Here is a 46,332-nt window from a genome sequence, read left to right on the forward strand (position 1 = left end):
CCATCTCCACCCCCTCGGGGAGGGTGATGGTCATGCCCGGGGACAACACGGAGATGAACGTGGAGCTCATCTACCCCATCGCCATGGAGGAGGGCCTGCGCTTCGCCATCCGCGAGGGCGGCCGTACGGTGGGGGCCGGAAGGGTGGTGGAGATAATCCGGTAGGCGAGAAACCCGAGGTTTAGTGGAATGGCCAAGCCCAGGCAAAAGATAAGAATAAGGTTAAAGGCGTACGACCACGAGATAATCGACCGCTCCGCGAAGCAGATCGTGGAGACGGCCAAGCGGACGGGAGCTTCCATCTCGGGGCCGGTTCCCCTGCCCACCGAGAAGCACGTGTACTGCGTGATCCGCTCCCCGCACGTGAACAAGGATTCGCGGGAGCACTTCGAGATGCGGGTCCACAAGAGGCTTATAGATATACTGGACCCCACGCCGAAGACGGTGGACTCGCTGATGCGCATGGATCTTCCGGCGGGAGTGGATATCGAGATCAAGCTGTGACTCGTAGCGCGGTGGAGGCTGGAGGGCGCGGGAGCCGTCTTCGCGCCGTGGAGAGGTGGGAAAGTTGAAGGGAATCATCGGAAGAAAGATAGCCATGACGCAGATCTTCGCCGAGGACGGGAGGATCATCCCGGTCACGGTGGTGGAGGCCGGTCCCTGCACGGTTGTCCAGGTGAAGACGGTGGAGAAGGAGGGCTACAACGCCGTGCAGCTGGGATTCGGCCCGGTGCGCGAGAAGAAGGTGAACAAGCCGCTGCGCGGCCACTTCGAGAGCAAGGGCCTGGAGCCCCACCGGCACCTGGCGGAGATCCGGGTGGACGACCCCTCCGCCTACCAGGTGGGCCAGAAGGTCACCGTGGAGTCCTTCGCCAAGGGAGAGAGGGTGGACGTCACCGGAAAGTCCAAGGGCAAGGGCTTCGCAGGAGTGGTCAAGCGGCACGGCTTCGGCGGGGGACCGGCTTCCCACGGGGCCCATTTCCACCGCGCCCCGGGTTCCATCGGAGCCTGCGCCACGCCCTCCCGGGTGTTCCGGGGATCCCGCATGCCCGGCCGGATGGGGGGCGAGAGGGTCACCGCCCTCAACCTGGAGGTCGTGGACGTGAAGCCGGAGCGCAACCTCCTGCTGCTCAAGGGCAGTGTTCCGGGTCCCAGGGGAGGGCTCCTGGTCATCCGGGAATCGGTCAAGGGACGTCGCAAGCGAAGTAGGAAAGCCCACGTGCTGACCTGAGAGGACGAGGATGGAGCAGGTCATGAAGTCGGTTCCGGTCTACGACCTGGAGGGAAACAAGACGGGTGAGGTCCAGCTGAAGGACTACTACTTCGGCTGCGAAATAAACATCCCCGTCATGCACCTGGTGGTCCGGCGCCAGCTGGCCGCCGCCCGCCGGGGCACCGCTTCCACCAAGAACCGCAGCGCGGTCAGCGGGGGCGGCCGGAAGCCCTGGCGCCAGAAGGGGACGGGAAGGGCCCGTGCTGGCTCCATCCGCTCGCCCCTCTGGCGGGGAGGAGGCACCGTGCACGGCCCGCAACCCCGGGACCACAGCTTCAAGGTAAACCGCAAGGTTCGGAGGCTGGCCCTGCGCTCGGCCCTGAGCGCCCGGGCCGGCGAGGACCGGGTGATGGTACTCGAGGACTTCACCTTCTCCGAGCCCAAGACCAAGTTGGCGGCGGCGGTGTTCCGGGCCCTGGGGGTGGAAGACAACGTGCTCCTGGTGCTGCCGGAGGAGGACGAGAACGTGGTCAAGTCCATGCGCAACCTTCCCTTCGTGGAGGTCATCCGGGTGGAGGACCTGAACACTTACGACGTGCTGGCTAACGACCGGGTGATCTTCACCCGTAGCTCGCTGGACAGGCTGCAGGAGGGGGTGCAGGATGAAGGATCCGCGTGATGTCATCATCCGGCCGGTGATCTCCGAGAAGAGCTATAACCTCCTGGATCAGAACAAGTACACCTTCGAGGTACATCCCAAGGCGCGGAAAACGGAGATCCGCCAGGCGGTGGAGCAGATCTTTAACGTTAAGGTCACCGGGGTGAATACGATAAAGGTTCCTCCCAAGCCGCGCCGCAGGGGTTGGACCTCAGGGCGCACGGCGGCGAGGAAGAAGGCCGTGGTAACCCTGGCGCCGGGGTACAGCATCGAGTTCTTCGAGGGACCGCTGGGTTGATGGAAAAAGGATGGTAAAAAAATGGGTATTAAGAGATATAAGCCGACCTCGCCGGGAAGGAGGTTCACCGTTCTATCCGACTTCCAGGAAATTACCAAGAAGGAGCCGGAGAGGAGCCTCCTTGCCCCCCTGAACTACAAGGCGGGTCGCAATAACCGGGGACGCATAACCACCCGCCACAAGGGTGGTCGGGTGAAGAGGCGCTACCGGATCATCGATTTCAAGCGGGACAAGGACGGAATCCCGGCCAAGGTGGTGGCCATAGAGTACGATCCCAACCGTACCGCGCGCATCGCTCTGCTGCACTATGAGGACGGGGAGAAGCGCTATATCCTGGCTCCTCTGAACCTCAAGGTGGGAGACCGGGTGATGTCGGGTCCGGATGCGGATATCAAGCCGGGCAACGCCCTACCCCTCTCGGCCATACCCGTGGGAACCACCATCCACAACATCGAACTCAAGCCGGGAGCGGGGGGGAAGATGGTGCGCGCCGCGGGGGGCGCCGCCCAGCTTATGGCCAAGGAGGGTGAGTTCGCCCACATAAGGCTCCCCTCAAGCGAGGTGCGCCTGGTGAGCCTGAAGTGCCGGGCCACGGTGGGCCAGCTGGGCAACGTGGAACACGAGCTGCAGAGCGAGGGCAAGGCGGGACGGGGCCGCTGGAAGGGCCGCCGTCCCACGGTGCGCGGAACGGTGATGAACCCCGTGGATCATCCCCACGGGGGAGGGGAGGGCAAGTCCTCCGCCGGGCGGCACCCGGTGACCCCCTGGGGCAAACCCACTCTGGGGTACCGGACGCGGAAGAAGAACAAGCCCTCCAACAAGTACATCGTGCGTAGGCGGAAGAGCTGAGAGAGGGAGGTAGCCTTGGGCAGGTCTTTGAAGAAAGGACCCTACATAGACGAGAAGCTCTATTTCAAGATCGAGGAGCTTAACCGGCGTAATGAGAAGAGGGTCATCAAGACCTGGTCCCGCAGATCGACCATCTTCCCAGAGATGGTGGGGCACACTATCGCCGTTTACGACGGGAAGAGGCACGTTCCGGTGTATATAACCGAGAACATGGTGGGGCACAAGCTGGGGGAGTTCGCTCCCACCCGACGCCGCACCAAGCACGGGCACGCCCACGAGAGGCCCACCCGGTTGAAGTAGTAGCCGAAGGAAAGGCAGGAGACGGAACATGGCCGAGGTTCAGGAAGGCGGCGTGACGGTCCGGGCGGTGGCCCGTTACGTGAGGGTCTCCCCCTACAAGGCGCGCCAGGTGGCCGACCAGATCCGGGGGAAGGACCTGGAGGAAGCTCGCTACATAATCCGGTTCTCCCCCAAGGCCGCGGCGCGCCTGGTGGGCAAGGTGCTGGAGTCCGCGGTGGCCAACGCGGAGAACAACAACGGCCTGCGGGCCGAGGACCTGGTGGTGGTCAACTGCTACGTGGATGAGGGTCCCACTCTGAAGAGGTGGAGGCCGCGGGCCCTGGGAAGGGCCACCCGTATCCGCAAGCGCACCAGCCACATCACGGTGGTCCTGGGCGAGAGGGAGGGCCTTGAGGGAAGCGGCAGGCGACGCGGCGGTCGCGGCCGCTCCGGAGCGCGAAGGAAAGGATGAAGTAGGCGTGGGTCAGAAGGTTCATCCGTACGGTTTCCGTCTAGGGATCATCTATGACTGGAAGTCCCGCTGGTTCGCCACCCGGGATTACGCCGACCTCCTCCAGGAGGACCTGGCCATACGGCGCTACATCCGGGAATACATGAAGAGGGCGGCCATATCCCGGGTGGAGATCGAGCGCACTTCCAAACGGGTCAAGGTGGACATCTTCACCGCCCGTCCGGGAATCGTCATCGGCCGCCGGGGCGCGGAGGTGGACCGCATCAAGCGGGACCTCTCCGAGATGACCGGCAAGGATGTCCAGGTGAACATCCAGGAGATCGACACGCCGGAGCTGGACGCCTTCCTCGTGGCCCAAAACGTGGCCGAGCAGCTGGAGGGCAGGGTGTCCTTCCGGAGGGCCATGAAGAGGGCGGTACAGAACGCCATCCGCGCCGGGGCCAAGGGAATCAAGATTTCCTGTGCCGGGAGGCTGGGGGGAGCGGAGATGGCCCGGACGGAGTGGTACCGGGAGGGAAGGGTGCCCCTGCAGACCCTGCGCGCGGACATCGATTACGGCTTCTGCGTGGCCCGCACCACCTTCGGGGTCATCGGGGTCAAGGTATGGATATACAAGGGACTCATTGGCGAGCCGGACCGGAAGTCCAGGGAGAAGGCCGTGGAGGAGAAGCGTCCCCTGGGCGTGGCGGCGGGTACGCTCGTGGAGGCGGAGCCCGAGGAAGAGGAGGAGGCGCTTCGGGAGCCCGCGGCCGGGCCGGAGGAGGACGAGGACTACGATTACCGGGAGGTTGAAGCTGATGCTGATGCCTCGTAAGATCAGACACCGCAAGGTGCAACGTGGGAGGCTCAAGGGCCGGTCCAAGGGAGGCACGGAGGTCCACTTCGGGGATTATGGGCTGCAGGCCCTGGAACCGGCCTGGGTCACGGCCCGTCAGATCGAAGCGGCCAGGGTAGCCATCACCCGTCACGTGAAGAGAAGCGGGAAGGTGTGGATCAACATCTTTCCCGACAAGCCGGTATCCAAGAAACCTGCCGAGACGCGCATGGGTAGCGGAAAGGGCAACCCCGACCACTGGGTAGCGGTGGTCAAGCCCGGAAGGGTGATGTTCGAGCTTGCCGGGGTCCCCGAGCATGTGGCCCAGGAGGCCATGCGCCGGGCGGCCCACAAGATGCCCATGAAATGCCGTTTCGTAAAACGTGTTGGCATGGGTGGTGAGTGAGCATGGTAAAGGCCAGGGAGCTTCGCCAGTATTCATACGAGGAGCTGTTGCAGAAGCTGCGGGAGGCCAAGGAGGAGCTCTTCAACCTCCGCTTCCAGGCGGCCACCGGGCAGCTAGACAATACGGCGCGCATCAAGGAGACCAAGAAGGACATCGCGCGCATCTGCACGGTCATCCGAGAGTACGAGATGAGCGAGAAAGCCGGGTAAGGCCGGGTGAAAGGAAGGGAACCGGAGGATGGCGGAACGGACGACGCGGAGAAAGGTGCGCATGGGCACGGTGGTCTCCGACAAGATGGACAAGACCATCGTGGTCAAGGTGGAGACGCGCATGCCCCACCCGCTGTACGGCAAGATCGTGACCCGCAGCAAGAAGTACAAGGCGCACGACGAGGAGAACCGCTGCCGGGTGGGTGACGTGGTGAAGATCATGGAGACCAGGCCCCTGTCCCGCACCAAGCGCTGGAGGCTGCTGGAGATCGTGGAACGTGCGGAGTAGGCGAAAGCGGTCCGCGGTTCGGAGGTAGGAGATGATACAGCAGGAATCGCGAGTGAAGATAGCCGACAACACGGGCGCCCGTGAGCTCCTGGTGATCAAGGTCCTGGGGGGTTCCGGGAGGCGCTATGCCGGCGTGGGGGACATCGTGGTGGGCACGGTGAAGTCAGCCATCCCCGGTGGGTCGGTGAAAAAGGGCGACGTGGTGAAGGCGGTGGTGGTGCGCACCAAGAAGGAGAGGCGGCGCAAGGACGGATCCTACATCAAGTTCGACGAAAACGCAGTGGTGCTGATCAACGAGGCCAAGGATCCACGGGGCACGCGCATCTTCGGCCCGGTGGCCAGGGAGCTTCGGGAGAAGAAGTTCATGAAGATCGTCTCCCTGGCCCCGGAGGTCCTTTGAGCCGCGGACGGCGAGGAGTGGAAAAAGATGGCAGGACTGAAGATAAAAAAGGGCGACCGGGTACAGGTGATCTCCGGGAAGGACCGGGGGAAGCAGGGCAAGGTCCTGCGCAGTTTCCCCCGGGAGAGACGGGTGATCGTGGAGGGCGTGAACCTGGTCAAGAGGCACACGCGGCCCAGCCAGGAGAACCCCCAGGGTGGGATCGTGACCAAGGAGGCGCCCATCCACGTCTCCAACGTGGCCCTGGTATGCGGGTCATGCAATCGGCCCATACGGGTGGCCTACCGGTTCGATTCCGAGGGCAACAAGCGGCGCTTCTGCCGCAAGTGCGGCGCGGACATCGACTGAGGATAAGGGATCTTGAACGAGGAAGGGAACATGGCTCCGAGGCTGAAGGAGAAATATCGCAAGGAAGTGGTGCCGGCCCTCAAGGAGAGGTTCGGGTACCGCAACGATATGGAGGTCCCGCGACTGGAGAAGATCGTGGTCAACATGGGAGTGGGAGAGGGAGCCCACGACCCCAAGGCCATCGACGGGGCCATGAAGGACCTGGCACTGATCACCGGCCAGAAGCCCAAGCTGAACCGGGCCAAGAAGTCGGTGGCCGGCTTCAAGCTGCGAGCCGGGATGTCCGTAGGTTGCAAGGTCACCTTGCGGGGAGACCGCATGTACGAGTTCCTGGACCGACTTATGTCCCTGGCCATCCCGCGGGTGAGGGACTTCCGGGGGTTGAACCCCAAGTCCTTCGACGGGAGGGGTAATTTCACCATGGGGCTTGAGGAACAGCTGGTGTTTCCGGAGATAGACTACGACGACATCGACAGGGTGAGAGGGATGGACATAACCATCGTGACCACGGCCAAGACTGACGAGGAGGGGCGGGCCCTGCTGGATGCGCTGGGCATGCCCTTCCGTGGCAAGTGAGCAGGAGGCGGCATGGCGAAGAAGTCCTTGATTGCCAAGCAGAAGAGACCTCCCAAGTACCGCACCCGGGCCTACAACCGTTGCAAACGTTGCGGGCGGCCGCGAGGGTATTTCCGCAAGTTCGAGCTCTGCCGCGTGTGCCTGCGCGAGCTGGCGCACGAGGGCGAGATCCCCGGGCTCACCAAGTCGAGTTGGTAAGGAGGCGATGGAGATGACCATGACCGATCCCATCGCGGACATGCTGACCCGCATACGGAACGCCAGCGCCGCCCGTCACGAGTGGGTGGAGATGCCCAATTCCAAGATGAAGCATTCCATCGCCGAGATACTGAAGAGGGAGGGATTCATCGCCGACTTCGAGGTGGTTAAGGGCAAGAGCTACGACACCCTCAGGATAAAGTTGGCCTACGGGCCCAACCGCGAATCCCTCATCAACGGGATCAAGCGCATCAGCAAGCCCGGCCTGCGGGTGTATGCCAAGAAGGCCCAGATGCCGAGGGTGCTGGGAGGCCTGGGAATCGCCATCATTTCCACCTCCAAGGGCCTTCTGACCGACCGGGAGGCGCGGGAGAAGAACGTGGGAGGCGAGGTCATCGCCTACGTCTGGTGACGGAAAGGACGCAAAGCGGGATAAGCGCTGGAGGTAGCAGTTGTCCAGGATAGGCAGAATGCCCATACCCGTCCCGGAGGGGACGGAGGTGAGGATAGAGGGTAACCGGGTGACGGTGAAGGGCCCCAAGGGAGAGCTCACCCAGGAGTTCCACCCGGACATGATCATTGAGATGGAGGAGGGTGCCATCCGCGTGAGGCGACCCTCGGATTCCAAGTTCCACAAGTCGCTGCACGGCCTCACGCGCAGCCTGCTAGCCAACATGGTGGAGGGGGTCACTAGGGGGTTCGAGAAGAACCTGGAGATCCACGGGGTGGGCTACCGGGCGGTGGCCAAGGGCCCGGACATCGAGCTCTCCCTGGGTTTCTCCCACACCGTGCTGGTGAAGGCTCCCGAGGGGGTAGAATTCGAGCTGGTGACCCCCACCAAGATACGGGTGAAGGGGGCGGATAAGCAGAAGGTGGGGGAGATAGCGGCCAAGATAAGGGCGTTGCGCAAGCCCGATCCCTACAAGGGCAAGGGCATCCGTTACGCCGGGGAACAGATCCGGCGCAAGGCCGGCAAGGCCCTCAAGTAGTCGGAGAACGCCTCGATCCGGGGAATGGAGCGACGGGGCATGGACAAGGCCAAGGAAAAGAGGATGAAGAAGGAGCGCCGCCGTAAGCGAGTGTGCAAGCAGGGCCAGCCCCCGAAGTAGTGGTCGAGTGACTCGATTCCGGAAATGGAGCGGTAAGGTATGGACAAGGCCAAGGAAAAGAGGATGAAGAAGGAGCGCCGCCGTAAGCGGGTGCGCAAGAAGATATTCGGCGTGCCGGAGAGGCCGAGGCTCTCGGTCTTCCGCAGCAACCGGCACATCTATGCCCAGATCATCGACGACACCGTAGGGCATACCCTGGCCAGCGCTTCCTCCATGGAGAAGGGTTTGGACCTGGAGGGGAAGAAGAAGACCGAGGTGGCCATGGAGGTGGGGCGTCTCCTGGCGGCCAGGGCCCGCGAGAAGGGAATCGTCAAGGTGGTCTTCGACCGGGGCGGCAATCTATATCACGGAAGGGTTAAGGCCCTGGCGGAGGGAGCCCGAGAGGGAGGACTGGAGTTCTGATGCCTTCCCGGATGGAAAGAGCTGGAGGTAATTCATGCCCAAGATAGACCCGACCGTTCTCGAGCTGGAGGAGAAAGTCGTCCACATCAACCGCGTGGCCAAGGTAGTGAAGGGAGGGCGCCGCTTCAGCTTCACCGCCCTGGTGGTGGTGGGAGACAGGGCGGGCGTGGTTGGCTATGGCTATGGGAAGGCCCGTGAGGTCCCCCTGGCCATCCAGAAGGGCGTGGAGAAGGCCAAGCGCAACCTCTTCAAGGTCCCCACCAGGGGGACCACCATCCCCCACCAGGTGGTGGGGAAGTTCGAGTCCTCGCGGGTTCTCCTTAAGCCGGCCAGCGAGGGGACCGGGGTCATAGCCGGAGGCCCGGTGCGCGCGGTGATCGAGCTAAGCGGCATCCAGGACGTGCTCACCAAGACCTACGGATCCCGCAACCCGGTCAACGTGGTCAAGGCCACCTTCGAGGGGCTTAAGGCCATCAGCCGGGCCCGGGAGGTGGCGGAGATAAGAAGGGCGCAGTTGCGCAAGGCCCGGGAGAAGGAGGCGGTTAAGGGATGAGTGCGGAGGGGAGGAAGCTTCGCGTCACCCTGGTGCGCAGCCTCATCGGCCGTCCTCCGAAACAGCGGCGCACCATAAGGGCCCTCGGGCTGAAGCGGATCAACCATTCCGTGGTCCACCGGGATACCCCGGAGATCAGGGGGATGGTCAGGCGGGTGACCCACCTGGTGAAAGTGGAACCCCTCGAGGAGTGAGGTGGGCCGACGGTACGATTGCGGCACGCTGCTGGCCGCGGATTGAAAGGAGCTTGCCTGCTCGGGATGACACCACTGAGTGGCAGGCGGGCATGGTGGTGAAGAAAGAGCACACGGAGTAGATAACGGGAGAGGGAGATTAACGGGAGACAGAGATGACGCTGAAGATACATGACCTTAAGCCGGCGCCGGGTTCCACCCACCCCCCCAAGCGGGTGGGAAGGGGAAGGTCGTCCGGGCACGGGAAGACCAGCGGCCGGGGCCAAAAGGGCCAAAAGGCCCGCGGCAAGACCCGCATCGGCTTCGAGGGCGGGCAGATGCCACTCCAGAGAAGGATACCCAAGCTGCGAGGTTTCCGGCCGCGGGACAAGAAGGAATACCACCTGGTCAACGTGGAGAAGCTCAACCTCTTCATGGAGGGAGAGGTGGTGACCCCTGAAGCGCTGGTGGAGAAGGGTATTCTGAAGAAGTTGCGGCACGAGGTGAAGATACTGGGTCGCGGCGAGCTGGAGCGGGGGCTTATTGTGCGCGCCAACGCCTTCACCAGGGGAGCGGTGGCCAAGATCGAGGCCGCGGGCGGAAGGGCCGAGGTGATCTGATTTGCTCCGCACCTTCCGCAACATCTTCAAGGTCGAAGATCTGCGGCGCAAGATCCTCTTCACCCTACTCATAATCCTCCTCTACCGCGTAGGTTCGGCCATCCCCTCCCCGGGGGTGAATACCCAAGCCTTGCAGAAGCTCATCCAGGAAGGAGGCGGGATACTCGGCTTCCTCAACTTTTTCTCCGGGGGCGCTCTTTCCCACCTGGCCATCTTCGGGTTGGGAATCATGCCCTACATCACCGCCGCCATCATCATGGAGATGCTAGTAGCGGTGATCCCCAAGCTCAAGGAGTGGCAGGAGGAGGGGGAATCCGGGCGGCGCAAGATAACCCAGGTCACGCGCTACATGACCCTGGGGCTGGCCCTCATGCAGTCTATCGGCTTGGTTTGGCAGTTCTCCCGCTGGCAGAACATCGGGGGAGAGAGCATCCGTATCATCGAGTTCACCTGGATGAAGGGGATAGTGGTCATCCTGACCCTCACCGCGGGCATGGCCCTGCTCATGTGGTTCGGGGAGCTGATCACCGAGCGGGGCGTGGGTAACGGGATGTCCATCCTCATCTTCATCTCCATCATCGCCCGTGTGCCCATCGAGTTCAAGAACCTCATCACCAACACCGAGCTCCGTTACGGAAACATTGCCTACGGAATAATCATCTCCGCGGTCATGTCCCTAGCGGTGATCCTGGCCGTCATCTACCTGGACCAGGGGGAGAGGCGCATCCCCGTGCAGTACGCCAAGCAGATACGGGGAAGGCGCATGACCATGGGAGGCACCACCTACCTCCCCCTGAAGATAAACACCTCGGGGGTCATCCCCATCATCTTCGCCTCCTCGGTCATCTACTTCCCCACCATGCTGGCCCAGTTCATCCCCGCCCTTACCGGGGTGGCCACCCGGCTCTCCCAAGGCTGGCTGTACTTCGTGGTCTATACCTTCCTGATCATCTTCTTCGCCTACTTCTACACCTACATCGTCTTCGACCCCTTCACCCAGGCGGAACACCTCAAGAAGTACGGGGCCTTCGTTCCCGGTATCCGTCCGGGTACGCCCACGGCGGTGTACTTCGGGAAGGTCATCAACCGCATAACCTTGCCCGGCTCCATAAGCCTGGCGGCCATAGCCCTCCTGCCGGCGGTGATGTTCTACTTCTTCGGGACCCGCGAGATACCCTTTGGTGGGGCGGCCATCATGATCATCGTGGGCGTGGCCCTGGAGACCATGAAGCAGATCGAGGCCCAGCTGCAGATGCGGCATTACGAGGGATTCCTGCGCTGATGCGCCGGGGAGAGGAAGGAGGCCGATGATGCAAAACCTCATTCTTCTGGGGCCGCCGGGTGCGGGAAAGGGAACCCAGGCGGAGAAAATAAGCGAGCTCTACGGCATACCCCACATTTCCACTGGGGATATCTTCCGGGATAACCTGAAACGAGGCACGGAACTGGGCCTCAAAGCCAAGGAGTACATGGACCGGGGGGAGCTGGTCCCCGACGAGGTGGTCATAGGCATCGTGCGTGGACGGCTGGCGGAGCCGGACTGCGAGAAGGGATTCGTCCTGGATGGTTTTCCCAGGACGGTGGCCCAGGCCGACGCCCTCAAGGAGATGCTCGCCGGGTTGGGGAAGTCCATCCACCATGTCCTGAACATCCAGGTGCCCGACGAGACGGTGGTGGAGAGGCTCACCGCTCGCCGGACCTGCCGTTCCTGCGGGGCGGTCTATCACCTGAAATTCAACCCGCCCCGGGAGGATGGGAAGTGCGACGTTTGTGGAGGGGAGCTCTACGTGCGCGACGACGACCGGGAGGAGACGGTCCGGGCACGCCTGGAGGAGTACCGCGCCAAGACCCAGCCCCTCATCGACTACTACCGCGCGGAGGGTCTCCTGAGGGACATAGACGGGAGCGCCTCCATGGAGGAGGTTCTGTCTTCCATCCGGAAGGTGCTGGAGTGAGGCTCCGCCGGTCGGGCGCGGGCAGGGCGAGGAGCAGCCGCCGCCCTCAAGCGAGGGAGGTCCCTTGGAGATCCGTTCCGGATGCGCGGGTGGAGTCCATGATCATCAGGAAATCACGGGAGGAGATAAGGAAGATGAGGGAGGCCGGCCGCATAGTGGCCGGGGTCCTGGACATGCTGGAGAGGCACGTGCGGCCGGGAACTAGGACGGAGACCCTGAACCGGCTGGCCGACGACTTCATCCGCTCCCGGGGTGGCATCCCCTCCTTCCTAGGTTACCGGGGCTTTCCGGCCTCCATATGCACGTCCGTAAACGACGTGGTAGTCCACGGCATCCCGGGCAAGGAGCGGTTGAAGGAGGGGGACATCATCGGCATAGACGTAGGGGTGATCCTGGACGGCTACCAGGCTGACGCCGCCCGCACCTACGCGGTGGGGGAGGTGAGCGACATCGCCAGGAGGCTCATGGAGGTCACCCGGGCCTCGCTGGAAGCGGGTATCGCCGCCTGCCGCTCCGGGAACCGGCTGGGAGACGTTTCCAATAGCATCCAGCGGGTGGTGGAGGGCGGGGGGTTCTCGGTGGTGGTACAGTTCGTGGGGCACGGCATAGGAAGGGAGATGCACGAGGAGCCCCAGATACCCAACTTCGGCCCCCCGGGTAGAGGCCCCCTGCTCCTGCCGGGCATGACCTTCGCCCTGGAGCCTATGGTCAACGAGGGGACCTACGAGGTGAGGGTAGAGGAGGACGGCTGGACGGTGCGCACCGCGGACGGCCGCCTGTCGGCACATTTCGAGCATACCGTGGCGGTGACCGAGGGAGACCCGGAGGTCCTCACCATTCCCTGAGGGAAAGGGGAAATCGCGGGCAGGAACTTCTGGACTACCGGGATGTTGTTTGTTAGTATATGAATTCTGGTGCGAAAAGAAGAGCACGCCCGACGCAAGGGTGGCGTGGGGAGAGTGAGGAGTGGCCAAGAAGGAAGGCTCCGTAGAGGTCGAAGGAACCGTACTGGAACCCTTGCCCAACGCCATGTTCCGGGTGGAACTGGACAACGGGCACAAGATTCTGGCCCATATCTCCGGGAAGATGCGCATGCATTACATCCGGATACTGCCCGGGGACCGGGTGTTGGTGGAGATATCTCCCTACGATCTTACCCGCGGGCGCATAGTGTACCGATACAAGTAGGTGAGGCACGCCGGCTGGAACGGCGGGAAGGAGAGGGAAAGGCAGAAACTGGAAATGAAGGTGAGACCCTCGGTCAAGAAGATGTGCGACAAGTGCAAGATAATCCGCCGCCACGGCAAGGTGCTGGTCATCTGCCAGAACCCTCGCCACAAGCAGCGGCAAGGTTGAAAACGAGGAGGTAGTGTCTTGGCGCGCATAGCTGGGGTAGACCTTCCGAGGGACAAGCGGGTGGAGATAGCCCTGACCTACATCTACGGAATAGGGAAGTCCACCTCCCTCAAGGTGCTGCGGAGCTGCAACATAAACCCGGACACCAAGGTCCGGGACCTCACCGACGACGAGGTGGTGAGGCTGCGCAACTACATCGACCAGAACCTCAAGGTGGAGGGGGACCTGCGGCGGGAGGTGGCCCAGAACATCAAGCGCAAGATGGAGATCGGCTGTTACCAGGGTCTCCGCCACCGCATGGGCCTGCCCGTGCGGGGGCAGCGCACCCACACCAACGCCCGCACCCGCAAGGGACCCCGCAAGACGGTGGGCGTGAAGCGCAAGAAGAAATAGTTCCCCGCGGGGGAGGAACATGCCGGACGAATCAGGTATCCAAAAGCAGGTGAAGAAGTAGGACACAGGAGGTTGCCAGTTGGCGAGACCGACGCGAGGAAGGGGAAGAGGGAGAAAGAAGGAGAAGAAGACGGTATTGCACGGTGAGGCGCATATCAAGTCTACCTTCAACAATACCATCATCACCATAACCGACAAGAACGGGGACACCCTCACCTGGAGCAGCAGCGGGACGGTGGGCTTCAAGGGTTCCCGCAAGAGTACCCCCTTCGCGGCCCAGCTGGCGGCCGAGAACGCGGCTAAGAAGGCCCAGGAGTTCGGGATGAAGAAAGTGGATGTCTTCGTCAAGGGGCCGGGATCGGGGCGCGAGACGGCCATCCGCACCCTGCAGGCCAACGGCCTGGAGGTGGTGAGCATCACCGACGTGACGCCCCAGCCCCACAACGGGTGCCGACCCAAAAAGAGAAGAAGGGTATAGGGGTGGTGGGTCATGGCACGCAATCTTGAGCCTTCCTGCAAGCAGTGCCGCCGCGAGGGAGTGAAGCTATTCCTGAAGGGGGCGCGCTGCGAAAGCGACAAGTGCGCCATGGAGCGCCGACCCTATCCTCCCGGGGAGCACGGGCGCGGGCGGGTCAAGGAGACCGAGTACCTGCTACAGCTCCGGGAGAAGCAGAAGGCCAAGCGCATCTACGGGGTTCTGGAGAGGCAGTTCCGGAACTATTACGGCCGTGCCAGCCGGCAGAAGGGGATTACCGGCGAGAACCTGCTCGTCCTGCTCGAAACCAGGCTGGACAACGTGGTCTACCGGGGAGGCCTGGCCTCCTCCCGGCAGGACGCCCGCCAGCTGGTGCGCCACGGCCACGTGACGGTCAACGGGCGCAAGGTGGACATCCCCTCCTACGAGGTGAGGGTGGGGGACGTGATCGAGCTCAAGGAGAAGAGCCGGGACCTGGTGCGAGTGCTCCAGGCGGTCCGCCTGGCCGAGGGGCGCCCCGTGGTCCCCTGGCTCCGGGTGGACCTGGACAAGAGGCGCATCGAGGTGGTGGCCAGGCCGAAGCGGGAGGACATCGACATCCCGGTCAAGGAACACCTGATAGTGGAGCTTTACTCCAAGTAATCCGAGGGATATAGGAGGGAACAGGCGTTGGTGCTTGAAATGCAAAAGCCACACATAGTGGTGGACAAGGTGGAGGATTCCTACGGAAGGTTCATCATCGAACCCCTGGAGAGGGGTTTCGGACACACCCTGGGCAATTCCATGCGCCGTATCCTGCTCTCCTCCATCCCCGGCGCAGCCATAACCTCGCTGCGCATCGAGGGCGTGGTGCATGAGTTCAGCACCATCGAGGGGGTCAAAGAGGATACCATGGACATCATTCTCAACCTCAAAGGGGTTATCCTCCGCATCCTCGATGAGGGGCAACACACCCTGTTTCTGGACGTCACCGGTCCCAAAACGGTAACCGCCGGTGACATCCTGGCCCCGGCCGAGGTGGAGATAATCAATCCCGACCACAAGATATGTACCCTGAACGAGAAGGGTAAGCTGAAGATGGAGATGACTGCCCGCAAGGGCCGGGGTTACGTCTCGGCGGAGCGCATGGGCGGCCTGTACGAGGTGGCCGGCACCATTCCCATAGATGCCATGTTCTCCCCCGTGGTCAGGGTGGCCTACCAGGTGGAGGACACCCGCGTAGGGCAGAGGGCGGACTACGACAGGCTGATCATGGAGGTGACCACGGACGGGAGCATAGGCCCCCAGGAGGCGCTACTCAGAGCAGCCCGGATACTAGTCAGCCACGCGGAGATATTTTTCTCCCTGGCCGAGGGCGAGGAGGGGATGGAGGAGACCATCTTCGGCCGGGAGGCCCAGGCGGCGGGCGCCAGGGAGATGCAGATCCCCATCGAGGACCTGGAGCTGCCGGTGAGGGTTTTGAACTGCCTGCACCGTGGGGGGATCAACACCGTGGGCCAGCTTATCGAGAAGACGGAGGAGGACCTTCTGGCCCTGCGCAGCTTCGGTGCCCGCTCCATTGAGGACGTGAAGGAGCAGCTGAGAAAGAGGGGACTCAGTCTGAAGGCCAAGTAGGGGCTCATCGGTAAGAGGAAATATTCCAAGCGCGAGAGGTGTAGCTATGCCGGAACCGAGGAAGGGAAGGAGACTGGGGGGAAGCGCGGCCCACCAGCGCGCCATGATGGCCAACCTGGCGCGCGCCCTCATAGAGCATGAGAGGATCAAGACCACGGAGGCCAAGGCCAAGGAGGTTCAGCCCCTGATGGACAAGCTGGTGGGGCTGGCCAAGCGGGGAGACCTGCATGCCAGGCGACAAGCCCTGGCCATCATTCCCGACCGGAACGTGATCCACAAGCTCTTTGCCGAAATCGGGCCGCGGTACGAGGACCGCGAGGGTGGCTACACCAGGGTGGTGAAGATAGGGCCTCGTCAGGGGGATGCTGCGCCCATGGCGGTGGTCGAGCTGGTCTGATTCCAGGCACCAGGACCTGGATTTCCCCGCCCCCTTGAAGGGCGGGTTTTCCGTCCCCGCCGGCAACGTGGCCGCCCTGGCAAACGCTTCCTCTCCAACCTCTGGAGTGAGTCGTGGGTAACTACATGCTGACCCTCTGCTACGAGGGCACGGGTTACAAAGGCTTTCAGAAGCAGCCTGGCCTACCTACCGTGCAGGGGGAGCTGGAGAAGGCCTTGGAGCGGGTGGCGGAACGGGAATCCCCCCTCTACGCGGCGGGAAGGACCGATGCCGGAGTGCACGCCAGGGGGCAGGTGGTGAACTTCCACGGGACCCTCCGGGTGGCACTGGAGAGGATGCCGCGCGCCCTCAATGCCCTCTTGCCTCCGGACATCGCCGTCCTGGACTGCCGCGAGGTGGAGGAGGAGTTCCACGCTCGGCGCAGCGCCCTGGCCCGGGAATACGCCTATTACTTCCACCTGGGGGCGCAGCCCTCCCCATTCCTCAGGCGTTACGCGCTGCACGTGGGTAGGGAACTGGACGAGGAGGCCATGGCGGAGGCCCTCTCCGGTATCCTGGGTATCCACGACTTCGCCTCCTTCTGCCGCAGCGAGGAGGGGAGATCCACGGTGAGGGAGGTCATGGAGGCCCGGATCTCCAGGCGGGAAGAATTGCTCTGCGTGAGAGTGCGGGCCAACGCCTTCGCCTGGATGATGATGCGCATGCTCTGCGGGGCCCTCCTGGAGGTGGGGAGGGGGCGCCGGTCCCCGGAGGATTTCATGGCCCTTCTCGACGGTAGGGATGAACGCCGCGCCGTGCCGGCCCTCCCTCCCCACGGCCTCTTCCTGGAGAAGGTCTACTATCCCTTCGATCCGCCGCCGTCCAGGACCTCCGCTTGACGGGAAGAAGGCGGCACGGCCGGAGGGGGACTTCTCTCACCGGCTGGCGGCGGGGGTCCTGCCCTTGGGGTAAAAAATGGTGAAGGATCCGCGATGAAAAGGCCGGCAGAAAACACCCGTTTCCGGCTCGTGTCAGTGGGGATTTCGGGGCCGTGCTTCCGGAAGCGGTGGGAACCAACGCCCGGGTGTTCTTCGTAACTTCAGTCCGGGACGGGGAAATGGTATCAAGGTTTCCCCTCCGGAAGGGGCTGGAAGGTGTAGGCCAGCCGGAGGCGCTGCAGCTTCTCCACCCGGTCCAGGCCGGTCAGCTCCAGGGACAGGGCCACGGGATAAGGCGAGAGACCGCTAAGCCATATCCTGCCCCCCAGCCGGAAATCCAGGTTGGAAAAATATTCCTCAGCCTGGGCGGGGAGGATGTCGGCGGCCAGGGAGGGGTCGTATTCCAGGCGAAAGACCCGGCATTTCTCGCCCTGGCACTCCTCCTCGCCCTCCTCCCGGATCTCCCGGTACCTGGAAAAGAGTTCCAGGAAACTGCGTGGACGGTGCAGGGGGCCCGGAACCTCGGAACCCTCGGCCGGTTTCTCCAGGCCGTCCCGGCGCAGGAAGAATGTTCCTTCCCGGAAGGAGACGGTGTAACGCTCCTCTCCCTCCGGGGAAGTCCTGGTCATTTCCACCATGAAGTCGTCGCCGTCCAGCGCGCCCTCTCCCCGCTCCTCGCCGTAGGCGGTGTACCCGGATACCCCCACCCAGGTCTCCAGGCGGGTGCGGTAGGAGAAGGAGGCCAGCGAGGAAAGGCTTTCCAGCGCGGCCTTCACTTCCCCGTTCCCGGCTCCCTCCGTTGAGGATGAATCATTCCCGCAGCCCACGGACGACGCCAGGGCCAGTGCCAGGATCAGGACCGGGAGGAGGAAGAGGAAGGGGCGGTGCGGCGTGCCCCTACCCCTCTCCGGGAAGCGGTAGATGGCCGGGTTGCGAGGGCGGCGGGCGGAAGCGCCCGGGGATGGAAGCTTTCCTCCCCCGGCAGGACGGGAAGTCCCCGCCCTTCTTCCGGCATCTCGGGAGGGCGCGGGGGAAAGGAGAACGCCGATCATGGCTCAGGAGCGTATCAGGGCCAGGAGCTGGTCGCGCTTTTCCTCCATGAGCTCGCGCGTCCTGGCCTCCAGGTTGAGGCGCAGCAGGGGTTCAGTGTTGGAGGGGCGCACGTTAAACCACCAGTCATCGTATTCCACGGTGACGCCGTCCAGCCGGTCTATCCTCTTGGCCCCGGCGTGGAGGCGGGCGATCTCCTCCAGCTTGGCGGGGATGTCCTCCACCCGGCTGTTGATCTCCCCCGAGGCGTAGTATTTCTTGAAGGGCTTGAGGATCTCGGAGAGGGGCTTCCCCTCCCGGCTCACGATCTCCAGGACGTAGACCGCGGCGATGAGCCCCGAGTCGGCGCGGTAGTTGTCCCGGAAATAGTAGTGACCGGAATGCTCACCGGCGAAGATGGCTCCCGTCTCGGCCATGGTCTGCTTTATGAAGGAGTGGCCCACCCTTTCCCGGATGGGAACGCCCCCGCAGGCGCGGATGGTCTCCGGAACGATCCAGCTGTTGATGCAGTTGTAGATGATCTTCTCTCCCGGGTGTTCCTGGAGGATGCGCCTGGCCACCAGGGCGGTGGTCAGGGAGCCGCTCACCGGTTCCCCCTTGTCGTCCACCAGGAACACGCGGTCGGCGTCGCCGTCGAAGGCCATCCCCAGGTCTCCCTGTGCCTCCAGCACCCAGCGTTGAAGGAGAGCGATGTTCTCCGGCTCGATGGGACTGGGCTGGTGGTGGGGGAATGAGCCGTCCAGCTCGAAGCAGTGAGGCACCAGCCGGCAGGGAAGGCGCTCGAAGAGGGCGGGGAGGATGAGGCCTGCCATGCCGTTGCCGGCGTCCGCCACCACCTTGAGTGGGCGGAGCACGGAGAGGTCGATGAAGCCCAGCACGTGGTCGATGTAGCGGGGGAGCATGTCCCTTTCCTCCAGGCCTCCCCGGCCGGAGGCGGGGGGGAAATGTCCTCCCAGGACCAGGTCGCGGATCTCGGCGATGCCGGTGTCCTCGCTTATGGGACCCGCCTTGCGGCGGCAGAGCTTGAGGCCGTTGTATTCCTTGGGGTTGTGGGAGGCGGTGAACATGGCGCCGGGCAGGTCCAGGTCCCCGGAGGCAAAGTAGAGCATGTCCGTGGAACAGAGCCCGATGTCCACCACGTCGGCTCCCTGGTCACGGGCCCCCTCGATGAAGGCCCGCGAGAGGGGTGGGGAGGACAGGCGCATGTCCCTACCCACCAGGATGCGGTCCTCGCCGATGAAGGTGACGAAGGCACGTCCCAGGAGGTAGCTTATCTCCTCGTTGATCTGCTGCGGATAGATGCCGCGTATGTCGTAGGCCTTGAATATGGAGGGATCGATTTTTTTCATATCCTGCCCCTTTTCCGTACCCGCAATGAAATCCGTTGTCCCGTGCCCCAGGGGGAACCAGCCATGGAATCTATCCCAGTGCTCCCATTGTGGTTTTATCGCTCCCGGATGCGCGCTTCACCTCCCTCTCCCCCAGAAAGCGCTGCCGTTCAGGTTTTCGGAGAGAGCGAGCCGTCGCGTAGGCGCAAAGACGAATACGCCTCGATCCCTGCGCCTCCCGGGTCCTTCCCGCCCATGCCGGTTCCCATGGCCGGGTGGAGGCTTCGCGCGCCCGATCCTCCGGGAACATGTTAAGATTTTAACACGCCCGGTTCGCGGTTACAGCCGGGATTTCCGGCCTGCTCACGCCGCGGGAACGCCGGCTCACGGAAGGGCACCGGGGTGAAGGGAGAAAGGAGCGGCCATGGAGGAGAGGGTGAACCTGGACGACGTGATGGAGCTGGAGCAGCGGGACCCTGGGGGAATGCTCACCGCCGTGGAATCCTTTCCCCGGCAGTGCAGGGAGGCCTTGCGCATGGGGCGTGACCTCGTGGACCTCCCGGACGGGGAGGGTATCCGGCGCCTGGCTTACCTGGGCATGGGAGGCTCGGCCATCGGCGGGGATATCCTACGCGCCCTGCTTGAGGAGGCCACCGGGCTCCCCATAGGGGTGCACCGCTCCTACCGCCTCCCCGCCCTCCTTGGCCCGGATACCCTGGCCGTGGCGGCCAGCTATTCCGGGAACACCGAGGAGACCCTCTCCGCCTACGACGATGCCATATACTTGGGGTGCCGCCTCCTGGTTCTCACCTCGGGGGGACAGCTCCTGGAAAAGGCCCGCGGTTACCGGCATTCCTGCGTGGTCCTCCCGGCCGGGCTTCAGCCGCGGGCGGCCCTTGGATATCTCTTTTTGCCCGCCGCGGCGGTTGTGGAGCGCCTGGGGCTTATGCAGGGCTTCATCCGGGTAGCCTACGAGGCGGCGGACTACCTGGAGGAGAAGGCGGCGGTGTGGGGTCGCATTTCCTCCACGGGTCGCAACTTCGCCAAGCAGATGGCCTTGCGCCTGGCGGGAAAGATACCGGTGGTTTACGGCACGGAAGGGCTGCTGGAGGTGGCCGCCTACCGCTGGAAATGCCAGTTCAACGAGAATTCCAAGGTCCCCGCCTTCCACCACGTCCTTCCGGAGATGAACCACAACGAGATCGTGGGATGGCACAGGCCGGACGATTTCAGCCGGCGCGTGGAGGTCATCTTCCTCCTGGAGGAGGATGCCCACCCCCGCGTGGCGAAGCGGGTGGAAATAACCGCGGACATCCTGCGCGAGAAGGTGGGCGGAGTGACTGTTATCCGGGTGGGGGGCCGCACCCGTACGGAGAAACTGCTGGGCGCCATCTTCTTGGGCGACTTCGTCAGCGTCTACCTGGCCTTGCTCAACGGCGTGGACCCCACCCCCGTGGAGAGCATCGCCCTGCTCAAGGAGCGCATGGCCGGGGAGGGCTGACGGCGGCGATCGTGCGCCGGGGGGGAGGGGTCGGTTGAGGGTAATCTTTCGCTTCCCCTCCGCGGGAGCGGGAGTTCGGGGCTGGTGGGGGCGGAGGTCCGCAGGCGTGATGTCACCGACCCCGGGGAGGGTTTCGGCTGGAACGTTAAGGCTGCAAAACGTGCGGAGGTCCGTGGGCGTGATGTCACCAACCCCGGATGCATGGAGAGTCGAGGGCCGAGGCGGTCCCAGGGCGATGCCCGTTCCCTTGAATTCCCGGTCGCGGGGGGGGACCGCGCGGAAGCGGGCGGCGGCGCGGGGAACGGGCCTTGGGGCCGAGAGGACGGCCGGGAATCGGAGCGCGTCGGTTACATGTTTGTGCCGTTGGCCATGCGGGATAAGGATGGAGAGGGGAAGAGGAAGATGAAGTCAGGACATGACGGTTCTACGGAGGCGGCGGCGGGGTTCTTGGCCTCTGTGCTGGAGGGCGAGAGGCTTCCCCTCCCGAAGAAAGCGGTTGTCCTGGGAAGCGGCCAGGGGGAAGCGGTGCCCGCCGCGGCACGGGCAGTGGAGGTGGCCTTCGAGGAGATACCGGGGTGGCCGCGCGCGGGGGTTCCCGGTCACGCGGGGACTGTTCTCCTGGGAGAGTACGGGGAAAGGGGCGTCCTCTTCCAGAAGGGCAGGCTCCACTATTACGAGGGCCTGGCCATGGATGAGGTGGCCTTCCCGGTGCGCGTGATGGCCTCCCTCGGGGTGCGGAGGCTGCTGCTGTGCAACGCGGCGGGAGCCCTGAACCCGGCCTTCGAGCGCGGTTTCCTGATGCTGGTCCGGGATCACGTGAACCTCATGGGGGTGAATCCCCTGCGTGGCGTGCGGGACGCCGCCGGCACCCCGGCCTTCGTCGATCTCTCCGACCTGTACGACGCGGGGTGCGGCGACTTCCTGCTCGGGAAAGCGCAGGCCGAGGGCTGGCCGCTGGTGGAGGGGGTGCTGGTGGCGGTTTCCGGGCCCTCCTACGAGACGGGAGCGGAGCTGCGCTTCCTGCGCCTCATAGGCGGAGACGCGGTGTCCATGAGCCTGGTCCCCGAGGCCCTTTACGCCCGCTACCTGGGAATGAAGGTGAACGGCGTGAGCGTGATAACCAACACCTGGGACCTGCGCAGGCCCCAACCCGTCTCCCACGAGGAGGTGCTGCGGACGGCATCCATGTCCGCCCCCGTTCTCAGGAGCCTTATCCAGTCCTGGCTGGAATACGAAACGTCGACGTGAGATGGTGACCTCCAGTTTCCCCTGCTCGTCCCTCCCCGAGCCGTGTCCCGGCCGTCCCGCGGCGAACCGCTCCCGGCTTACCGGCACGCGTCGTTCCCACGCCCCCTAAACATTGGTAAATAATGGTATGGCAATATCCATCACCAAGGCATCGGGATGCCTTGCGTTTCGGTGCGCGCTTTCCGGATTAAAGGTTGAGAGGCCGCCCTGTCAAACCTGTACACATCCGGTGTAAGGGCGGGAAGTAAGGTCTCTGATGCCGTACCTTCAAGTAGGCGCTCTTGGGATTGCCTTTCCTTGACACCGGGAGGGGCGGCCTCTATCATTATAGTTTGTCGTGCTGTGAAAAAGTGACGAGGCGACGCGGTATGATGAAGACCTACAGCACCAAGAAGGCGGACATACAGCGCCGGTGGTACCTGGTGGACGCCCAGGGCATGGTCCTGGGGAGGCTGGCCTCCGAGGTGGCCAAGATCCTCAAGGGCAAGAACAAGACCATCTACGTTCCCCATATGGACGTGGGCGACCACGTGGTGGTGGTCAACGCGGACAAGGTGGTCCTCACCGGCGACAAGTTGGACAAGAAGAAGTACTACCGGCATTCCGGTTACCCGGGAGGTCTGCGGGAGTTCACCTACCGCACCCTCATGCGGGACAAGCCGGAGCTGGTGGTGGAGAAGGCGGTGCGGGGGATGCTCCCCAAGAACCGCCTAGGCCGGGCCATGATCCGGAAGCTGCACGTGTACGCCGGACCGGATCACCCCCACCAGGCCCAGAAGCCGGAAAAGATCTCTTTGGGCGCTTGAGCATGGGAAGGCAGGTGTGACCTTTGCCGCAGCATCTGGGTTACGGAACGGGCAGGAGGAAGGAGGCCGTGGCCAGGGTATGGCTGTACCCCGGCGAGGGCGAATTCGTCATCAACGGCAGGAGCCTGGAGGAATATTTTCCCCGTCAGACCCTGCGGGACCAGATCATGCAGGCCCTGGTGGCCGCGGGTAGCGTGGGACGCTACAAGGTGGTGGCCACCATCCGGGGAGGGGGCATTTCCGGTCAGGCCGGGGCCCTCCGCCACGGCATAGCCCGCGCCCTGGTGGACTGCGACGAGACCCTCCGTTCCGAGCTGAAGAAGGCCGGACTCTTGCGCCGCGACCCCCGCATGAAGGAGCGCAAGAAGTACGGCCTCAAGAAAGCGCGCAAGCGACCCCAGTTCTCCAAGCGCTGACCTCCCGGATTCAGAGAGTATTCCCATTTCTTGGAGAGGCTATACCGCCCTGTGCAGCTTCATGTTTGTTCCATCACCAAGAGCCTCGGCGCGAAACCGGGTGCCAGGACCACGCTTGCCTTGAAGGCCGGAAAGTCAGGGTGCTATAGTCCTTTAGGGGCGTTGGGAGAATAAAAAATCGGGCCTTGGACGGGAGTGACAGTGAGGAGCCGTTTCCGGGTCCGGGCCGAGCGAGCATAGGATAGGACGGAGGCATGGGAAGGGGAGACGACGAGCGGCCCCGCCTCTTCGGGACCGACGGGGTGAGGGGAGAGGCCAACGTGGAGCTCACCCCCGAGTTGGCCATGCGCCTGGGCTGGGCGGCCGTGGAGGTGTTGGCCGGCGACAACCCCAGGCCACGCTTGCTGCTGGGAAAGGACACCAGGCTGTCCGGGGACATGTTGGAGGCGGCCCTGGTGGCGGGGATCTGCTCTGCGGGAGGCGAGGTGGAGCTCCTGGGGGTGGTCCCCACCCCGGCGGTAGCCTACCTCACCTGTTCCAGGGGGGCCGACGCGGGGGTGGTTATCTCCGCTTCCCATAACCCGGCTCGGGACAACGGCATCAAGTTCTTCCACCGGGACGGCTACAAGCTCCCCGACGAGCTGGAGCGGGAGATGGAACGCCTGGTGGGGGGCGTCGAGTCCCACCCCAAGCCGCGCGGGGACCAGGTGGGATGTTCCCGCCCGGCGGCCGGAGCGGAGGAGGAATACCTGGAACACCTGCTTTCCGTGGCCCGGCCCGACCTCTCCGGGATAAAGGTGGTGGTGGACTGCGCCCACGGGGCATCCTATCGAGTGGCCCCGGAGCTGCTGCGCCGCCTGGGAGCCCGGGTGGTGTCCCTGCACGTGGAACCCGACGGGTTGAACATCAACCGGGAATGCGGTTCCACCCACTGTGCGACCCTGCAGAAGAGGGTGGTTGAGGAAGGGGCCCTGCTGGGCCTGGCCTTCGACGGAGACGCCGATCGCCTGATCGCCGTGGACGAGGAGGGGAACCTGGTGGACGGGGACCACATCATGGCCATCTGCGCGGTGCGCATGAAGGAGGAGGGGACCCTCAGGGACAACGCGGTGGTGGTCACGGTCATGTCCAACCTGGGATTCCACCTGGCCATGGAGCGGGAGGGGATAAAGGTCCACCAGACGGCGGTGGGCGACCGCTACGTGCTGGAGAGGATGCTAGAGGGGGGCTTCAACCTGGGAGGAGAGCAGTCGGGCCACATCATCTTCCTGGATCACTCCACCACCGGGGACGGGCTGGTGACCGCGCTCAAGCTCCTAGAAGCGGTGAGGGAGACGGGGGAGAGACTTTCCGACCTCTCGCGGCTGGTGGTCAAGGTGCCGCAGGTGCTGGTCAACGTGAGGGTCAGGGACAAGGAGGCCTGGAGGGAGCACGAAGCCCTGCTTTCCGCCCTGCGGTCCTGGGAGGAGCGCCTGGGGGACCGGGGACGGGTACTCCTGCGTCCCTCGGGTACGGAACCCGTCCTCAGGGTGATGGTGGAAGCCCTGGACGGCGAGCTGGCCGAGAGGGCGGTCCGGGAGCTGGCCGCCCTGGTGGAGAGGGAGATGGGTTGAGTTGTGCGGCATCGTGGGCTACTCGGGACACAGGCCGGTTGCCGCCACCCTCTTCCACGGCCTGCGCCGCCTTGAATACCGCGGTTACGACTCGGCGGGCCTGGGCATCCAGGAGGAGGGCGGTATAAGGGTGGTCAAGCGGCGGGGCAACCTGGACCACCTGGAGCCGCACCTCGGGGAACTGCCTACTGAGGGGGGCACCGGTATCGCCCATACCCGCTGGGCCACCCACGGGATACCCTCCACGGAGAACGCCCACCCGCACCTGGACTGTACGGGGCGGATAGCCGTGGTGCACAACGGCATCATCGAGAACTTCCAGGAACTGGAAAAGGAACTCACCTCGCGTGGCCACCGCTTTCGCTCTCGCACTGACACCGAGGTGCTCGTGCACCTGGTTGAGGAGAACTACCACGGGGACCTCCTGGAGGCGGTGCGCGCCGCGTTGCCCGAAATAAGGGGGACCTACGCCGCGGTCTTCATGAGCGTCGGGGAGCCGGGGGTCCTGGTGGGCGCACGCCGGGACAGTCCCCTGCTCATCGGGCTGGGGGAGGGGGAGAACTTCCTGGCTTCGGCCACCCTGGCCTTCCTGGATTTCACCCGCCGGGCGGTTTCCCTGGAGAACGGCGACCTGGTAAGAGTTACCAGCAATGACTGGAAGATTGTGGATATTTCCGGTGAAGCCGTGGAGAGGAGGGTCTTCGAGGTCCCCTTCGACGCCACGGCGGTGGAGAAGGGCGGCTACGCCGATTTCATGCTCAAGGAGATCCACGAGCAGCCCCAGGCCTGGATGGATACCCTGCGGGGAAGGTCGGGCCCCGGGGGAAGGCTGCGCATCGAGGAACTGGAGGCTGACCGGTTCGACCTCCGCGAGATCAACCGCATCATCTTCGTCTCCTGCGGCACCTCCTACCACGCCTCCCTCCTGGGGCGCTACGTCATGGAGGGATGGATGGACATCCCCGTGGAGGTGGACATATCCTCGGAGTTCTATTACCGCGCCCCCAAGCTCGACCCGCACTGCCTGGTGGTGGCGGTCAGCCAGTCCGGGGAAACGGCGGACACCATGAGCGCAGTGCGCTGGGCCAAGCACTGCGGCGCTCCCACCCTGGCCGTGGTCAACGTGGTGGGGAGCATGATGGCCAGGGAGTCGGACGGCGTGCTGTATACCCATGCCGGACCGGAGATAGGGGTGGCGGCCACCAAGACCTTCCTGGCCCAGGTGGCGGCGGTCTATCTGCTGGGCCTCTACCTGGGGCAGGAGCGGGGACTCCTGGGGCCGGAATTCGTGAGCCGGACCTTCCGGGAGCTGGAGGACCTCGCCGGCCGAATCGAAGAGGTGCTCGGGGACACGGAGCAGGTGGAACGTTGCGCCGACAAGTACTGCCGCTGCGAGGATTTTCTCTTCCTGGGACGAAACATAAACTATCCCCTGGCCATGGAGGCGGCCCTGAAGCTCAAGGAGATATCCTACATCCACGCCGAGGGATATCCCGCGGGAGAGATGAAGCACGGCCCCATCGCCCTTCTGCACCCAGGCTTCCCGGTGGTAGCCCTGGTGCCGCGGGATTCCGTTTACCCCAAGATGAGGGGCAACGTCGAGGAGGTGAGAGCCCGCCAGGCCCCGGTCATCGCCGTGGCCACGCGAGGGGATGTGGAAATCGGACGTTGCTGTGAAGAGGTCATCTACGTCCCAGAGGTGAAGCCACAGTACTACCCGGTGGTCATGGCACCGGCCCTGCAGCTCTTCGCCTACCACGTGGCCAAGATGCGGGGATGCAACGTGGACCAGCCGCGCAACCTGGCCAAGACGGTCACCGTGGAGTGAGTTGTACGGAGCCGCCGGAGGAGAGGAGGTCCATGCAGGTCCTGGGAATAGGCGTGGACATGGTGGAGATCGCCAGGATCGAGAGGGCGCTGGCGCGACACGAGAAGTTCGCGTCTCGCCTTTTTTCCGCCCGGGAGCGGGAGAGGTGCCTGGACTGCGCCCGTCCCGCCAGGCGCTTCGCCGCGTGCTTCGCGGCCAAGGAGGCCGCCTCCAAGGCCATGGGAACGGGGATAAGGGGGTTTTCCTGGCGGGAGCTGGAACTTCTGGCCGACGAGAAGGGACGCCCGGTACTGATGCTCTCCGGAAAGGCACGGGAGGTCGCTTCCCGCATGGGCATACGGGAGATACTGGTGAGCGTTACCCACACCCGGGACGCGGCCCTGGCCGTCGCCCAGGCGCTGGGGAAGGATGAGCGATGATCAGGGTGCTCTTTCCGCAGGAGATGGCGGAGCTGGACCGCGCCGCCGAAGGAGAAGGGATACCCTCGCGGGAGCTCATGGAGAGGGCCGGCCGGGCGGTGGCGGAACAGGCCCGGGACATGCTCGGCGGCCTGTGCGCCGGCCGACGGGTGGTGGTGGTGGCGGCCAAGGGGAACAACGGCGGGGACGGGCTGGTGGCGGCGCGCTACCTTGCTTCCTGGGGAGCCCGGGTGGAGGTCTTCCTCCTAGCCCGGCCGGAAGAGCTCTCCCCCGACGCGGCGCTCAACTACCGCCGTTACCGGGAGCAGGGCGGCCGGGTAAGGACCGGTGAACCCGCCCTCCTGGAGGAGATGCTGCACGAGGCCGACCTGGTCATAGACGCCCTCTTCGGCTTCGGCTTCCGGGGCCGCGCCGAGGGTCCCTTCGCCAAAGCCATCGAGATCCTCAACCGCAGCGGGGTTCCGGTGCTCTCCGTGGACCTGCCCTCCGGGGTGGACGCCTCCACGGGGGCCGTGGAAGGACCGGCGGTGGAGGCCAAAAGGACGGTCACCCTGGCCTGGCCCAAGGTGGGCCTTTACCTCTACCCGGCGGCGGAGAAAGTGGGAGAGCTGGTGGTGGCGGATATCGGCATCCCCGTCCATCTCCTCCGCGCCTTAGTGAAGAGCGACCTGTACGCCCTGGAGGAAGAGGACGCCACGGACATGCTTCCCCGCCGACCACCCCACGCCCACAAGGGCATGTGTGGAAGGGTCCTGGTTGTGGCGGGCTCCACCGGCCTCACGGGTGCAGCGGCCCTGTGTGCCCGCGCAGCCATGCGTTCCGGGGCCGGGGTGGTTACCCTGGGCATACCCTACTCCCTCAACCCCATCATGGAGGTCAAGCTCACCGAGGTCATGACCCTCCCCCTGCCGGATGACGGCGAGGGCCACCTGGCGGAGGAAGCCGCCCGGGTGGTCCTGGAGGCCCTGCCCTCCTTCGACGTACTGGCCCTGGGGCCCGGCCTGGGGACCTCCCCGGGCACGGTGTCCGCCGTTCGGAGGCTGGTGTCCGAGGCCCCGCGCCCCCTGGTGCTGGATGCCGACGGTTTGAACGGAGTGGTCGGACAACCCTCGGTCCTGGAGGAGAGGGAAGGACCGGCAGTGATAACCCCGCATCCCGGGGAGCTGGGGAGGCTCCTGGGTCGCAGCGGCGCGGAGGTACAGCGGGACCGCCTGGGCAGCGCCCGGGAGGCCGCCCGGCGCTTCGGCTGCCCCGTGGTCCTCAAGGGAGCGAACACGGTGATCGCCGAGCCCGGGGGCAGGGCCTGCTTCCATCCCCTGGCCCTGCCGGAGCTGGCCACCGCGGGAAGCGGGGACGTGCTCACCGGGTGCCTGGCCGCCCTGCTGGCCCAGGGGCTTTCCCCCATGGATGCGGCGCTGTGCGCGGTGGTGGTTCACGGGAAGGCGGCGCGGCTGGCCTCCAGCGTGGTGGGAGGGGTGGGCATGGTGGCCGGTGACGTGATATCCCACCTGCCCCTGGCCCTGGCCGGCCTGGGGAAGAGGTGAAGAGGAGGAACAACCGGATGAAGTCGGCAAGGGAGATCATGAACCCCTCGCCCATCACCGTGGGCCCGGAGGCCTCGGTGCGGGAGATGGCCGGGATCATGGTGGAGAACCGCATCCGCTGCCTTCCGGTGGTGGACGAGGAGGGGAAACTTCTGGGGGTGGTGGACGAGGAGGACCTGGTGCACCAGGACGCCCGGGTTCATTTCCCGACTTTCATCCATTTCCTGGAAAGTTACCTTTTCCTCCCCTCCTCCCTGAAGCGTTTCGAAAAGGAACTGCGCCAGGCTCTCGGCTCCACGGCCCGCGACCTCATGGAGGAGGACTACGTTTCCGTGAGTCCCCTGGCCAGCGTGGAGGAGGTAGCCACGCTCATGCTGGACCGGGACCTGGAGTACGTTCTGGTGGTGGAGAACGACAATTTGGTGGGGATCATCACCAGGGGGGACATCCTGCGCACCATCGCCGAGGGCTGAGCGACGAGGAACATAGGGGGGAGGGGAAGAGCTTGCGGATGGAGGGAACGGGGGTTTCGCCCGGGGGCGGTTTCCCCTACCGGCCCACCCGCGCGGAGATAGACCTCGGGAACATCCGCCACAACGTCCGCACCTTCGTGGACCTGGTGGGTCCCTCCTGCCGGGTGATGGCCGTGGTTAAGGCCGATGCCTACGGCCACGGGGCGGTGGAGGTCTCCAGGGCCGCCCTAGAGGCGGGAGCCTCGCGGCTGGGGGTAGCCCTGGTGGAGGAGGCCGAGGAGCTCAGGGAAGCCGGTATCGACGTCCCCCTGCACCTCCTCTTCGAGCCGCCCCCTGAGGCTGCCGACCGGGTGGTGGAGTTGGGCCTGGTGCCCACGGTCTACACTTCTCGTTACGCCAGGGAGCTTTCCCGTTCCGCGGCCTCCCGGGGAAGGCTGGTTCCCGTGCACATCAAGGTGGATACCGGCATGCACCGCGTGGGCGTTTCCCCGGAGGGCGCGCTGGGACTGGCGGAGGAGGTGTGCGGTCTACCCGGGCTGGAGCTGGAAGGGGTCTACACCCACCTGGCCACGGCCTCCGAGCCGGGGGACCCCTTCGCCGCGGAGCAGGTGGATAGGCTGGATGCCGTGGTGTGGGCGCTGCGGAATGGGGGACTGCAGGTGCCCCTGGTCCACGCGGCGGCCTCGGGGGCAGCTCTCTCCCTCCCCCGCTCCCGCTTGGACATGATACGCCTGGGCATCGCCATGTACGGGCTCCTGCCGGGACCCGCCTACGCGGGGACGGTGGACGTCCGCCCGGCGCTTTCGCTGCGAACCCGCATAGCTCACGTGTTCAGAGCCCACCAGGGTGAGGGGGTTAGTTACGGCCTCACTTATCGCTGTCCGGGGGACACCTGGCTGGCGGTGCTCCCGGTGGGCTACGCGGACGGACTCCCGCGGGCCCTCTCCAACCGCTGGGAAGTCCTCATAGGGGGGAAATCCTACCCCCTAGTGGGCACGGTTTGCATGGACCTGTGCATGGTGGACCTGGGGGAGGACTACTATCATCCGGGCGAAGAGGTCACGGTCATCGGGGGATGGGGGGAGGAACGGGTGGGCGTGGAGAGAATGGCGGAGCTTCTGGGGACCATCAACTACGAGGTGGTCTGCGCCATAGGCAAGAGGGTTCCCCGGGTGTACGCGGACCGTTGAACCCGCCGGCGAGACGGTGGCGCACGGGACGCCGTTTAACCTCCGCGGCTCCGGGTATGATTATTTACGGGAGCGCGGACGGCCTCCCGGCCATCCCCGATCGAGGGAGTGGATGGGCAACAACATACTGGTGAGGGGCAGCCCGGGTAGCGGAAAGACCATCCTGGCGATGAGGGTGGTGGAGGACCTCGCTGGGCATGGGTTCAAGGTTGCGGGTTTCGTGACCGAGGAAATCAGGGAGGGGAAGACCCGGCGCGGTTTCCGTATCCGGGACTTAGGCGGCGGAGAGGCCGTCATGGCTCATGTAGATTTCCGCGGCGGGCCCCGGGTGGGCAAGTATACCGTCGACCTCAAGGCCCTGGAGGAGGTAGCCCTCCGGGCCATGGACAAGGCGCGCGGGGGAGCGGACCTGGTGGTCATCGACGAGATAGGGAAGATGGAAGCCCTGTCCGCCGCGTTCCGGGAGCGAGTGGTGAAACTCCTGGACCTGCCCACCGCCCTGCTGGCCACTATCCCCACGGGCGAACATCCCTTCGTGCTATCCCTGCTCGAGCGGCGGGACGTCTCCGTCTACGACATCGACAGGCGGAACCGGAACAAGATGAAGGAGGTGGTAGAGGAGGACCTGCTCAGGATCCTGGGCCACAGGCGAAGTCCCCGGATGAACTGAAGGAGGAATCCGATGATGAAGATCTGTCCTTCCTGCTATGCCGTTTGCGTGGACCAGAAGTGGTGTTTCGACGAGAGGATGCGCCAGAAGGCCATGAAGAGCAACGGGTGGGAGAAACACCTCTGTCCCGGTTGCGATAAGGTGGCCAGGGGGAAGGTGGACGGCGTAGTGTATCTGAGGGGGGACTTCCTGCGCACGCATCACGAGGAGGCCAAGAATCTCATCCGCAGCGTGGCGGAGAAAAAGCTGCGCAAGAACATTGCCGCTCGCATCGCTCATATCGAGGAGAAGGACGACGAGATCGTCATCCAGACCACCGACCGGACCCTGGCTGAACGCCTGGGAAAGGAATTCGAGAGGGCCTATTCCGGCCGGCTGGATATCCAGTGGCAGCATGGGGCGGACTTCGCCCGCGTCTACTGGACGCGGGAAGGGTGAGCCCCGGCGACCCGGACGGGACGGGAAAGGGGATCGCGCCCCGTTCCCGCGCCGGGGAAAGGTGGGGTCGCTGTCCGGGCATCGTCATGTGCCATCAGGTACCGGCTGTATAGGGAATGTTGCTTCCGCCACGGACAGCCCACGGGAGCGAGATGCGGCTTGCAGTCCCGTCTGTTATATAATCTCCTTGCGCCGGTTACCAAGCTCATGGAAAATCATGTAAATTACCCGGATCTTCATCTCCAGCCCGTATTGAGGCCGCGTGACGGAGGGGCAGGGAGCAGGAGCGGGGTTCCGTAGATCGACGGGAGCGGGCCTTGAGGGAACTCAGGAGGACGCTGTCCATCCGAAACCTGGCCGCCGAGGACCCCTTCGTAGGGGAGCTGGTATCCTTCCTGGCGGGGGGTCCGGAAACCGTCTTCCTGGTGGGAGGATACCTCCGCGATTACCTGCTGGGCAGCATTTCCGATGACGTGGACCTCGTGACCACTGGAGACCCATCCCTACCCGCTTCCATGGCGGCGGCGCGTTTCGGGGCGCGGCATTTCCTCCTGGACGGCAAGGAGCGTATCTACCGGGTGGTGGTGAAAGACGGCGGACGGCGCCGCACGGTAGACTTCTCCCCCCTGCGGGGCTTCAGCGTGGAGACGGACCTCTCCATGCGGGATTTCACCATCAACGCCATGGCCGTGGACCTGGGAAGGCTCACGGAGCAGGGAATTCTCCACCTCCCCCGAGACCTGGTCGATAAGTATTACGGTTGGAGGGACCTCGCCGCGGGGATCCTGCGCGAGTGCCACAAGGAATCCTTCCCGGCCGATCCGGTGCGCCTGGTACGGGCCCTGCGGTTCCGTCACCTGATGAGTCTGGAGTTCGAGGAACGCACCCTGAATCACCTGAAGAAATACGCGCCTCTGGTCTCCCGCGCCGCCGGCGAGCGCGTGGCGGTGGAGATACTGGAGACCCTCTCCGGGGGAGGGAGCCACGGGGTCTTCGAGGACATGGAATCCTGCGGGCTGCTGGAACATCTCTTTCCCGAGTTAGTAAATACCGTGGGCTTGGAGCAGAACGCCTACCATCACCTGGACGTGTGGAACCATACCCTGGCGACTCTCGAGGAACTCGATAAGCTCCTGGAAGAACCTGGAAGGATTTACCCGGAACACGCCGGCATGATGACCCGGAGGATGGAGGAACCGATCCAGGAATACTATCCCCGCCGTTCCTTCCTCCGCCTGGCCGCCCTGTACCACGATGCCGGGAAACCCCTGACCTTCTCCCGGGGAGAGGACGGACGCATCCACTTCCACGCCCACCAGAAGTTCAGCCAGGAGGCGGTCCTGAACCTGGCGGGAAGGTTGCGCCTCTCGCGCCGCGCCCGGGAATACCTGGGCTCGGTGGTCGGCCGTCACATGGATATCGGCCTGGCGCTCAGGCAGGAGTTGACTCCCCGGGCCCGTCGGAGGCTGGTGTACCGTTTGGGGGAGAACCTGGTGGACGTGGTGCTTCTGTCCACCGCCGACCGCTTCGCCACCCGGGGGCCCCTCACCACCCCCCAGGGCCTGGATAGATACGTGCGCGCCTGCCGGGAAATGCTGGGCGAGCTGGTGAGGGAGGAGGAGACGCCCCCCCTCATCCGGGGCCGGGACCTCATCCGGGAGCTGGGGATGGAAGAGGGCCCGGCGGTGGGGGAGGTCCTGAGGCGGGTGCGTGAAGCCCAGATGGAGGGAAGGATAAGCCGGCGGGAGGAGGCCCTCAGGCTGGCGGAGAGGCTGGTCCCCGCGGGCCTCGCGGAAACGGCACCCGGGTTCCGGGTGACGGACGCCGGGGCTGGAGCACCGGCAGGCGGGAAAAAGGAGGTTGACGAGGGGAATGGCCTTGAGGATTGAAGGGGTCAGGGTGGGACATGCCGAGGACGGGGAGGGGGTTACCGGTTGTACGGTCGTCCTCCTGCCTCCCGGGACGAGAGGGGGCGTGGAGGTCCGGGGGGGAGCACCGGGCACTCGGGAGACGGATCTCCTCGATCCGGTGAACCTGGTGGAGGAGGTCCACGCCTTCCTTCTGGCCGGGGGGAGCGCCTTCGGGCTGGCCGCCTCCGTCGGGGTGATGCGCTTCCTCGAGGAATCGGGCGTGGGCTTCGATACCGGGGTGGCCCGCGTGCCCATCGTCCCCGCCGGTGTGATCTACGACCTGGGCATAGGCGACCCGTCCGCCCGTCCGGACGAGGAGATGGGTTACCGGGCCTGCCTCGAGGCCTCCGAGGAGCTGATGCACCAGGGTAACGTGGGCGCGGGCATGGGGGCCACGGTGGGTAAGATGCTGGGTTACCAGCGTTGCACCAAGGGAGGGCTGGGGACGGCCTTCTTCGAGGGGGATAAACTGAAGGTCTTCGCCATGGCGGTGGTCAACGCCTTCGGGGACGTGGTGGACGAGGAGGGACGGATCCTGGCCGGGGTCAGGGGTCCGGAGGGGGGATTCCTCTCCACGGAGCGGATGATGCGCCAGACCATGGGGGAAAGCCCTCCCACCCTTCCCGGCACCAACACCACCCTGGGCGTGGTGGTGAGCAACGCGCGCCTTTCCAAGACCGACGTCAACTGGGTAGCCCAGAGAGGACATCACGGCCTGGCCAGGGCCATATCCCCAAGCCACACCAAGCTGGACGGGGACCTGGTGTTCGCCGCGGCCACCGGGGAGGTGGAGGCCTCTGCCGACGTGGTGGGCGCCCTGGGCGCCTCCCTCCTGGCCGAGGCGGTGCGCAGCGCGGTGAGGCACGCGGAATCCGTGGCCGGGATCCCCGCCGCGCGGGACATAAGTTGAGGGGTGGCCCGAGATGGACGTTTTCGAGGCCATGGAGAAGAGGCACAGCGTCCGGGCCTTCGATCCTTCGCGGGAGGTTTCGGAGGAGCTGGTGGAGCGGCTGCTGGCTTGCGCATGCCTCGCCCCCTCCGCCGGAAACGTGCAGCCCTGGCGTTTCGTGGTGGTGCGCGATCCTGGTTTGAAAGGGAAGTTGGCCGCGGCCGCCCTGGGGCAGGGCTTCGTGGCCCGGGCCCCGGTGGTGATCGTGGTCTGCGCCGACCTTGAGGCCCACGCCTCCAGCTACGGCCGCCGTGGCGTGGAGCTCTATTCCATACAGGACACCGCGGCCGCAGTGCAGAACATGCTCCTCGCCGCCACCGCCCTGGGCCTGGGGACCTGCTGGGTGGGAGCCTTCCGGGAGGAGGAGGTCTCCGGGGTGCTGGGTCTTCCCAGTGGCCTGCGGCCCCTGGCCCTGATACCGGTGGGATATCCCGCGCGCCCCGGGTCGCAACCCCGCAAGATGACGCCCGACCGCCTGACCACCTATCTGTAACCGGACCGCGGGATGCGCGGCGGCCAGCAAAGCCCGGAGGGCAAACCCGGGGCCGCGGCTTCCCGGAAAGGGAACCGGCGTTTTTCCATCATGGCCAACGGCGTCATTCTTCCATAGTTTTCCAATCATTGACCCGGGCCGGCGAAGGTTCACCGCGAAAGGAGCACGCGAAAAGACCTTTACCGTCCCGGCATCCGGGGATTGGCGAATGGCGTGGGCATTCACCCCGTGGAGAAGCGGGATTATCCGCGGAGGCGAGGAAAATGGTGCTTCCGTGGTGACGTATGGAGTGGGCGTCAACCCTACGGAGGATAACCTTTCTGCGGAGGATAACCTTTACCGCGGGCCGAATACTCAGGAAGCGCCGAAGAAGGACCGTATGGCCGCGATCACCGTTTCCTGCTCCTCACGGGTGAGGTGGGGGTACAAAGGGAGGGAAAGGACGCGGCGGGAAGCCTCTTCGGCCACCGGGCAGGGTGGGCCGGGATACCCGCGGAAGGGAGGTTGCCGGTGCACGGGAAGGGGATAGTGAATGACCGTCTCCACGCCTTTCTCGTCCAGGTGCCGGCGGAGGTCGTCCCGCCGGTCGCTGGTCACGACGAAGAGATGATAGACGTGTTCCTCGCCTTCCCGGCACTCCGGCAGGCCCAGGGGAAGGTCGGCGAAGGCCTTGATGTACCTCCGGGCCATTTCCCGGCGGCGCCGGTTCCATTCCGGTAGGTACTTGAGCTTGATGCGCAGGAAAGTCGCCTGCAGCTCGTCCAGGCGGCTGTTGGGGCCCACCTTGGCGAGAAGGTCACGTTCCACGCGGCCGTAATCACGGAGGCATCGCAACTCGTGGGCCAGCTCCTCGTCCGAGGTTACCACCATGCCCCCGTCCCCGTAGGCACCGAGGTTCTTGGTGGGGTAGAAGCTGAAACAGCCCGCCGCTCCGTAGGAACCTGTCATCTTTCCGTCCAGGGACGCCCCGTGGGACTGGGCACAGTCCTCCACCAGGAGAAGGCTGTGCCGCTCGGCCAACTTCCCCAGGGCGGGCATGTCCGCCGGGCGTCCGAAAAGGTGCACGGGGAGGATACAGCGTGTGCGGGGGGTGATCCTCTCCTCCGCGCTGGCGGGGTCCAGGGTGAGGGTGCGCGGGTCCACGTCGGCGAACACCGGCACGGCGCCGGCGAGGTTCACGGCCACCGCCGTGGGAGGGGCGGTAAAGGCGGGAAGGATGACCTCGTCCCCTTCCCCGATTCCCAGGCCGCGCAGGGCGAGGAGCAGGGCGTCGGTGCCCGAGGCTACCCCTATGCCGTGCTTTACCCCACAGAAGGCGGCCAGCTCCCTTTCCAGGGATTCCACCTCCGGGCCCAGGATGTAACGGCCCCGTTTTACAAAGGAGGAGAAGGCGCGACCGAGTTCCTCTTGGAGTTCCCGGTCCTGGCGGGTGAGATCCAGAAAGGGTACCCTCGGTGCCTTCAAGTCGATCTCTTTCGGATCAGGGACGGTTTCACCCTGGAGGGGCGGAAATAGCGTTCGCCGTGCATGCGGTAGAAGGCGATGGTCTCCTGGAGCCCGGCACGGAAATCCCACTTGGGTTCCCACTCCAGGACGGCCCGCAGCCGCGAGATGTCCAGGACTATATCGCCGGGTTCCACGCAAGCGCGCTCCGGCGGATAGGGGGCCAGGGACCAGTCGGTTCCCGCCTCCTCGCTCACCGCCTGCGCTGCCTCGGCCACGGTTATGGATTTCCCGGAGGCCAGGTTGAGGGACATACCCCGGCATTCCGGGTCGGCGGCGGCCAGGAGCAGGGCTTCCACGGCGTCCTCCACGTAGAGAAAGTCCCTGGCCTGGGTCCCATCTCCGAAGACGCGTATCTCCTTCCCTTGCAGTCCCAGGCGGATGAACCAGTTCAGGAACCCCTGCCCGTCGTGCATCATCTGGTGGCGGGGCCCGAAGACGTTGGTGAGGCGCAGGGAGAGGTAGCTTATGCGCCCTTGTTCGTGGAAGATGCGGTGGTATTCCTCCACGGCGGTCTTGTGCACCCCGTTGATGTCCACCGGGCGGAGGGGATGGTCCTCGTTCACCGGCAGGTAGAGGGGACTGCCGTACTGGCTCCGGGAACCGGTGTATATCACGGGGATCCCTGGATTGAGCTCCGCCAGGGCGCTCAGGAAGCGCAGCTGGCTCACGCAGTTCCTCTTCAGATCGCGAAGGGGATGGTGCAGGGATCCTACGTGGCTCACGCAGGCGGCGAGGTTGAAGACCAAATCCTGCCCCGGGAGATGTTCGGACAACGCGCGGGTGGCGCCGATGTCCGAGACCACCAGGGTGACCTCCTCCAGGACGTCCTCCAGGTTGAAGAGGTTGGCGCCCTGGTCGGGAAAACAGGCGTCGATCACCGTGACCCGGGAGCCCATGGCGACCAGGCGGCGCACCAGGTTGCTCCCGATGAACCCCAGGCCCCCGGTGACCAGCACCCGACGACTCCGGTAATATTCCTCCAGCCTCTGCCCGTCCCGCATGTCAAATTTCTCCCTTGCGCCATAACCGTATCCATAATGAAACATCACCCCTCACCATGGCAAGCAGGTTCCGGAGGCGGAAGAACTGGCTCTTCCCCTCCCGGCGGGGAAGGTGGCGCACGGGCACTTCGGCGAAAACGGCACCTGCCGCCTGCAGGCCCTTCACCAGCTCTACGCATATGGAGCCTCCCTCCGAGCGCAGGTCGAGGCTCCTGGCCAGGTCACCGCGCATGAGCCGGAAGTCGCAGTCCACGTCCCGGATGGGAACCAGGAAAAGGCGGCGCACCACCCGGTTGTATATGCCTCCCAGCACCACGCGGTACCAGGGGTCGCTGCGGGATTCCTTGTACCCGTTGACCACGTCGGCAACCCCGGTCAGGGCGTGGAGCTTGCGCAGTTCCTCCACGTCGTACTGGCCGTCGCTGTCAGTGTAGAAAATCCAATTTTTGGAAGATATCTTTATCCCGCTGCGCAGGGCCGCCCCGTAGCCGCGGTTGCGGTCGTGCCGGACCACCCTCACCTCGGGGTGGGCGGCGGCCACGGAATCGATGACCACACCCGAGGCGTCGGAGCTCCCGTCGTCCACGATGATGACCTCGTAATCGTCCGTCAGCTCCCGCAGCACCCGGAGGGCCTTCTCCACCACCTCCCCGATGGTGGCGGAATCGTTGTAGCAGGGGAAGAAGGCGCTTATCCCCCCGGAGTCGGGCGGAGGAAGAGAGGTTTTTTCGCTTTCCTTTGCTCGTTCTCGGGCCCGCTCCCGGCGCAGGGACAAGACCAGGAGGCCGAGGAAGGCGGCCAGGGAAAGGAGGCTGATCACCCCTCCCGCGAGCAGCCCCGGCGAACGGTAGCGGAGGGAGACCCGGTGTTCGCCCGCCGGCAGGTAAAGGGCGGTCAGGAAACCATAGGCGGAGAACAGGGGGCGTTCCTCCCCGTCCAGGAAGGCTTTCCACCCGGGCAGGTAATCCTGGTTGAGCACAAGCACGGTATCTCCGGTGCCCGAGGTCCGGAGAAGGAGACCGTCGCCGCCCCTTTCCAGCACTTCCACCCTCGTTTCCCCTTCCGGCCTGGAAATATTTTCTATTCGCCGCCGCGTCGCGGGATCCACCTCGGCGCGCGAGAGTATGACCTCGCCCTCGCGGTATCCCTCCCAGAAGGCCAGGTCCACCGCGGCTTTCCAGTCGTCTACCCACCGCACTTCCCAGGCGGTGAAGGCCTGTGGTGCGGGGTCCCCCACCCGGTAAACGGCGTACCTCCCGTCGGAATAGACCGGGGCCCAGGGCAGGAGGGGCACCGACCTGCCATCCTCGTCCACCAGGCTGACGGCGGCCAGGCGGGAGCCCCGCAGCCCCTCGGAGCAGAGGGAGAAGACCGAGAGGCGGTCGGTGTGGCGCAGGCGGAGGGGAATCCTTATCTCCAAGGCCTCCCGCCCGTCGCCGAAACCGGGAGAGCGGAACCTCACCCTCTGGAAGTTGACCGGTCCCTGGTCGTACATCACGGAAAGGAAATAGTCCTCCTCTCCGGTGTCCTTTTCCAGGACCAGCAGGGGCAGGTCCTGCAGCCGCCCTCCCCGGCGGGCCTGGAGCTTGAGATGGACGGTTCCCAGGGATTCCGGGTCCAGAATGGGTCCGTCCAGCAGCAGCCGCAGCTCTCTTCCCTTGACCGAGGGGTCGACGGCGTAATCGACGCTGCCCATCCAGGAGGGGAAGGTAAAAGGAGAACCCAGGTCGTATGCCGTGCCCCGTACCCTGACCAGGTTGGAGAGGAGGACCTTCACCCCCGCCAGGGCCAGAGCCCTGTCCCTGGGTTCCACCTGGAGGAGTCCCAGGAAGCGGTCTACCCTGGCGGGCGGGATGGTGGAGAATCCGAAGGCATCTTCCAACCCGTATGGGAGGAGCTGGTTGGGGGCCAAGGAGAACTCCCCCCGCTTCACCCCCGGCTCACCCAGAAGGGCCACCCTGCCGCCGGCGCTATCTTCCTCCAGTACGTCCAGCACCGGAGGCCGGTAATCGGCCCGGTTGCGAGGGATGGGCTTGAACACCAGGCCGGCGACGTAAAAGACGTCCAGGACGGCCAGGATGACCACCAGGGCGGCCACCGTCCTCCTGCCGTTGACCCCCCTCCAGGGATATTTCAACAAGAACAGAAAGAGGACCAGGAGGCCCACGGGGATCAGAAGCTCCACGTGGGGGGAGGTGAAGTAAGCGGCCAACCCGTCCAGGACCTGCGAAGCGGAGATCTTGATGCCGGAGAGGAAAGGGCCGCTCACGGCGGCGGCGAAATCCCGGAAATGGAGCACGTCGGTGCGGTAAAGCAATACGAAAAGCGCGAGAAGGGCCGCGGAAGCGGTGGCGAAGACGGTCCATCCCCGAAGGATGCCGTGAAGCTGGTCCGGTTCCAGTTCCTCCCCGCGCCAGCGGTCGAAGCCCATGGCCCCCAGGACGAGGAGGCAGAGGTTGGTGATCAGGAAGAAACGACCGGGACCCTTGAGCACGTGAAAGCCGGGGAGATGACGCAGGACAGGCCACAGCAGCCCCTGGTTCCCCAGGCTTAAGAGCAGTGCAACCACGCCCGCCCAGAAGAGGAAAGGGGCCGGCCAGCGGCGCGGTTTCCTCAGGGCCGCGGGGGCGAAGAGGAGGGGCAGGATTCCCGCGTAAATGTAGGTCTCCTCGAAGGTCCAGGCCCCGAGGTACCCGCTCTGGGCCAGGCCCCTGCCGAAGGCGCGGGGGAAGAAGACGCCCGCGAGCTGGAGGACGGGCAGGTTACCCACGTTGGACAGGGAGGAGGAGAGGCCGCCCGCCCGGTAGGAACTGTTCACCAGGTGGTAACTGGGAAGGTTCTGGATCATCCCCAGGCCGAGGCCCAGGGCGACGGACCCTCCCCAGCGGGCCAGGGCCGCCATCCTGGAACTTCGCTGTGAAGCCTCCGGGTGCAGGAAGACGTAGAAGAAGGACAGGAGCACCTCGATGAGGGGTATCATCAGGAACCCGGAGAGAAACTGGAGGCCGAGAACGCCCCCGGCCAGGAGGTGGAACGAAAACCGATTTTCCTGAAGGGCCCTTTCCAGGAGGTACAGGAAAAGGGGAATCCAGGCCAGGGTGGCCACCACGTTGGGATGCACCAGGTGGGCGAGGAAGAAGCCCGACAGCATGAAGGGGGCGGCGGCAAAGCAGGATGCGGAACGGCCCAGGCGGAGGAGCCGGCAGTAGAGGTAGAGAAAGCATCCGCCCAGAAGGTAGTGGAGGACCAGGAAGTAATTGAACCCCGCAGTGGAAGGAAGGAGCATGAAAGGCGGGGTCAAGGGGTAGAATAAGGCCATCTCGCTGTCGGCGAAGAGCGGGAACCCGCAGTATATGCCGGAGCACCAGAAGGAGAAGTCCCCGCTCCGCAAAAGTCCCGAGAGGTATTTCCAGTTGGGCAGGTAATAGTTCCTGATGTCCGAGATCCAGGGCACCTTCCGGAGAAGGAGAAGTTGGCGGAAAAATAGAAAAACGGTACCCGCGAGGAGGAGAAGGGGCCAGATTCTCCTCCCTTCCTTACCCCCGATCACCCTTGTCCCGTTCTCCATCTCCCGATCCGCATATGCCCCTCCCCTTCTTCGGGGTGTTGATGGGTCACCTGATCCTTGAACCTCCGTAGATGCCCGCGATCTCACCTTGCCTCCCGAGCGCGGTCCTTGCAAGGAAGTAAGTGCTCCTCCCTTCCTCGGGGTGCAGGCATCTCCTCCCGGCAGGTCCCGACGGTGCCTGCGGCTTTACCTGTCTCCGAGGAGCGGTTCGAGCAATAAGATATACCTCGCCTGCCTCCAGCACAACAAGCTGCGCCCCCTTCCTCCCGTTGACCTTGTTTTGGCACGAGGAAAGGCTGGTCTTCAAGCATTTTCAACCCTGAAAGCGACCACTGGGCCCGTCCAGCGCGCCCACATCCATGGCCTTTTTTATAAGAGATGGTTAGCGATATGCCTGGAGAGGAAACCTGCGGCGCTTGCCGGGAAACTTCCTTCCGCGGGTCGCCTGGGGGGAAGGGTGGGGTTTCTTGGAGGTGACAGCTGGACGAGAGGCCTACGGATGGAGGCGGGACCCGCGCCCGCGTTATATCCGCGTTGAGGGCGCACATTGTCCCCCGGCACGGAGGGTAATAGAATTATTTCGAAAGGAAGGTGATGTTTATGCCCTTCTACGAATACAAGTGCGGAGATTGCGGTGAGACCTTCGAATATTTCGCCCGCAGCATGTCGGACGCGGCGGAGTGCTGTTCCCGCTGCGGGAGCCGGGAGATAAAGAAGCTCTTCTCCTCCTTCGGGTTCAAGAGCGGGTCCGCTTCCTCGGGGGATTTCCGCTCCTCGGCCTCCTCTTCCAGCTGTTCCTCCTGCACCGCCACCAGCTGCTCCTCCTGCAAGCCCTGAAGGAACGCCATCCGGCGCCGCTTCATCACCTGGGGACAGGCAGGCAAGAAAGGCCGCGGCATAAGGGGCGGGGAGGGCGGGGACTGAAAACCTGGATGCAAGGATACCTCACGCCTTTCCTTCCGTCGCTTACACTGGCCCCAATACCTTCCCCACCATGCACGTCGCGCCCATCCCCGGGGTTGTAAAAGCGGGTCGCCGGTTATTGAATATATTTAACCCCGAAGGGCGGAGTCGGATTCCGCCCGCCGGGAGGGATGGTTTAGGCCGGAGGTCCCTTTAGCGGAGGGTTGGGAGGTGGATATGGGGGACTGGAGAGAAGCGACCACCCTGGAGGAGCTCTACGAGGCCATCAAGGACTGCATGGCCTGCTCCCTCGGAATAACCCGTACCAACCTGGTCCTGGGGAGCGGCAATCCGGATGCAGAGATCATGTTCGTGGGGGAGGCCCCCGGTTTCCACGAGGACCGCCAGGGGATACCCTTCGTGGGCCCGGCCGGCCAGTTCCTGGACCAGCTGCTGCGGTCCATCGGGCTGCAGCGTTCCCAGGTCTACATCGCCAATACCCTGAAATGCCGCCCCCCGGAAAACCGGGACCCGCTGCCCGAGGAACTGTCCGCCTGCACCCCCTACCTCTACAAGCAGATAGAGATAATCAGGCCGCGCATCATCTGCACGCTGGGCAACCATGCCACCAAGATACTTCTGCGCACCGGGACGGGTATATCCCAGCTCCATGGCAAGCTCATCCGCAAGGGGGGTCTGGCCTACGTTCCCCTTTTCCATCCCGCGGCCGCCTTGCACAAGCCTCCCCTGAAGGCCGTTCTGGTGGAGGATTTCCAGAGGCTGAAGGAGCACCTGGACGCGGAAAGGGTGCGCTGGGAAGCCGGGGAGGGGCCTTCGGAGGAGGCGGTCCCGGCTGCAGCGGACGAACAGCCGGAGCAGATGGGCCTCTTCTGAAGGGGTGTTGGCCTTACCGTGGCGACGGAGAGGGATTCCGGGACCGGTGGCTTGCTTCCTGCCTTCCAAACGCGGGGGGAGGGGGAGACCCGGAAGCTGGCCTCCCGCCTGGCCGAGCTCCTCCAGCCGGGGGACGTCATACTTCTGGTGGGCGAGCTGGGGACCGGCAAGACCTCCTTCGTCCGGGGTCTGGCCGAGGGCCTTGGGGTGGGGGAGAGGGTGGTGAGCCCCACCTTCACCCTGCTCAGGGAATACCGGGGTCGCCTTCCCCTTCACCATCTCGACGCTTACCGACTGGAGGGCGCCTCGGATCTTCTTGACCTCGGCGTGGAGGAACTCCTGGGAGGCGAAGGGGTGGTCGCCGTGGAGTGGGGCGACCGGGTGAGGGAGTTCTTCCGCGATGAATACCTGGAGGTGGACCTCTCCTACGGCGAAGAGGAAAACGAGCGGGTCGTCCGCCTGGTTCCCAGGGGAGGAACCTGGGGGGAGAGATTGAAAGGTTTGGAGAAGATTCCTGATGGAAAATAATGGACGCTGGCTTCTGGCCATGGACCTTGCTGGACCGCGGGGGCTGGTGGTCCTCGAGGGTCCGGGGGTGATGCTTCACAGCTCTTGGGAGGGAGGGGAACGGGCGAGGCTCCTTTTCACCGTCGCCGGTGACCTGCTGCGCGAGGCGGGCATCACGCCGCGGGACCTGGGGTTGTTGGGGATAGGCAGGGGGCCTGGGTCCTTCACCGGGATCCGCATGGGGGTTATGGCCGCCAAGGCGCTGGCCGAGGTGCTGGGGTTACCCTTGGTGGCCCCGGATAGCCTGGCGGCGGCGGCCGTGGGACCGGAGGGCACGGAGAATGTCTTCGTGGCCCTGGACGCTAGGCAGGGGGAGATCTACAGCGCCCTCTTCCGGATGGAGGGCCACGGCGGGTTCGCCTTCCCGAAGCTTCTCGCGGGGCCGCTGGTGTGCGGACCCGAGGAGACGGCCCGTTTTCTGGTAGAGAGGATGATCGGCCTGGAGGGAGAGCTTCTCCTGGTGGGAAGCGGCGTAGGCGCTTACCCGGATGTCTGGCCGCGGGAAGCGCGCCGGGCGGAGAGACGGGGGCCGGATCCCGCCGGGCTGGCATGGCTGTGCCGGGAGCTTCACGGGCGGGGCGAGGTGGAGGACCACCTCTCCCTGATTCCCCTGTACCTGAGGCGGCCGGACGTGGGCGAGGTGAGGAATGTCTGAGGGGACGCGCCTCCCGGAACTTCTCATAAGGCGCATGCAACCGGAAGACCTCCCCGAGGTCATGGAGCTGGAGAGGAGGGCTTTCTCCAGCCCCTGGACGGAGGAAATGTACCGTCGGGAGCTGGAGAAATGGGAGGGTTGTTACCTGGTGGCCCGCAGCGGCGGGGAACTGGTAGGTTACGGCGGAGCGCTACTTATTCTTGACGAGGCGCACGTCATGACCCTGGCCGTGCGCGAGGATCTGCGCCGCAGGGGCATAGGCGCCAGGCTGCTCCTGGAGCTGGTGCGGAAGACGGAGAGGATGGGAGCGCGTTTCCTGACCCTGGAGGTGCGCAAGTCCAACCGCCCGGCCATAGAGCTCTACACCCGGTTCGGCTTTCAGGTCATGGGGGAACGGAAACAGTATTACCTGGACAACCTGGAGAACGCCCTGATCATGTGGACGGAGGACATCACCACTCCGGAGTACAGGAAAAGACTGGAAGAACTGGAGCGAAGGTACGGGGCGGTTTGACATGGGCGCGGACTTCCTGCTGGGCATCGAGACCTCCTGCGACGAGACCTCCGCGGCGGTGGTGGAGCGCGGGGGGAAGGTGAGTTCGCTGGTCATCTCCTCCCAGGCCCGCTTACATTCCAAGTACGGAGGCGTGGTCCCCGAGGTGGCCGGGCGGGCTCACCTGGAGGCCCTTCTTCCCGCCGTGCGGGAGGCACTGTCCCAGGCGGGCATCGGCTACCGGGACCTGAGGGGGGTGGCGGTGACCCGGGGGCCGGGGCTCATCGGGTCCCTCCTGGTGGGACTCACCGCGGCCAAGGCGATATGCTTCGCCCTGGACCTGCCCCTCCTGGCGGTGAATCACCTGGAGGCTCACATATACGCTAACTTCCTCCATTTCCCGGGCCTGGAGCCACCGCTCCTGGCCTTCGTGGTCTCCGGGGGCCACACCTTGCTGGTGCACATGCTGGGCCACCGTCGCTACCGGATACTGGGAAAGACCCTGGACGACGCCGCCGGGGAGGCCTTCGACAAGATCGCCCGCTTCCTGGGATTGGGCTATCCCGGCGGTCCGGAAATCGACCGCCTCTCAAAGGAAGGGGACCCCCGGGCGATTCCCTTCCCTCGAGCCCTCCTGCACGACGGGACCTACAACTTCTCCCTCTCCGGGCTGAAGACGGCGGTCATCAATTATGTGCGCAGGGTGCGGGCGGAGGGGAAGGAGGTCCCGGTGGCGGACGTGGTCGCCTCCTTCCAGGCGGCGGTGGTGGAGGTCCAGGTGCACAAGATCACCCGGGCGGTGGAGGAGACGGGCGCGAGGAGGGTGGTGCTGGCCGGAGGGGTCGCCGCCAACAGCTATCTCCGCAGCAGCCTCCGGGGGGCCCTGGAGTCGCGGGGGGCGGAGCTCTTCTACCCTCCCCTGAACCTGTGCCTGGACAACGCGGCCATGGTGGCCTACCTGGGATGGCGCATGCTGGAGGAGGGGGACGTGGCGTCCCTGGACGTGGATGCCGCGGCCACCCTGCCCCTCCCCGGGGAGTCCCCGGATGGAGTCCCCGGGTGAGGGGTGAGGGGAACCGGGACGTCGGCTGACGGACTTTTTACATGCCATGCCGCGGGGGGCTTGACACGTCCACGGTGCAAGGTCCCCGCTCCTTCCTTGATGCCTGCGACACGCCCCAGGCGACTGTTGGGTTCAGCCGCACTGACGGTCCAGCTCGTCCAGAAGGTAGAGAGCGGCGTAGGCGGCGGACGGACCGCCGCCCATGAGAATGCCGGCTCCCGCGGCCTCCAGTATCTCCTCCCGGGAGGCTCCCGCCTCTAGCGCTCCCCGCACGTGCACGCGGATGCAGGGCTCGCACCTCACGGCCACCGAGGCCCCAACCAGGATGAGGCGCTTGACCTTCACGCTGAGCGCCCCCTCGCTGAGGACACTGTCGTGCAGGCCGGAGAAGGATTCCATGACCCTGGGGAGCTCCTCTCCCAGGCGCTGCATGATCTGGTGGGCATCACCTTCCAAGTTCCTCACCCCCGTCTTACAATCGCATCCGCCCGTCTTCGTCGGAACCTGAAACGGAAGATGCAAAGATTTTACACCCTAACCTCTTGATTTCCCGGGACCTTTGTATTATCCTCTCTTTAGCACTCTCGAGAGTAGAGTGCTAACATATTTAAGATCTGAGTGATAACACTCTATTCCCGGGAGTGCCAGCGAAAGTTTTAGCTTGTTTTAAAAGGATGGGTAAAGCCTAAAAAAGAGAGGATAGGAGGGATGCGTAGATGAAGCTGAAGCCGCTGGGTGATCGGGTACTGGTCAAGCCGGGCGAGAGCGAGGAGCGGACCAAGTCCGGTCTGGTTATACCCGACACCGCCAAGGAGAAGCCCCAGGAAGGTGAAG

60 protein-coding genes and 1 pseudogene are annotated in these 46,332 nt (G+C 64.7%); 55 read left to right on the forward strand and 6 right to left on the reverse strand.

Annotation, left to right across the window (positions count from 1 at the left end; genetic code table 11):
* The 33 genes and pseudogenes from QME84_11665 to truA all read left to right on the forward strand — a co-directional run.
* The coding region (locus QME84_11665; protein ID MDI6874921.1) for an elongation factor Tu at positions 1-164 on the forward strand (164 nt) is incomplete at its 5' end.
* A gap of 24 nt (positions 165-188) precedes the next feature.
* Entirely contained in the window at positions 189-503 is a 315-nt protein-coding gene (gene rpsJ, locus QME84_11670; protein ID MDI6874922.1) for a 30S ribosomal protein S10, read from the forward strand.
* A gap of 64 nt (positions 504-567) precedes the next feature.
* The gene (gene rplC, locus QME84_11675; protein MDI6874923.1) at positions 568-1,230 is read left to right on the forward strand and encodes a 50S ribosomal protein L3; all 663 of its coding nucleotides are present in this window, start codon (positions 568-570) and stop codon (positions 1,228-1,230) included.
* 10 nt (positions 1,231-1,240) lie between these two features.
* Entirely contained in the window at positions 1,241-1,891 is a 651-nt protein-coding gene (gene rplD, locus QME84_11680) for a 50S ribosomal protein L4 (GenBank protein MDI6874924.1), read from the forward strand.
* A complete protein-coding gene (gene rplW, locus QME84_11685) occupies positions 1,875-2,168 on the forward strand; it encodes a 50S ribosomal protein L23 (protein ID MDI6874925.1) in 294 nt (97 codons plus the stop codon). The genes rplD and rplW overlap by 17 nt, the downstream gene beginning before the upstream one ends.
* A gap of 21 nt (positions 2,169-2,189) precedes the next feature.
* Positions 2,190-3,017, forward strand: a complete 828-nt coding sequence (gene rplB / locus QME84_11690; GenBank protein ID MDI6874926.1) for a 50S ribosomal protein L2 — start codon at positions 2,190-2,192, stop codon at positions 3,015-3,017.
* Between the two features lie 15 nt (positions 3,018-3,032).
* A complete protein-coding gene (gene rpsS / locus QME84_11695; GenBank protein MDI6874927.1) occupies positions 3,033-3,317 on the forward strand; it encodes a 30S ribosomal protein S19 in 285 nt (94 codons plus the stop codon).
* A 28-nt stretch (positions 3,318-3,345) separates the two neighbouring features.
* Positions 3,346-3,768: a 50S ribosomal protein L22 gene (rplV, locus tag QME84_11700; protein ID MDI6874928.1), complete on the forward strand. Its 423-nt coding sequence runs from the start codon at positions 3,346-3,348 to the stop codon at positions 3,766-3,768.
* A 7-nt stretch (positions 3,769-3,775) separates the two neighbouring features.
* Positions 3,776-4,582, forward strand: coding sequence for a 30S ribosomal protein S3 (gene rpsC / locus QME84_11705; GenBank protein ID MDI6874929.1), 807 nt, complete (start codon positions 3,776-3,778; stop codon positions 4,580-4,582).
* On the forward strand, positions 4,566-4,988 hold the full coding sequence (gene rplP / locus QME84_11710) for a 50S ribosomal protein L16 (GenBank protein ID MDI6874930.1): 423 nt from the start codon (positions 4,566-4,568) through the stop codon (positions 4,986-4,988). The genes rpsC and rplP overlap by 17 nt, the downstream gene beginning before the upstream one ends.
* Before the next feature lie 2 nt (positions 4,989-4,990).
* Positions 4,991-5,197 (forward strand): 50S ribosomal protein L29, encoded by a 207-nt coding sequence (gene rpmC, locus QME84_11715; protein MDI6874931.1) that lies wholly within the window; start codon positions 4,991-4,993, stop codon positions 5,195-5,197.
* A 28-nt stretch (positions 5,198-5,225) separates the two neighbouring features.
* Positions 5,226-5,486 carry a 30S ribosomal protein S17 gene (gene rpsQ / locus QME84_11720; GenBank protein ID MDI6874932.1) on the forward strand — a complete coding sequence of 87 codons (261 nt, stop codon included), beginning with the start codon at positions 5,226-5,228 and terminating at the stop codon, positions 5,484-5,486.
* A 31-nt stretch (positions 5,487-5,517) separates the two neighbouring features.
* On the forward strand, positions 5,518-5,886 hold the full coding sequence (rplN, locus tag QME84_11725) for a 50S ribosomal protein L14 (GenBank protein ID MDI6874933.1): 369 nt from the start codon (positions 5,518-5,520) through the stop codon (positions 5,884-5,886).
* A gap of 27 nt (positions 5,887-5,913) precedes the next feature.
* Positions 5,914-6,234: a 50S ribosomal protein L24 gene (rplX, locus tag QME84_11730; GenBank protein ID MDI6874934.1), complete on the forward strand. Its 321-nt coding sequence runs from the start codon at positions 5,914-5,916 to the stop codon at positions 6,232-6,234.
* 30 nt (positions 6,235-6,264) lie between these two features.
* Positions 6,265-6,810, forward strand: a complete 546-nt coding sequence (gene rplE, locus QME84_11735; protein MDI6874935.1) for a 50S ribosomal protein L5 — start codon at positions 6,265-6,267, stop codon at positions 6,808-6,810.
* Positions 6,811-6,822: 12 nt separating this feature from the next.
* Positions 6,823-7,008, forward strand: a complete 186-nt coding sequence (locus tag QME84_11740; protein MDI6874936.1) for a type Z 30S ribosomal protein S14 — start codon at positions 6,823-6,825, stop codon at positions 7,006-7,008.
* A 13-nt stretch (positions 7,009-7,021) separates the two neighbouring features.
* Positions 7,022-7,420: a 30S ribosomal protein S8 gene (gene rpsH / locus QME84_11745; GenBank protein ID MDI6874937.1), complete on the forward strand. Its 399-nt coding sequence runs from the start codon at positions 7,022-7,024 to the stop codon at positions 7,418-7,420.
* A 40-nt stretch (positions 7,421-7,460) separates the two neighbouring features.
* Positions 7,461-7,997 (forward strand): 50S ribosomal protein L6, encoded by a 537-nt coding sequence (rplF, locus tag QME84_11750; GenBank protein ID MDI6874938.1) that lies wholly within the window; start codon positions 7,461-7,463, stop codon positions 7,995-7,997.
* A 159-nt stretch (positions 7,998-8,156) separates the two neighbouring features.
* On the forward strand, positions 8,157-8,519 hold the full coding sequence (rplR, locus tag QME84_11755) for a 50S ribosomal protein L18 (protein MDI6874939.1): 363 nt from the start codon (positions 8,157-8,159) through the stop codon (positions 8,517-8,519).
* Positions 8,520-8,553: 34 nt separating this feature from the next.
* On the forward strand, positions 8,554-9,072 hold the full coding sequence (gene rpsE, locus QME84_11760) for a 30S ribosomal protein S5 (GenBank protein MDI6874940.1): 519 nt from the start codon (positions 8,554-8,556) through the stop codon (positions 9,070-9,072).
* Positions 9,069-9,266, forward strand: coding sequence for a 50S ribosomal protein L30 (gene rpmD, locus QME84_11765; protein MDI6874941.1), 198 nt, complete (start codon positions 9,069-9,071; stop codon positions 9,264-9,266). The genes rpsE and rpmD overlap by 4 nt, the downstream gene beginning before the upstream one ends.
* Positions 9,267-9,427: 161 nt before the next feature.
* Entirely contained in the window at positions 9,428-9,865 is a 438-nt protein-coding gene (gene rplO, locus QME84_11770; protein ID MDI6874942.1) for a 50S ribosomal protein L15, read from the forward strand.
* Between the two features lies 1 nt (position 9,866).
* A complete protein-coding gene (gene secY / locus QME84_11775; GenBank protein MDI6874943.1) occupies positions 9,867-11,147 on the forward strand; it encodes a preprotein translocase subunit SecY in 1,281 nt (426 codons plus the stop codon).
* A gap of 28 nt (positions 11,148-11,175) precedes the next feature.
* Positions 11,176-11,820, forward strand: a complete 645-nt coding sequence (locus tag QME84_11780; GenBank protein MDI6874944.1) for an adenylate kinase — start codon at positions 11,176-11,178, stop codon at positions 11,818-11,820.
* A 98-nt stretch (positions 11,821-11,918) separates the two neighbouring features.
* Entirely contained in the window at positions 11,919-12,665 is a 747-nt protein-coding gene (gene map, locus QME84_11785; protein ID MDI6874945.1) for a type I methionyl aminopeptidase, read from the forward strand.
* A gap of 121 nt (positions 12,666-12,786) precedes the next feature.
* A complete protein-coding gene (infA, locus tag QME84_11790; GenBank protein ID MDI6874946.1) occupies positions 12,787-13,008 on the forward strand; it encodes a translation initiation factor IF-1 in 222 nt (73 codons plus the stop codon).
* A 54-nt stretch (positions 13,009-13,062) separates the two neighbouring features.
* The gene (gene rpmJ / locus QME84_11795; GenBank protein ID MDI6874947.1) at positions 13,063-13,176 is read left to right on the forward strand and encodes a 50S ribosomal protein L36; all 114 of its coding nucleotides are present in this window, start codon (positions 13,063-13,065) and stop codon (positions 13,174-13,176) included.
* Positions 13,177-13,194: 18 nt separating this feature from the next.
* Positions 13,195-13,569 (forward strand): 30S ribosomal protein S13, encoded by a 375-nt coding sequence (rpsM, locus tag QME84_11800; protein MDI6874948.1) that lies wholly within the window; start codon positions 13,195-13,197, stop codon positions 13,567-13,569.
* A gap of 79 nt (positions 13,570-13,648) precedes the next feature.
* A complete protein-coding gene (gene rpsK / locus QME84_11805; protein ID MDI6874949.1) occupies positions 13,649-14,047 on the forward strand; it encodes a 30S ribosomal protein S11 in 399 nt (132 codons plus the stop codon).
* Between the two features lie 12 nt (positions 14,048-14,059).
* Positions 14,060-14,686, forward strand: coding sequence for a 30S ribosomal protein S4 (gene rpsD, locus QME84_11810; GenBank protein MDI6874950.1), 627 nt, complete (start codon positions 14,060-14,062; stop codon positions 14,684-14,686).
* 30 nt (positions 14,687-14,716) lie between these two features.
* Entirely contained in the window at positions 14,717-15,658 is a 942-nt protein-coding gene (locus QME84_11815; GenBank protein MDI6874951.1) for a DNA-directed RNA polymerase subunit alpha, read from the forward strand.
* Positions 15,659-15,704: 46 nt separating this feature from the next.
* A pseudogene (gene rplQ, locus QME84_11820) lies at positions 15,705-16,052 on the forward strand (50S ribosomal protein L17).
* Between the two features lie 116 nt (positions 16,053-16,168).
* On the forward strand, positions 16,169-16,933 hold the full coding sequence (gene truA / locus QME84_11825; GenBank protein MDI6874952.1) for a tRNA pseudouridine(38-40) synthase TruA: 765 nt from the start codon (positions 16,169-16,171) through the stop codon (positions 16,931-16,933).
* Positions 16,934-17,157: 224 nt separating this feature from the next.
* Here the strand turns inward: truA and QME84_11830 are convergent, their stop codons facing one another.
* Together QME84_11830 and manB are read right to left on the reverse strand one after the other, a co-directional pair.
* Positions 17,158-18,024, reverse strand: coding sequence for a hypothetical protein (locus tag QME84_11830; GenBank protein ID MDI6874953.1), 867 nt, complete (start codon positions 18,022-18,024; stop codon positions 17,158-17,160).
* 3 nt (positions 18,025-18,027) lie between these two features.
* On the reverse strand, positions 18,028-19,371 hold the full coding sequence (manB, locus tag QME84_11835) for a phosphomannomutase/phosphoglucomutase (protein MDI6874954.1): 1,344 nt from the start codon (positions 19,369-19,371) through the stop codon (positions 18,028-18,030).
* Positions 19,372-19,774: 403 nt separating this feature from the next.
* On the opposite strand from manB, the gene QME84_11840 reads away from it, so the two are divergent.
* The 15 genes from QME84_11840 to QME84_11910 all read left to right on the forward strand — a co-directional run bounded on the left by QME84_11840 (position 19,775) and on the right by QME84_11910 (position 34,848).
* A complete protein-coding gene (locus QME84_11840; GenBank protein ID MDI6874955.1) occupies positions 19,775-20,851 on the forward strand; it encodes a bifunctional phosphoglucose/phosphomannose isomerase in 1,077 nt (358 codons plus the stop codon).
* A 402-nt stretch (positions 20,852-21,253) separates the two neighbouring features.
* Positions 21,254-22,099 carry a purine-nucleoside phosphorylase gene (locus tag QME84_11845; protein MDI6874956.1) on the forward strand — a complete coding sequence of 282 codons (846 nt, stop codon included), beginning with the start codon at positions 21,254-21,256 and terminating at the stop codon, positions 22,097-22,099.
* A 368-nt stretch (positions 22,100-22,467) separates the two neighbouring features.
* Complete coding sequence (rplM, locus tag QME84_11850; protein MDI6874957.1) at positions 22,468-22,905, forward strand: 50S ribosomal protein L13; 438 nt, start codon at positions 22,468-22,470, stop codon at positions 22,903-22,905.
* Between the two features lie 23 nt (positions 22,906-22,928).
* On the forward strand, positions 22,929-23,321 hold the full coding sequence (gene rpsI / locus QME84_11855; protein ID MDI6874958.1) for a 30S ribosomal protein S9: 393 nt from the start codon (positions 22,929-22,931) through the stop codon (positions 23,319-23,321).
* A 254-nt stretch (positions 23,322-23,575) separates the two neighbouring features.
* Entirely contained in the window at positions 23,576-24,934 is a 1,359-nt protein-coding gene (glmM, locus tag QME84_11860; GenBank protein ID MDI6874959.1) for a phosphoglucosamine mutase, read from the forward strand.
* 1 nt (position 24,935) lies between these two features.
* Positions 24,936-26,762, forward strand: a complete 1,827-nt coding sequence (gene glmS / locus QME84_11865; protein MDI6874960.1) for a glutamine--fructose-6-phosphate transaminase (isomerizing) — start codon at positions 24,936-24,938, stop codon at positions 26,760-26,762.
* A complete protein-coding gene (acpS, locus tag QME84_11870; GenBank protein MDI6874961.1) occupies positions 26,759-27,181 on the forward strand; it encodes a holo-ACP synthase in 423 nt (140 codons plus the stop codon). Before glmS ends, acpS begins: the two co-directional genes overlap by 4 nt.
* A complete protein-coding gene (locus QME84_11875) occupies positions 27,178-28,725 on the forward strand; it encodes an NAD(P)H-hydrate dehydratase (GenBank protein MDI6874962.1) in 1,548 nt (515 codons plus the stop codon). The genes acpS and QME84_11875 overlap by 4 nt, the downstream gene beginning before the upstream one ends.
* Before the next feature lie 17 nt (positions 28,726-28,742).
* Positions 28,743-29,198, forward strand: a complete 456-nt coding sequence (locus tag QME84_11880) for a CBS domain-containing protein (protein MDI6874963.1) — start codon at positions 28,743-28,745, stop codon at positions 29,196-29,198.
* Positions 29,199-29,236: 38 nt separating this feature from the next.
* Positions 29,237-30,388: an alanine racemase gene (gene alr / locus QME84_11885; GenBank protein ID MDI6874964.1), complete on the forward strand. Its 1,152-nt coding sequence runs from the start codon at positions 29,237-29,239 to the stop codon at positions 30,386-30,388.
* A gap of 112 nt (positions 30,389-30,500) precedes the next feature.
* The gene (locus QME84_11890; GenBank protein ID MDI6874965.1) at positions 30,501-31,058 is read left to right on the forward strand and encodes an NTPase; all 558 of its coding nucleotides are present in this window, start codon (positions 30,501-30,503) and stop codon (positions 31,056-31,058) included.
* Positions 31,059-31,073: 15 nt separating this feature from the next.
* A complete protein-coding gene (locus QME84_11895; protein ID MDI6874966.1) occupies positions 31,074-31,496 on the forward strand; it encodes a BCAM0308 family protein in 423 nt (140 codons plus the stop codon).
* 317 nt (positions 31,497-31,813) lie between these two features.
* Complete coding sequence (locus QME84_11900) at positions 31,814-33,385, forward strand: HD domain-containing protein (GenBank protein ID MDI6874967.1); 1,572 nt, start codon at positions 31,814-31,816, stop codon at positions 33,383-33,385.
* On the forward strand, positions 33,369-34,316 hold the full coding sequence (locus tag QME84_11905) for a P1 family peptidase (protein ID MDI6874968.1): 948 nt from the start codon (positions 33,369-33,371) through the stop codon (positions 34,314-34,316). The genes QME84_11900 and QME84_11905 overlap by 17 nt, the downstream gene beginning before the upstream one ends.
* 13 nt (positions 34,317-34,329) lie before the next feature.
* Positions 34,330-34,848 (forward strand): nitroreductase family protein, encoded by a 519-nt coding sequence (locus tag QME84_11910; GenBank protein MDI6874969.1) that lies wholly within the window; start codon positions 34,330-34,332, stop codon positions 34,846-34,848.
* Positions 34,849-35,202: 354 nt separating this feature from the next.
* On the opposite strand, the gene QME84_11915 is transcribed toward QME84_11910, so the two are convergent.
* From QME84_11915 to QME84_11925, 3 genes are read right to left on the reverse strand one after another with little or no spacing between them, the layout of a single operon-like run.
* A complete protein-coding gene (locus QME84_11915) occupies positions 35,203-36,312 on the reverse strand; it encodes a DegT/DnrJ/EryC1/StrS family aminotransferase (GenBank protein ID MDI6874970.1) in 1,110 nt (369 codons plus the stop codon).
* Positions 36,309-37,355, reverse strand: coding sequence for an NAD-dependent epimerase/dehydratase family protein (locus QME84_11920; protein MDI6874971.1), 1,047 nt, complete (start codon positions 37,353-37,355; stop codon positions 36,309-36,311). The genes QME84_11915 and QME84_11920 overlap by 4 nt, the downstream gene beginning before the upstream one ends.
* A gap of 1 nt (position 37,356) precedes the next feature.
* On the reverse strand, positions 37,357-40,923 hold the full coding sequence (locus QME84_11925; protein ID MDI6874972.1) for a glycosyltransferase: 3,567 nt from the start codon (positions 40,921-40,923) through the stop codon (positions 37,357-37,359).
* Between the two features lie 600 nt (positions 40,924-41,523).
* On the opposite strand from QME84_11925, the gene QME84_11930 reads away from it, so the two are divergent.
* The 6 genes from QME84_11930 to tsaD all read left to right on the forward strand — a co-directional run bounded on the left by QME84_11930 (position 41,524) and on the right by tsaD (position 45,498).
* The gene (locus tag QME84_11930) at positions 41,524-41,760 is read left to right on the forward strand and encodes a zinc ribbon domain-containing protein (protein ID MDI6874973.1); all 237 of its coding nucleotides are present in this window, start codon (positions 41,524-41,526) and stop codon (positions 41,758-41,760) included.
* 303 nt (positions 41,761-42,063) lie between these two features.
* Entirely contained in the window at positions 42,064-42,720 is a 657-nt protein-coding gene (locus QME84_11935) for a uracil-DNA glycosylase (GenBank protein MDI6874974.1), read from the forward strand.
* A gap of 18 nt (positions 42,721-42,738) precedes the next feature.
* Positions 42,739-43,248, forward strand: a complete 510-nt coding sequence (gene tsaE / locus QME84_11940; protein ID MDI6874975.1) for a tRNA (adenosine(37)-N6)-threonylcarbamoyltransferase complex ATPase subunit type 1 TsaE — start codon at positions 42,739-42,741, stop codon at positions 43,246-43,248.
* The gene (gene tsaB, locus QME84_11945; protein ID MDI6874976.1) at positions 43,238-43,942 is read left to right on the forward strand and encodes a tRNA (adenosine(37)-N6)-threonylcarbamoyltransferase complex dimerization subunit type 1 TsaB; all 705 of its coding nucleotides are present in this window, start codon (positions 43,238-43,240) and stop codon (positions 43,940-43,942) included. The genes tsaE and tsaB overlap by 11 nt, the downstream gene beginning before the upstream one ends.
* Positions 43,935-44,456: a ribosomal protein S18-alanine N-acetyltransferase gene (gene rimI / locus QME84_11950; protein MDI6874977.1), complete on the forward strand. Its 522-nt coding sequence runs from the start codon at positions 43,935-43,937 to the stop codon at positions 44,454-44,456. The genes tsaB and rimI overlap by 8 nt, the downstream gene beginning before the upstream one ends.
* Position 44,457: 1 nt before the next feature.
* Positions 44,458-45,498, forward strand: a complete 1,041-nt coding sequence (tsaD, locus tag QME84_11955) for a tRNA (adenosine(37)-N6)-threonylcarbamoyltransferase complex transferase subunit TsaD (protein ID MDI6874978.1) — start codon at positions 44,458-44,460, stop codon at positions 45,496-45,498.
* A gap of 132 nt (positions 45,499-45,630) precedes the next feature.
* On the opposite strand, the gene QME84_11960 is transcribed toward tsaD, so the two are convergent.
* Complete coding sequence (locus QME84_11960) at positions 45,631-45,954, reverse strand: carboxymuconolactone decarboxylase family protein (protein ID MDI6874979.1); 324 nt, start codon at positions 45,952-45,954, stop codon at positions 45,631-45,633.
* Positions 45,955-46,214: 260 nt separating this feature from the next.
* On the opposite strand from QME84_11960, the gene QME84_11965 reads away from it, so the two are divergent.
* Positions 46,215-46,332, forward strand: a 118-nt coding sequence (locus tag QME84_11965; GenBank protein ID MDI6874980.1) for a co-chaperone GroES, incomplete at its 3' end; no start/stop codon positions are given.

It is taken from the genome of Actinomycetota bacterium (assembly GCA_030019255.1).
GTDB lineage: Bacteria > Actinomycetota > Geothermincolia > Geothermincolales > RBG-13-55-18 > Solincola_A.

Excerpts from the sequence above, each read along its gene's own strand:
- rpsJ (MDI6874922.1), top strand. The coding sequence starts at position 189 with ATGGCCAAGCCCAGGCAAAAGATAAGAATAAGGTTAAAGGCGTACGAC.
- rplD (MDI6874924.1), top strand. The coding sequence starts at position 1,241 with ATGGAGCAGGTCATGAAGTCGGTTCCGGTCTACGACCTGGAGGGAAAC.
- rplW (MDI6874925.1), top strand. The coding sequence starts at position 1,875 with ATGAAGGATCCGCGTGATGTCATCATCCGGCCGGTGATCTCCGAGAAG.
- rplB (MDI6874926.1), top strand. The coding sequence starts at position 2,190 with ATGGGTATTAAGAGATATAAGCCGACCTCGCCGGGAAGGAGGTTCACC.
- rplV (MDI6874928.1), top strand. The coding sequence starts at position 3,346 with ATGGCCGAGGTTCAGGAAGGCGGCGTGACGGTCCGGGCGGTGGCCCGT.
- rplP (MDI6874930.1), top strand. The coding sequence starts at position 4,566 with ATGCTGATGCCTCGTAAGATCAGACACCGCAAGGTGCAACGTGGGAGG.
- rpmC (MDI6874931.1), top strand. The coding sequence starts at position 4,991 with ATGGTAAAGGCCAGGGAGCTTCGCCAGTATTCATACGAGGAGCTGTTG.
- rpsQ (MDI6874932.1), top strand. The coding sequence starts at position 5,226 with ATGGCGGAACGGACGACGCGGAGAAAGGTGCGCATGGGCACGGTGGTC.
- rplN (MDI6874933.1), top strand. The coding sequence starts at position 5,518 with ATGATACAGCAGGAATCGCGAGTGAAGATAGCCGACAACACGGGCGCC.
- rplX (MDI6874934.1), top strand. The coding sequence starts at position 5,914 with ATGGCAGGACTGAAGATAAAAAAGGGCGACCGGGTACAGGTGATCTCC.
- rplE (MDI6874935.1), top strand. The coding sequence starts at position 6,265 with ATGGCTCCGAGGCTGAAGGAGAAATATCGCAAGGAAGTGGTGCCGGCC.
- QME84_11740 (MDI6874936.1), top strand. The coding sequence starts at position 6,823 with ATGGCGAAGAAGTCCTTGATTGCCAAGCAGAAGAGACCTCCCAAGTAC.
- rpsH (MDI6874937.1), top strand. The coding sequence starts at position 7,022 with ATGACCATGACCGATCCCATCGCGGACATGCTGACCCGCATACGGAAC.
- rplR (MDI6874939.1), top strand. The coding sequence starts at position 8,157 with ATGGACAAGGCCAAGGAAAAGAGGATGAAGAAGGAGCGCCGCCGTAAG.
- rpsE (MDI6874940.1), top strand. The coding sequence starts at position 8,554 with ATGCCCAAGATAGACCCGACCGTTCTCGAGCTGGAGGAGAAAGTCGTC.
- rpmD (MDI6874941.1), top strand. The coding sequence starts at position 9,069 with ATGAGTGCGGAGGGGAGGAAGCTTCGCGTCACCCTGGTGCGCAGCCTC.
- QME84_11780 (MDI6874944.1), top strand. The coding sequence starts at position 11,176 with ATGCAAAACCTCATTCTTCTGGGGCCGCCGGGTGCGGGAAAGGGAACC.
- map (MDI6874945.1), top strand. The coding sequence starts at position 11,919 with ATGATCATCAGGAAATCACGGGAGGAGATAAGGAAGATGAGGGAGGCC.
- rpmJ (MDI6874947.1), top strand. The coding sequence starts at position 13,063 with ATGAAGGTGAGACCCTCGGTCAAGAAGATGTGCGACAAGTGCAAGATA.
- rpsD (MDI6874950.1), top strand. The coding sequence starts at position 14,060 with ATGGCACGCAATCTTGAGCCTTCCTGCAAGCAGTGCCGCCGCGAGGGA.
- QME84_11830 (MDI6874953.1), bottom strand. The coding sequence starts at position 18,024 with ATGATCGGCGTTCTCCTTTCCCCCGCGCCCTCCCGAGATGCCGGAAGA.
- manB (MDI6874954.1), bottom strand. The coding sequence starts at position 19,371 with ATGAAAAAAATCGATCCCTCCATATTCAAGGCCTACGACATACGCGGC.
- QME84_11840 (MDI6874955.1), top strand. The coding sequence starts at position 19,775 with ATGGAGGAGAGGGTGAACCTGGACGACGTGATGGAGCTGGAGCAGCGG.
- QME84_11845 (MDI6874956.1), top strand. The coding sequence starts at position 21,254 with ATGAAGTCAGGACATGACGGTTCTACGGAGGCGGCGGCGGGGTTCTTG.
- rplM (MDI6874957.1), top strand. The coding sequence starts at position 22,468 with ATGATGAAGACCTACAGCACCAAGAAGGCGGACATACAGCGCCGGTGG.
- glmM (MDI6874959.1), top strand. The coding sequence starts at position 23,576 with ATGGGAAGGGGAGACGACGAGCGGCCCCGCCTCTTCGGGACCGACGGG.
- QME84_11875 (MDI6874962.1), top strand. The coding sequence starts at position 27,178 with ATGATCAGGGTGCTCTTTCCGCAGGAGATGGCGGAGCTGGACCGCGCC.
- QME84_11880 (MDI6874963.1), top strand. The coding sequence starts at position 28,743 with ATGAAGTCGGCAAGGGAGATCATGAACCCCTCGCCCATCACCGTGGGC.
- alr (MDI6874964.1), top strand. The coding sequence starts at position 29,237 with ATGGAGGGAACGGGGGTTTCGCCCGGGGGCGGTTTCCCCTACCGGCCC.
- QME84_11890 (MDI6874965.1), top strand. The coding sequence starts at position 30,501 with ATGGGCAACAACATACTGGTGAGGGGCAGCCCGGGTAGCGGAAAGACC.
- QME84_11895 (MDI6874966.1), top strand. The coding sequence starts at position 31,074 with ATGAAGATCTGTCCTTCCTGCTATGCCGTTTGCGTGGACCAGAAGTGG.
- QME84_11905 (MDI6874968.1), top strand. The coding sequence starts at position 33,369 with ATGGCCTTGAGGATTGAAGGGGTCAGGGTGGGACATGCCGAGGACGGG.
- QME84_11910 (MDI6874969.1), top strand. The coding sequence starts at position 34,330 with ATGGACGTTTTCGAGGCCATGGAGAAGAGGCACAGCGTCCGGGCCTTC.
- QME84_11920 (MDI6874971.1), bottom strand. The coding sequence starts at position 37,355 with ATGCGGGACGGGCAGAGGCTGGAGGAATATTACCGGAGTCGTCGGGTG.
- QME84_11925 (MDI6874972.1), bottom strand. The coding sequence starts at position 40,923 with ATGGAGAACGGGACAAGGGTGATCGGGGGTAAGGAAGGGAGGAGAATC.
- QME84_11930 (MDI6874973.1), top strand. The coding sequence starts at position 41,524 with ATGCCCTTCTACGAATACAAGTGCGGAGATTGCGGTGAGACCTTCGAA.
- QME84_11935 (MDI6874974.1), top strand. The coding sequence starts at position 42,064 with ATGGGGGACTGGAGAGAAGCGACCACCCTGGAGGAGCTCTACGAGGCC.
- tsaB (MDI6874976.1), top strand. The coding sequence starts at position 43,238 with ATGGAAAATAATGGACGCTGGCTTCTGGCCATGGACCTTGCTGGACCG.
- rimI (MDI6874977.1), top strand. The coding sequence starts at position 43,935 with ATGTCTGAGGGGACGCGCCTCCCGGAACTTCTCATAAGGCGCATGCAA.
- tsaD (MDI6874978.1), top strand. The coding sequence starts at position 44,458 with ATGGGCGCGGACTTCCTGCTGGGCATCGAGACCTCCTGCGACGAGACC.